General features: G+C 65.1%; 54 protein-coding genes (2 of these 54 cut by a window edge). 23 read left to right on the forward strand and 31 right to left on the reverse strand.

Annotated features, from left to right (window positions below; all coding sequences use genetic code 11):
- From CBW66_RS09035 to CBW66_RS09050, 4 genes are all read right to left on the reverse strand, one after another.
- Positions 1-1058: the 5' portion of a patatin-like phospholipase family protein gene (locus CBW66_RS09035; RefSeq protein WP_070224601.1), read on the reverse strand. The gene continues 112 nt to the left of window position 1, outside the view; only the first 1058 of its 1170 coding nucleotides appear in the window; the start codon lies at positions 1056-1058; the stop codon falls past the left edge of the window.
- A gap of 40 nt (positions 1059-1098) precedes the next feature.
- A complete protein-coding gene (ggt, locus tag CBW66_RS09040) occupies positions 1099-2874 on the reverse strand; it encodes a gamma-glutamyltransferase (RefSeq protein ID WP_086138820.1) in 1776 nt (591 codons plus the stop codon).
- A gap of 210 nt (positions 2875-3084) precedes the next feature.
- Complete coding sequence (locus CBW66_RS09045) at positions 3085-3843, reverse strand: 3-hydroxyacyl-CoA dehydrogenase (RefSeq protein WP_070224603.1); 759 nt, start codon at positions 3841-3843, stop codon at positions 3085-3087.
- A gap of 149 nt (positions 3844-3992) precedes the next feature.
- Positions 3993-4415, reverse strand: coding sequence for a hypothetical protein (locus CBW66_RS09050; RefSeq protein WP_086138821.1), 423 nt, complete (start codon positions 4413-4415; stop codon positions 3993-3995).
- A 278-nt stretch (positions 4416-4693) separates the two neighbouring features.
- On the opposite strand from CBW66_RS09050, the gene CBW66_RS09055 reads away from it, so the two are divergent.
- Positions 4694-6751 carry a TonB-dependent receptor gene (locus CBW66_RS09055; RefSeq protein ID WP_086138822.1) on the forward strand — a complete coding sequence of 686 codons (2058 nt, stop codon included), beginning with the start codon at positions 4694-4696 and terminating at the stop codon, positions 6749-6751.
- Here the strand turns inward: CBW66_RS09055 and CBW66_RS09060 are convergent.
- From CBW66_RS09060 to CBW66_RS09100, 9 genes are all read right to left on the reverse strand, one after another.
- Positions 6748-7248 (reverse strand): glycine zipper family protein, encoded by a 501-nt coding sequence (locus tag CBW66_RS09060; RefSeq protein ID WP_170932950.1) that lies wholly within the window; start codon positions 7246-7248, stop codon positions 6748-6750. The genes CBW66_RS09055 and CBW66_RS09060 overlap by 4 nt on opposite strands.
- A 13-nt stretch (positions 7249-7261) precedes the next feature.
- Positions 7262-7642, reverse strand: a complete 381-nt coding sequence (locus tag CBW66_RS09065) for a hypothetical protein (protein ID WP_086138824.1) — start codon at positions 7640-7642, stop codon at positions 7262-7264.
- A gap of 199 nt (positions 7643-7841) precedes the next feature.
- Complete coding sequence (locus CBW66_RS09070) at positions 7842-9965, reverse strand: sodium-translocating pyrophosphatase (protein WP_086138825.1); 2124 nt, start codon at positions 9963-9965, stop codon at positions 7842-7844.
- A 195-nt stretch (positions 9966-10160) separates the two neighbouring features.
- Positions 10161-10817, reverse strand: a complete 657-nt coding sequence (gene adk, locus CBW66_RS09075; RefSeq protein WP_086138826.1) for an adenylate kinase — start codon at positions 10815-10817, stop codon at positions 10161-10163.
- Positions 10818-11060: 243 nt separating this feature from the next.
- Entirely contained in the window at positions 11061-11816 is a 756-nt protein-coding gene (kdsB, locus tag CBW66_RS09080) for a 3-deoxy-manno-octulosonate cytidylyltransferase (protein WP_086138827.1), read from the reverse strand.
- Positions 11817-11818: 2 nt separating this feature from the next.
- The gene (locus CBW66_RS09085) at positions 11819-11995 is read right to left on the reverse strand and encodes a Trm112 family protein (RefSeq protein ID WP_010395789.1); all 177 of its coding nucleotides are present in this window, start codon (positions 11993-11995) and stop codon (positions 11819-11821) included.
- On the reverse strand, positions 11976-13031 hold the full coding sequence (lpxK, locus tag CBW66_RS09090) for a tetraacyldisaccharide 4'-kinase (RefSeq protein ID WP_086138828.1): 1056 nt from the start codon (positions 13029-13031) through the stop codon (positions 11976-11978). The genes CBW66_RS09085 and lpxK overlap by 20 nt, the downstream gene beginning before the upstream one ends.
- A 128-nt stretch (positions 13032-13159) precedes the next feature.
- Complete coding sequence (locus CBW66_RS09095) at positions 13160-13600, reverse strand: biopolymer transporter ExbD (protein WP_086138829.1); 441 nt, start codon at positions 13598-13600, stop codon at positions 13160-13162.
- The gene (locus CBW66_RS09100; protein WP_070224614.1) at positions 13597-14202 is read right to left on the reverse strand and encodes a MotA/TolQ/ExbB proton channel family protein; all 606 of its coding nucleotides are present in this window, start codon (positions 14200-14202) and stop codon (positions 13597-13599) included. The genes CBW66_RS09095 and CBW66_RS09100 overlap by 4 nt, the downstream gene beginning before the upstream one ends.
- A gap of 881 nt (positions 14203-15083) precedes the next feature.
- On the opposite strand from CBW66_RS09100, the gene CBW66_RS29675 reads away from it, so the two are divergent.
- From CBW66_RS29675 to CBW66_RS09110, 3 genes are all read left to right on the forward strand, one after another.
- Positions 15084-15215, forward strand: a complete 132-nt coding sequence (locus CBW66_RS29675; protein WP_268992652.1) for a hypothetical protein — start codon at positions 15084-15086, stop codon at positions 15213-15215.
- 316 nt (positions 15216-15531) lie between these two features.
- Positions 15532-16461: an exodeoxyribonuclease VII large subunit gene (gene xseA, locus CBW66_RS09105; RefSeq protein ID WP_301178832.1), complete on the forward strand. Its 930-nt coding sequence runs from the start codon at positions 15532-15534 to the stop codon at positions 16459-16461.
- Positions 16425-17105 carry an exodeoxyribonuclease VII large subunit gene (locus CBW66_RS09110; RefSeq protein WP_172402963.1) on the forward strand — a complete coding sequence of 227 codons (681 nt, stop codon included), beginning with the start codon at positions 16425-16427 and terminating at the stop codon, positions 17103-17105. Before xseA ends, CBW66_RS09110 begins: the two co-directional genes overlap by 37 nt.
- A 94-nt stretch (positions 17106-17199) precedes the next feature.
- On the opposite strand, the gene CBW66_RS09115 is transcribed toward CBW66_RS09110, so the two are convergent.
- From CBW66_RS09115 to CBW66_RS09140, 6 genes are all read right to left on the reverse strand, one after another.
- A complete protein-coding gene (locus CBW66_RS09115; protein ID WP_086138257.1) occupies positions 17200-19650 on the reverse strand; it encodes a TonB-dependent receptor in 2451 nt (816 codons plus the stop codon).
- A gap of 107 nt (positions 19651-19757) precedes the next feature.
- Positions 19758-20810, reverse strand: a complete 1053-nt coding sequence (locus CBW66_RS09120) for an ABC transporter ATP-binding protein (protein ID WP_086138256.1) — start codon at positions 20808-20810, stop codon at positions 19758-19760.
- Position 20811: 1 nt separating this feature from the next.
- Entirely contained in the window at positions 20812-22179 is a 1368-nt protein-coding gene (locus CBW66_RS09125; RefSeq protein WP_086138255.1) for a GH1 family beta-glucosidase, read from the reverse strand.
- A gap of 32 nt (positions 22180-22211) precedes the next feature.
- Positions 22212-23060: a carbohydrate ABC transporter permease gene (locus CBW66_RS09130; RefSeq protein WP_086138254.1), complete on the reverse strand. Its 849-nt coding sequence runs from the start codon at positions 23058-23060 to the stop codon at positions 22212-22214.
- Complete coding sequence (locus CBW66_RS09135; protein ID WP_086138253.1) at positions 23057-24049, reverse strand: carbohydrate ABC transporter permease; 993 nt, start codon at positions 24047-24049, stop codon at positions 23057-23059. The genes CBW66_RS09130 and CBW66_RS09135 overlap by 4 nt, the downstream gene beginning before the upstream one ends.
- Positions 24050-24057: 8 nt before the next feature.
- Entirely contained in the window at positions 24058-25338 is a 1281-nt protein-coding gene (locus CBW66_RS09140) for an extracellular solute-binding protein (RefSeq protein WP_086138252.1), read from the reverse strand.
- Positions 25339-25729: 391 nt separating this feature from the next.
- Between CBW66_RS09140 and CBW66_RS09145 the strand changes: the two genes are divergently transcribed.
- The 5 genes from CBW66_RS09145 to CBW66_RS09165 all read left to right on the forward strand — a co-directional run bounded on the left by CBW66_RS09145 (position 25730) and on the right by CBW66_RS09165 (position 32093).
- Positions 25730-26749 carry a LacI family DNA-binding transcriptional regulator gene (locus CBW66_RS09145; RefSeq protein ID WP_086138251.1) on the forward strand — a complete coding sequence of 340 codons (1020 nt, stop codon included), beginning with the start codon at positions 25730-25732 and terminating at the stop codon, positions 26747-26749.
- Positions 26750-26960: 211 nt separating this feature from the next.
- Positions 26961-27539, forward strand: a complete 579-nt coding sequence (locus CBW66_RS09150) for a superoxide dismutase (protein ID WP_076567501.1) — start codon at positions 26961-26963, stop codon at positions 27537-27539.
- A 129-nt stretch (positions 27540-27668) separates the two neighbouring features.
- Positions 27669-30641: a sensor histidine kinase gene (locus CBW66_RS09155; RefSeq protein ID WP_086138250.1), complete on the forward strand. Its 2973-nt coding sequence runs from the start codon at positions 27669-27671 to the stop codon at positions 30639-30641.
- Between the two features lie 126 nt (positions 30642-30767).
- Positions 30768-31139, forward strand: a complete 372-nt coding sequence (locus tag CBW66_RS09160; RefSeq protein ID WP_086138249.1) for a lysozyme inhibitor LprI family protein — start codon at positions 30768-30770, stop codon at positions 31137-31139.
- A 78-nt stretch (positions 31140-31217) separates the two neighbouring features.
- Positions 31218-32093 carry a Kdo hydroxylase family protein gene (locus CBW66_RS09165; RefSeq protein WP_086138248.1) on the forward strand — a complete coding sequence of 292 codons (876 nt, stop codon included), beginning with the start codon at positions 31218-31220 and terminating at the stop codon, positions 32091-32093.
- Between the two features lie 54 nt (positions 32094-32147).
- Here CBW66_RS09165 and CBW66_RS09170 read toward each other — a convergent pair whose 3' ends face one another.
- Positions 32148-33728, reverse strand: a complete 1581-nt coding sequence (locus CBW66_RS09170; RefSeq protein WP_170933126.1) for a CYTH and CHAD domain-containing protein — start codon at positions 33726-33728, stop codon at positions 32148-32150.
- 120 nt (positions 33729-33848) lie between these two features.
- Here CBW66_RS09170 and mgrA point away from each other — a divergent pair, with 120 nt between their 5' ends.
- A complete protein-coding gene (gene mgrA / locus CBW66_RS09175; RefSeq protein WP_086138246.1) occupies positions 33849-34889 on the forward strand; it encodes an L-glyceraldehyde 3-phosphate reductase in 1041 nt (346 codons plus the stop codon).
- Between the two features lie 5 nt (positions 34890-34894).
- On the opposite strand, the gene CBW66_RS09180 is transcribed toward mgrA, so the two are convergent.
- From CBW66_RS09180 to CBW66_RS09190, 3 genes are all read right to left on the reverse strand, one after another.
- Positions 34895-35374, reverse strand: coding sequence for a DUF2244 domain-containing protein (locus tag CBW66_RS09180; protein ID WP_086138245.1), 480 nt, complete (start codon positions 35372-35374; stop codon positions 34895-34897).
- 84 nt (positions 35375-35458) lie between these two features.
- Complete coding sequence (locus CBW66_RS09185; RefSeq protein WP_086138244.1) at positions 35459-35776, reverse strand: hypothetical protein; 318 nt, start codon at positions 35774-35776, stop codon at positions 35459-35461.
- A 115-nt stretch (positions 35777-35891) separates the two neighbouring features.
- Positions 35892-36221, reverse strand: a complete 330-nt coding sequence (locus CBW66_RS09190) for a hypothetical protein (protein ID WP_086138243.1) — start codon at positions 36219-36221, stop codon at positions 35892-35894.
- 286 nt (positions 36222-36507) lie between these two features.
- Between CBW66_RS09190 and CBW66_RS09195 the strand changes: the two genes are divergently transcribed.
- The 7 genes from CBW66_RS09195 (at position 36508) to CBW66_RS09225 (ending at position 43172) form a co-directional block, all read left to right on the forward strand.
- Positions 36508-36825: a DUF4148 domain-containing protein gene (locus tag CBW66_RS09195; RefSeq protein ID WP_086138242.1), complete on the forward strand. Its 318-nt coding sequence runs from the start codon at positions 36508-36510 to the stop codon at positions 36823-36825.
- A 148-nt stretch (positions 36826-36973) separates the two neighbouring features.
- The gene (locus CBW66_RS09200) at positions 36974-38386 is read left to right on the forward strand and encodes an efflux transporter outer membrane subunit (protein ID WP_086138241.1); all 1413 of its coding nucleotides are present in this window, start codon (positions 36974-36976) and stop codon (positions 38384-38386) included.
- A gap of 73 nt (positions 38387-38459) precedes the next feature.
- A complete protein-coding gene (locus tag CBW66_RS09205) occupies positions 38460-38966 on the forward strand; it encodes a MarR family winged helix-turn-helix transcriptional regulator (protein ID WP_086138268.1) in 507 nt (168 codons plus the stop codon).
- A 10-nt stretch (positions 38967-38976) separates the two neighbouring features.
- A complete protein-coding gene (locus CBW66_RS09210; RefSeq protein WP_253251336.1) occupies positions 38977-41121 on the forward strand; it encodes an FUSC family protein in 2145 nt (714 codons plus the stop codon).
- Positions 41111-41311: a DUF1656 domain-containing protein gene (locus CBW66_RS09215; protein ID WP_086138240.1), complete on the forward strand. Its 201-nt coding sequence runs from the start codon at positions 41111-41113 to the stop codon at positions 41309-41311. Before CBW66_RS09210 ends, CBW66_RS09215 begins: the two co-directional genes overlap by 11 nt.
- A 50-nt stretch (positions 41312-41361) precedes the next feature.
- Complete coding sequence (locus CBW66_RS09220; RefSeq protein ID WP_086138239.1) at positions 41362-42258, forward strand: efflux RND transporter periplasmic adaptor subunit; 897 nt, start codon at positions 41362-41364, stop codon at positions 42256-42258.
- Positions 42255-43172 carry a LysR family transcriptional regulator gene (locus tag CBW66_RS09225; RefSeq protein ID WP_230492007.1) on the forward strand — a complete coding sequence of 306 codons (918 nt, stop codon included), beginning with the start codon at positions 42255-42257 and terminating at the stop codon, positions 43170-43172. Before CBW66_RS09220 ends, CBW66_RS09225 begins: the two co-directional genes overlap by 4 nt.
- Positions 43173-43181: 9 nt before the next feature.
- Here CBW66_RS09225 and CBW66_RS09230 read toward each other — a convergent pair whose 3' ends face one another.
- The 5 genes from CBW66_RS09230 to CBW66_RS09250 form a co-directional block, all read right to left on the reverse strand.
- Complete coding sequence (locus CBW66_RS09230) at positions 43182-43724, reverse strand: ester cyclase (RefSeq protein ID WP_086138237.1); 543 nt, start codon at positions 43722-43724, stop codon at positions 43182-43184.
- 114 nt (positions 43725-43838) lie between these two features.
- Positions 43839-44585, reverse strand: a complete 747-nt coding sequence (locus CBW66_RS09235) for an SDR family oxidoreductase (protein ID WP_086138236.1) — start codon at positions 44583-44585, stop codon at positions 43839-43841.
- A gap of 234 nt (positions 44586-44819) precedes the next feature.
- Entirely contained in the window at positions 44820-45044 is a 225-nt protein-coding gene (locus CBW66_RS09240) for a hypothetical protein (RefSeq protein ID WP_086138235.1), read from the reverse strand.
- Between the two features lie 14 nt (positions 45045-45058).
- The gene (locus CBW66_RS09245; RefSeq protein ID WP_086138234.1) at positions 45059-45730 is read right to left on the reverse strand and encodes a thiol:disulfide interchange protein DsbA/DsbL; all 672 of its coding nucleotides are present in this window, start codon (positions 45728-45730) and stop codon (positions 45059-45061) included.
- A gap of 146 nt (positions 45731-45876) precedes the next feature.
- Positions 45877-47412, reverse strand: coding sequence for a TonB-dependent receptor (locus CBW66_RS09250; RefSeq protein WP_086138233.1), 1536 nt, complete (start codon positions 47410-47412; stop codon positions 45877-45879).
- Positions 47413-47635: 223 nt separating this feature from the next.
- Here CBW66_RS09250 and CBW66_RS09255 point away from each other — a divergent pair, with 223 nt between their 5' ends.
- A complete protein-coding gene (locus CBW66_RS09255) occupies positions 47636-49888 on the forward strand; it encodes a M1 family metallopeptidase (RefSeq protein ID WP_086138232.1) in 2253 nt (750 codons plus the stop codon).
- Positions 49885-50769, forward strand: coding sequence for a hypothetical protein (locus CBW66_RS09260; protein ID WP_086138231.1), 885 nt, complete (start codon positions 49885-49887; stop codon positions 50767-50769). Before CBW66_RS09255 ends, CBW66_RS09260 begins: the two co-directional genes overlap by 4 nt.
- On the opposite strand, the gene CBW66_RS09265 is transcribed toward CBW66_RS09260, so the two are convergent.
- Positions 50770-51660 carry a LysR family transcriptional regulator gene (locus CBW66_RS09265; protein ID WP_086138230.1) on the reverse strand — a complete coding sequence of 297 codons (891 nt, stop codon included), beginning with the start codon at positions 51658-51660 and terminating at the stop codon, positions 50770-50772.
- A gap of 112 nt (positions 51661-51772) precedes the next feature.
- Between CBW66_RS09265 and CBW66_RS09270 the strand changes: the two genes are divergently transcribed.
- Entirely contained in the window at positions 51773-52576 is an 804-nt protein-coding gene (locus CBW66_RS09270; RefSeq protein ID WP_086138229.1) for a class III extradiol ring-cleavage dioxygenase, read from the forward strand.
- Positions 52577-52645: 69 nt separating this feature from the next.
- On the opposite strand, the gene ylqF is transcribed toward CBW66_RS09270, so the two are convergent.
- Positions 52646-53593 (reverse strand): ribosome biogenesis GTPase YlqF, encoded by a 948-nt coding sequence (gene ylqF, locus CBW66_RS09275; RefSeq protein WP_086138228.1) that lies wholly within the window; start codon positions 53591-53593, stop codon positions 52646-52648.
- A gap of 200 nt (positions 53594-53793) precedes the next feature.
- Here ylqF and CBW66_RS09280 point away from each other — a divergent pair, with 200 nt between their 5' ends.
- Together CBW66_RS09280 and CBW66_RS09285 are read left to right on the forward strand one after the other, a co-directional pair.
- Positions 53794-54591 (forward strand): hypothetical protein, encoded by a 798-nt coding sequence (locus CBW66_RS09280; RefSeq protein ID WP_139841656.1) that lies wholly within the window; start codon positions 53794-53796, stop codon positions 54589-54591.
- Between the two features lie 159 nt (positions 54592-54750).
- The gene (locus CBW66_RS09285) at positions 54751-55077 is read left to right on the forward strand and encodes a hypothetical protein (protein WP_086138226.1); all 327 of its coding nucleotides are present in this window, start codon (positions 54751-54753) and stop codon (positions 55075-55077) included.
- A 12-nt stretch (positions 55078-55089) separates the two neighbouring features.
- On the opposite strand, the gene CBW66_RS09290 is transcribed toward CBW66_RS09285, so the two are convergent.
- On the reverse strand, positions 55090-56016 hold the full coding sequence (locus CBW66_RS09290; RefSeq protein ID WP_070219411.1) for a histone deacetylase family protein: 927 nt from the start codon (positions 56014-56016) through the stop codon (positions 55090-55092).
- A 211-nt stretch (positions 56017-56227) separates the two neighbouring features.
- Here CBW66_RS09290 and CBW66_RS09295 point away from each other — a divergent pair, with 211 nt between their 5' ends.
- On the forward strand, positions 56228-56601 hold the 5' portion of the coding sequence (locus tag CBW66_RS09295; protein ID WP_086138225.1) for a MoxR family ATPase. It continues 535 nt past the right edge of the window; the window shows 374 of its 909 coding nt (coding positions 1-374); it begins with the start codon at positions 56228-56230; its stop codon lies beyond the right edge, outside the window.

The raw sequence follows: 56601 nt of genomic DNA on the forward strand, positions 1-56601 counted from the left end.
GCCGCGCCGCGCGCTTCGGCCGCGCCGATGCCCGACAACATGGTGCGGATGGGACGCGGCAAACTGCCGATATGCCGGCTGGCGATGGCGTCGAGCCGCTCGGACGGCGCGATCACCAGCAGCTCCACCGGCCGCAAGGCCGTCTTGCCCAGCAGCTCGGGCGGCAGCATCGACAGGGTCAGGTTGATGCGGTTCAGGCGCTCGATGTCGACGGCCAGACCATCGAGGAAGATCGACGACAGCGCGTGGCCGGCGATCTGCGCCAGGCTCGGGTAGCGCGCCGCTTCGGACGCGGCGGGCGCCGGTTCCGTCATGCGTCCCGCCCCCACCACCAGCACCTTGTTCGCGCCCAGGTGGATCGCCGGCGAGATCGGCGCCAGCTGGCGCATGGAGCCGTCACCGCAGTATTCGCGCTGGCCGCCCACGTACAAGGGCACGGCGGGGAAGATGAAGGGGATGGCGGCCGAGGCGAGCAAGTGTTCCACGCCGATCTGGTCGGGCAAGGCCAGGCGCTGCGTGCGCACCCAGGGCGCGATATCCCCGGCCGTCTGGTAAAACGTCATGTGGCGGCTGCCCGAATACGACGACGCCGTCACGGCCAGCGCATGCAGCAGGCCGTCGGCCAGCGCGGCATCGAGGCGCGGCAGGTCGAGCATGCGGTGCAGCAGGCTGACCAGCGGAGTATTGTCGAGCAGGGAATTGGGCGGCGACGCATGCCACTGGCGCAGCAGCCAGCCGAACGACAGCAAGGACAGCCAGCGCGCGCCCGAGCGGATCACGCCCAGCGAATCGGCCCGATACACTTGCTCGACCTCGATGTGCTGCCACACGTCGAGCAGCTTTTGCACGCCTTCGCCGAAGTTGTCGGCACGGCAGGCCAGCGCCGTGGCGTTGATGGCGCCGGCCGAGGTGCCGCAGATGATGTCGAACGGGTTGCGCGCCGGCGCCCAGCCCGCTTCCCACAGAATCGCCGAAATCGCCTGCAGCACGCCCACCTGGTAGGCGGCACGGGCGCCTCCTCCCGTGAGTATCAAGCCTGTTTTATTTTGCATTCCCATGCCGGCAGATTAGCAGGGTCTGGATGCTTTGTGGAAAAGATTAGTCCCCCCGAACCATGCCTTCGCGCCGCGGATCGGCCCCGCCAAACCAGAAATCCTTGCCATGCGCATTCAGGCGCATGATGCCCTGCAGGCCGGAATTCTGTTCGATCACGCGCACCTCGTGGCCCATGGCCCGCAGCGCCTCGACCTGGGCGGACGGCGCGCGGCCCTTTTCCAGTTCCGTCGGACCGTTGCGGCTGCCGAAGTTCGGCAGGCTGATCGCCTGCTGCACGTTCAAGCCCCAGTCCATGGTGCCGACCAGCACCTTGGCGACATAATTGATGATGGACGAGCCGCCGGGCGAACCCGTGGCCAGCACCAGCTTGTGCGTGCCCTTCTCGAACACGAGGGTGGGCGACATGGCGCTGCGCGGGCGCTTGCCCGCTTCGACCCGGTTGGCGATCGGGCCGTCCGCATCGCGCGAATCGAACGAGAAATCCGTCAGCTGGTTATTGAGCAAAAAACCGTCGACCATCTGGCGCGAACCGAACGCGTCTTCCACGCTGGTGGTCATCGACAGGCCGCCGCCGAAGGCGTCCACGGCCACCAGGTGCGAGGTCGACGGGCGCTGCAAGGCGTTGTCCATGCCCCACGCCACCTGCATGCCGGGCGGCGTGCCGGGCAAGGCTTTACCCATGGATTTGTCGCCGATCAGCGAGGCGCGCTGCGCCAGGTAGGTTTTGTCGAGCATCGAGGCGATGCCCTTGCCCGGCAGCGGCACGAAATCCGTGTCGGCCACGTAGCGGTTGCGGTCCGCGTAGGCCAGGCGCCCCGCTTCCGAGAACAGATGAATCGCCTGCGCATCGGGCACGCCGTCGATGGGCCGGTACGGGGCGATATCCTTGACTTCCAGGATGCCCAGCATCTGCGCGATGGCGATGCCGCCCGACGATGGCGGCGGCATGCCGCACACGGTCCAGGCCTTGTAATCGCTGCAGACGGGCTCGCGCACCTTGGCCTTGTAGCCGGCGATGTCCTGCGCCGTCAGCTTGCCCGGATTGGTCGGGTGCGACGCCACCTTGGCGGCGATATCGCGCGCGATGCGGCCATTATAAAAAGCGTCGGCGCCGCCGCGGGCGATCTCGCGCAAGGTGCGCGCCAGCTGCGGATTTTTCAGCACGTGACCGACGGGCCAGGCCTTGCCCTCGCCGTCATAGAAATAGGCGGCGGCGACGGGGTCGCGCTTCAGGGCCTGGTCCCAGTTCAGCAAGCCGTTGAGGCGCTGGCTGACGGGAAAGCCGCCGTGCGCCAGCTTGATGGCGGGGCCGAACAGGGTCGCCCACGGCAGCTTTCCATGCTCCTTGTGCGCCAGCTCCAGCATGCGCAGCACGCCCGGCGCGCCCACGGAACGCCCGCCCACCACGCCCGTGGCGCGCGAAACGGGGCTGCCGTCCGCATTCTGGAACAGGTGTTCATCGGCGCCAGCAGGCGCCGTTTCGCGCCCGTCGAAGGCCTGCACGCCCTTGGCCGTCGAATACAGCAAGAAGGCGCCGCCGCCGATGCCCGACGATTGCGGCTCGACCAGGGTCAGCACCAGCTGCGTGGCGATGGCCGCGTCGATGGCGCTGCCGCCCTGTTTCAGCATCTGGTAGCCGGCATCGGCGGCCAGCGGATTGGCGGCGGCGACCATGAATTTCTGCGCCGCCCAGCCACTTTTTTCCGCATACGCGGTGGCGATTTCCGGCGCCTTCTGCGGCACTTCGGCAAATACGGGACTGGCGGCCAACGCCCCCAGCAAGGTCAGGCTCAGCGCCAGCGGCTTCAATGCGATCATGGATTCTCCGATAAAAAAAGGGCGCACAGCCAGGCAAGGCCGTACGCCCCATACGGGGGTATCCTACATCAAATGCCCATTAGGGGACTGCCTTCGTAAGAGTGCCTGGCGATGTCCAGGGCTAGGCGCGAGGCCGAAGACAGTACGAATAGTACAAAGCATGGCAAGCCCGGGCCATGCAGCAACGCCCTGGGCATTGTCCAGGTGCTCTTACTTTGGCTGCATGCGGATGGCGCCGTCCAGGCGTATCGTTTCGCCATTGAGCATGACGTTTTCCACGATGGCTTTCACCAGTTGCGCGTATTCGCCGGGCTTGCCCAGGCGCGATGGGAACGGCACCATCTTGCCCAGCGCATCCTGCACTTCGGCCGGCATGCCGAGCAGCATGGGCGTTTCGAAAATGCCGGGCGCCACCGTCATCACGCGGATGCCGTTGCGCGACAGGTCGCGCGCCATCGGCAGGGTCAGGCCCACCACGGCCGCCTTCGACGAGGCGTAGGCCGCCTGGCCGATCTGGCCATCGTAGGCCGCCACGGACGCCGTGTTGATGATGATGCCACGCTCGCCTTCCGCCGTCGCGTCCTGTTTCGCCATGGCGTCGGCCGCCAGGCGGCACATATTGAACGTGCCGACCAGGTTGATGTTGACGACTTTCTGGAACAGGGCCAGCGGGTGCGGGCCATCCTTGCCCACGGTTTTCACGGCCGGCGCCACGCCGGCGCAGTTGACCAGGCCGCGCAAGGTACCGAGCTTGGTGGCCGCAGCCACCACGGCCAGGCCGTCCTCTTCCGACGTCACGTCGCACTGCACGAACACGCCGTTCAGTTCAGCGGCCAGCGCCTGGCCCGCCTCCGTCTGCACGTCGGCCAGCACGACCTTGCCGCCGGCCGCCGTCAGCATGCGCGCCGTGGCCGCGCCCAGTCCCGATGCGCCGCCCGTGATGATGAATACATTGTCCTGAATCTGCATAAAATCTCCTGAGTGATAAGAGCCGTGTTCCCGGCGCCTGATGGTTGCATGGTGCCATAGTTACGTTTACGTAAACGTAATGTCGGCGACAATTGTAGCCACTTTTGTGCGTACCGAGCGAAAACTTGCAGCGCCAGCGTATGGCCGGCTTAAAAACACTGGATAAAAGCGCCGTTGCGGTGGCAAATGCGCCCGTTCGCATCGAGCGTGGCGTTGCCCGCGCCGTTGTAGCGCGCGCCGGCCGCATCGCGGCATCCGCCCGTGTCGCAGGCACCGATGGGCTGCGGCGCACGCGGCATGGGCGCGGCCGGGCTGGGCGGCAGGGGTGCCATGGGCACGACCGGTGGCACAGGCTGGGCCGGCATGCGGCCGATCACCTGCGCCACGGAACGGCGCGGCTGCACGGGCGGCGCCGGACGGCATGGTTCCACGGCCAGCTTGTTGCTGTCGCGCGGGTCGAGGCGGCACACGGGCAGTTCATCGGACGCAGCAGGTTCCTGCGCCCAGGCATGGCCGCCAGCGAGCACCAGGGCGCAGGCCAGCGCCAGTAGCGTTTTTATCATCGTCTTCATGCCGCCTCCCAGGCATCGATCTCATAACTTTCATTATTGGCACACGCCGTGCCAGATGCCAGCGCAGGTAACACTCTCACGCTTGCAATGGCCATGCCCACGCTGTAACGGTGTTTTATTTCCTTTCAGCACTTTCCTTCTTGCCAGGATGGCATTACAATAAGAACGATTCTTATTCTCATTCGTAGAATGGGAGCGCAGTTTATTGCATTTTCAATCATTCATACCCGAGCCACCCGGAAGGCAGCCAGGAAAAAACACCATCCGGAAAGTTCACCATGACCCAGCGCAGTCCCGCCTTCATTCATCCTGTTACGCTCGCCCGCCCCATCCATTGCGCCACTCTGCTCCTGCCCTGCCTGCTGTCCTTGGCCGTCAGCAGCGCCTGGGCCGAAGGCAATGTGGCCGCCGATCCCACCATGAACACGGTGGTCGTCACGGCATCGGGCACGTCCATCGATATCAAGGATGCACCAGCCAGCATCAGCGTCATCACGCGCGAAGAAATTGAGCGCCAGCCCGTGTATGACTTGAATACCTTGCTGCGCCGCATCCCCGGCGTGACGGGCGGCACCAGCCCCGTGGGCGAAGAGTCGAAGATCAAGCTGCGCGGCTTGCCCGACAAATACACCTTGATCCTCGTCGACGGCAAGCGCGTGGGCAGCTCGGCCGATACGGCTTACCGCCCGGACCTGGGCCGCCAGGACTTGAACTGGATCTCGCCCGACATGATCGAGCGCATCGAAGTGGTGCGCGGCCCCATGTCCTCGCTGTACGGCTCGGACGCCATGGGCGGCGTGATCAACATCATCACGCGCAAGGTGCCGGGCAAATGGAACGGTTCGGCCACGGCCAACTACACGCAGCCGCAGGACAGCGGCCGCGGCACGGCGCACCAGCTGGGCGTGAACCTGGCTGGTCCCCTGTCGGACACGGTGGGCATGCGCCTGGGCGTGGGCCAGACGCGCCAGAATGCCGATGAAAAAGCCATCGGCAAATCGGGCGGCATCGGCGGCGAACGCAACCAGACTGTCTCGGGCCAGCTGAACTGGGCGCTGGACAAGAAGCAGAACCTGTCGCTGGACGCCAGCTACGGCAGGCAGGAAGCCACCGATTCGACCACGCTCGACGCGGACGGCTACCCGCTGTTCGGCGCCTGGGGCGCGAGCAAGCTGATACGCAAGAGCGCCAGCATCGGCTATGAAGGCCGCTGGGACTTCGGCAAGGCCATGGTCAACCTGTACCACAACGATTTCGACAACGAGGTCGCCGGCACGATCGCGAAATCCAAGGACAGCACGCTCGATGCCAGCCTGGAAAAACGCGTCGGCTGGGGCGGCATCGAGCAGATGCTGGTGATGGGCGGCCAGTGGAAGCACCAGGAACTGACGAACACGGACACCATCGGCACCGTGCCCACCGACTACCTGGGCAACCCCGTGAGCGGCGCCACCCTGTCCGGCACCACCTCGGCCCTGTTTGCGGAAGATCAATTGTTCCTGCGCGAAAACCTGACGGCCACGGCCGGCCTGCGTCTCGATCACCACAGCAAGTTCGGCAACCATTACAGCCCGCGCCTGTACCTCGTGTACCACCCGGCCCCCGCCTGGACCATCAAGGGCGGCGTGTCGCAAGGCTTCCGCGCCCCGAGCCTGAAGGAAAACTCGCCGGCGGCGGCCACGCAGTCGGGCGGACGCGGTTGCGGCAGCCTCAAACCGCTGGGCTATATCACGGGCGGCTGCTACATGGCCGGCAATGCGGACTTGAAGCCGGAAACGAGCACGGCCGGCGAGATCGGCGTGGCGTGGGAACAGAATGGCTGGGACGTGGGCCTGACGTACTTCCACACGGATTTCAAGAACAAGATCGACTACGCGCCGCTGGGTTTTTACCAGAAGCAGTGGTGGACCAAAATGACGAATATCCAGAAAGCGCGCACCAGCGGCCTGGAAGCGACGGCCACCATCCCGCTGACGAAAAACCTGAACTGGCGTAACAACGTGACCTACATGGCGGAAGCGAAAAACCTGACCACGGGCGCCAACCTGCTGTCGACGCCGAAGCTGTCGTGGTATTCGGCGCTGGGCTGGCAAGTCAACGACCAGCTGTTCGGCGAAGTGTCAGCCCAGTACACGGGCAAGGAACTCGACGCGGGCAAGCTGGCCGACAAGGCCTACACCATCGTCGACACGGTCGTATCGTACAAGGTCACGCCCCAGTGGACCGTGCGCGGCGGCGTGCAAAACCTGTTCAAGAAGGGCCCGATGGCCGATGGCCTGGTCGACTACTACGTGCCGGGACGGCGCATGTTCGTCGGCCTGACCTCACGGTTCTAATAACGGGGCGGCGGCGTATCGGGCGGCGGCGTGGCCGCATTGGCCGGCACGCTGCTCAGCATCTGTCCGGCGACGGGCACCTTGTGGCCGCTCGCATACATGCATTGCTGGTAGGCATTATCGTAGCGGCGCTGCATGCCGTACGCGGAAGTGTCGGCCGCGCCCGTGCCAGCCAGCGCGCCGAACAGCAAACCCGTGCCCGCGCCCACGCCGGCGCCATGGCCGCCATCGATGGTGGCGCCGGCCGCCGCCCCCAGCACCGTGCCCAGCGCCGCGCTGCGCACGCCACTGTCGATGCCGGCCTGCTGCGCCGAGCTGCCGCCCAGCTGGCCTTTCGCATAGCCGCGGCACTGCAGATCGTCGCTGCGGAACTGTTCGAAACTCTTGCCCGTGCCAGGCAAGACCATGGCCGACGGCTCTTCCGGCATCACCGTGCAGGCGGCCAGCAGCAGCGGCGCCAGCAGGCCGGCACGCCCCATTAACGCTCTCGTATTCATGTTGACCTCCCCGTCAGCGCACGCTGGCAGGCAGCACGGCACGCCATGCCGTACTGCAATTTTTCACGTAGGGATAATAGCCCTGCGGGCGCGCGCAGTAGTACCACATCTGCGCCGTCGGCTCGCCGCCCTGCTCGATGTACACGGGTGCCGGCTGCACGATCACTGTGCGCCCATACGGATAGCCATACCACGGGTCGCCATACCAGCCAGGCCTATACCCATACCACCAGGGCGAGCCCACCCAGACGCCCACGTGCGAATGACCATGGAAGTGGCCGTGATGGCCGTGGAAACCGCCGTGCCGGCCCGGCTCCGCCTGGGCCAACCCGGCAACACCGGCCAATATCAGCAGCGCCAGCAGCGCGCCGCCCTTTCTGTTGATGCTGTCCATGACATCCTCCTGCCTTCCCTGTCAGACTGTAACGCTCACTGCTTCACCCATTATTGGCAAGGAGCCGGCACAAGCAAAGCTGCCGTAACAATTGCTCACTTTTGATACGCCGAGGATATGGAAGGCAGGAAAGTTTCAGCAGCGCAAAACGCAAACAGCCCCGCGGCGCGCGCCACGGGGCTGCAGGGGTTCGGGCAGCTTATTGCGCCGGCAAGCTTTGCACGGGTGTCGCTGGCGCCAGGATGGGCGGCACGGGCGCGTGGACAGGTGCCGGCGCCTTGACGGCCAGCCAGCCCGTGGCCGGCAGCAGCGGCACCAGCAGCAGGGCCACGATATTGATGATCTTGATCAAGGGATTCACGGCCGGTCCCGCCGTGTCCTTGTACGGGTCGCCCACCGTGTCGCCCGTGACGGCCGCCTTGTGCGCGTCGGAACCCTTGCCGCCGAAGTGGCCATCCTCGATGTATTTCTTCGCATTGTCCCAGGCGCCGCCGCCCGTGGTCATGGAAATGGCCACGAACAGGCCCGTGACGATGGTGCCCATCAGCAGGCCGCCGAGCGCCGCCGGCCCCAGCAGCATGCCCACGACGATGGGCACCACCACCGGCAGCAGCGATGGCACGATCATTTCGCGGATGGCCGACGCCGTCAGCATGTCGACGGCCTTGTCGTATTCGGGCCGCGCCGTGCCTTCCATGATGCCCTTGATGTCGCGGAACTGCCGGCGCACCTCGACCACCACGGCGCCGGCCGCGCGGCCCACGGCTTCCATCGCCATGGCGCCGAACAGGTACGGTATCAGGCCGCCGATGAACAGGCCGACGATGACCATCGGATTCGACAAGTCAAAAGTGATGTGCTGGCCCACGGATTCGAGCGCATGCGTATAGTCGGCAAACAGCACCAGCGCGGCCAGGCCGGCCGAGCCGATGGCGTAGCCCTTGGTGACGGCCTTGGTGGTGTTGCCGACGGCGTCGAGCGGATCGGTGATGGCGCGCACGGAGTCGGGCAAGCCCGACATTTCCGCGATGCCGCCCGCGTTATCGGTGATGGGGCCATACGCGTCGAGGGCGACGATGATGCCCGCCATCGACAGCATCGAGGTGGCCGCAATGGCGATGCCGTACAGGCCGGCCAATTGATACGAGACGAGGATGGCGATGCAGACGGCCAGCACCGGATACGCGCTGGACTTCATCGACACGCCCAGGCCGGCGATGATATTCGTGCCGTGGCCCGTCGTCGACGCTTCGGCGATGTGGCGCACGGGCTTGAAGTCCGTGCCCGTGTAGTACTCGGTGATGTACACCATCAGGCCCGTGAGCACGATGCCGACGACGGTGGCGCCCAGCATCTTGTAGCGCATGGCGTCGTCGGGCCACAGCAGCCACGTCACCACGGCAAAGCCGACCAGCGACAGGCCGGCGGCCCACCACAGTCCCGTGTACAGGGCGGACATGATTTTCTTGCCCGGAGCCGTTTTGACCATCGAGCAGCCGACGATGGAGGCGAGGATGGACACGGCGCCCAGCAGCAGCGGATAGATGATGGCATTGCTGCTCGCTTCGGCCATCAGCAGCGCGCCCAGCAGCATGGTGGCGATCAGGGTCACGACATAGGTTTCGAACAAGTCGGCCGCCATGCCGGCGCAGTCGCCCACGTTGTCGCCCACGTTGTCCGCGATCACGGCCGGGTTGCGCGGGTCGTCCTCGGGAATGCCCGCTTCCACCTTGCCGACCAGGTCCGCGCCCACGTCGGCGCCCTTGGTGAAGATGCCGCCGCCGAGGCGCGCGAAGATGGAAATGAGCGAAGCGCCGAAGGCCAGGCCGATCAGGGGCTTGATCAGGTCATGCTGCGTCAGGCCAGGTGCGCCCGTCGTCACCAGCAGCCAGTAGAACAGGGTCACGCCCAGCAAGCCCAGACCGACCACCAGCATGCCGGTGATCGCGCCGCCCTTGAAGGCCACGTTCAACGCCTGGTTGATGCCCAGGGTGGCCGCCTGCGCCGTGCGCACATTGGCCCGCACCGACACATTCATGCCGATGAAGCCGCAGGCGCCCGACAGCACGGCGCCGATCAGAAAGCCCAGCGCCGTATGCAGGCCGAGCAAGACATAGATGGCGATCAGCAGCACCACGCCCACAAACGCGATAGTGCGGTACTGGCGCGCCAGATAAGCGGCCGCGCCCTGCTGGATGGCCAGCGCGATTTCCTGCATGCGCGCGTTGCCCGGATCCTGGCGCAGGATCCAGCTACGCGACACCAAACCATAGATGACTGCGACCACGCCGCAGGCTACCGCAAACCACAAACTGGCTGCCATATCGTCCCCTTCTGTTTTTATCCGACGTCATTGCCAACAGCTGCAGACCGCACCGGGTAGGCACGCGCAGCCAGGAAAACACGACCTGCAAAAAACTTCAACTACGAAAACGTAAGGCATACAGCCATGCTTGCAGTCTGCCTGAAAAGCGGGCACAAAAAAAGCGGACACTGAGGTCCGCTTTTCAAAAACTGCTTATTCCGCCAGAGCGGCAAAGGCGCTGTCGCGGATTTGCTCGACCGGACCGACGCCGGCGATGCGGCGGTATTTCGGCGCGCCCGGCAGGCCGGACTTGGCCCAATCGTTGTAGTAACCGAGCAAGACCTTGGTCTGGTTGTGGTACACGTCCAGACGTTTCTTGACGGTTTCCGCCTTGTCGTCGTCGCGCTGGATCAGCGGTTCGCCCGTGATGTCATCGATGCCGTCGACCTTGGGCGGATTGAATTTGACGTGGTAGACGCGGCCCGAACCCGGGTGGCTGCGGCGGCCGTCCATGCGCTCGATGATCGATGCGTCGGGCACGTCGATTTCCAGCACGTAGTCGACATGGATGCCGGCGTCCTTCATGGCGTCCGCTTGCGCGATGGTGCGCGGGAAGCCGTCGAACAGGTAGCCATTGGCGCAATCGGCTTCCTGCAGGCGGTTCTTGACCAGGCCGATCATGATGTCGTCCGACACGAGGCCGCCCGCATCCATGACTTTTTTCGCTGCCAGGCCCAGTTCCGTGCCTTCCTTGATCGCCGCGCGCAGCATGTCGCCCGTGGAGATTTGTGGAATGTTGTATTTTTCTTTGATGAAGTTAGCTTGGGTGCCCTTGCCGGCACCGGGTGCTCCTAAAAGTATCAGACGCATTGAAAAGTTCCTAAAAAACAGATTTTGGATGGTGGTATGTGTAATTATTTTTAGATGATGTTGCTATGGCTATCTTTCCCTACGAAACTTACCACAAAAAATCCCCGGAACGCCAGTTTGCTGTCGAATTGCTATGCCCTGATTGATCAAAGCCAGCAATTAGCGAAGCAGACGTTTCAAAATGTGGTTTTTGCTGCAGGCATACAAACTATATTTGCATGCCTGCCGTTTTGCGGGTAGCGCTTACAGGTTGCGGTAGTGCGCCTGGACGCGTTGTAAATCTTCCGGCGTGTCCACGCCGGCGGCCGGGGCCGAGTCCGTGACATGCACGGCGATGGCGTAACCGTGCCACAACACGCGCAGCTGCTCCAGCGCCTCGATCGCTTCCAGCGGCGACGCGGACAATTGCGGATATTCTTGCAGGAAGGCATTGCTGTACGCATACAGGCCGATATGGCGCAGAGGAACGTAGCCTTGCGGCAGGTTTTCACGGGACTGGGCGAAGCCGTCGCGGTGCCAGGGGATGGTGGCGCGCGAAAAATACAAGGCGCGGTTTGCCTTGTCCAGCACGACCTTGACGACATTCGGATTGAAGGCCTCAAGCACGTCATGCAGCGGATGGGCGCACGTGGCCATGGGGACGGCCGAGCTGATCTGCGCCGCGCAGGCGGCCAGCAGGGCCGGATCGATCAGCGGTTCGTCGCCCTGCAGGTTGACGACGACGGCGTCCGGCGGCAACGCCAAGGTGCGCGCCACCTCGGCGATGCGGTCCGTGCCCGACGGATGGTCGCTGCGCGTCATGCACACTTCCACGCCATGCGCGGCGCAGGCGTCGCGGATGGATTCATGGTCGGTGGCGACGATGACGCGCGCGGCGCCAGCGAGCGCCGCCTGCTCGGCCACGCGCACCACCATGGGCTTGCCGCCCAGGTCAGCCAGCGGCTTGTTCGGCAGGCGCGTCGACGCCAGGCGGGCCGGGATGATGACGATAAACGCCATCGTTATTCCACTGCGTCTTGCAGGGTGCGCGCTTCGTCCGCCCACATGATGGGGATGCCATCGCGGATAGGATAGGCGAGGCGGTCGGCGCGGCAAATCAGTTCCTGCGCCTTCTTATCGTGTTCAAGCGGGCCCTTGCAAACAGGGCAGACCAGGATATCAAGCAGTCGAGCGTCCACGACATTTCTCCACAATTTGTTGGGCCAGCGCGCTATCGATGCGCGCACTGACGGGGACGACCCACAGTCTCGGGTCATCTTTGAGATATTCAATTTGCGCACATTTTACTGCATCCTTCTCGGTGATCAAGATCACATCCGTGTCGAGTGCCGCAAATGGCTGGTCGAGAAAGTCGTGATGGTCGGGCAAGGGCAGTTCCGCGAAGTCCAGTCCGGCCCCGCGCAGCATGGCAAAGAAGCGCCCGGGGTTGCCGATGCCAGCCGCCGCCACGATGCGCCGGCCACTGGCCGCCAGGGTTGCAAGCGTCATGCGTTCGCTGCGGTCTGTCAGGCGTTCGGCCAGGCCGCCATCGAGCCGCATCTGTACCACCAGGCCGCCCTTGGGCGCGACCTTGTCCACCAGCGCCGGCGCCAGCGCGGACGCATTGATCACCGTCACGTCGCGCCGGCGACGCGGCGATTCGCGCAGCGGGCCAGCCGGCAGCAGCCAGCCATTGCCCGCGCCGCGGCCGTCGAACAGCACGATTTCCACGTCGCGCCGCAAGGCGTAATGCTGCAAGCCGTCGTCCGTCACCAGCACGTCGACGTCCGGGTGCGCGGCCAGCAGCGCCCTGCCCGCTTGCGCACGGTCGCGTCCCACCATCACGGGACAGCCGCCGCGCTGGAAGATCAGCAGCGGCTCGTCGCCCACCTGCTGCGGCGTGGAGGTGGCGGTGACGGCGCGCGGCGAACGGTCGGCGCTGCCATGGCCGCGCGAAATCACGCCCGGGCGCATGCCCGCGTCGCGCAAGGCTTGCACCAGCCAGATCGTCAGCGGCGTCTTGCCGGTGCCGCCGATAAAGATATTGCCGACGACGACGACGGGCACGGGCAGGCGCGCCGATGTCAGGATGTTTGCCCGGTACAAACCGCGCCGCACGGCGCTCAGGGCGCCGAACAACAGGGAGACAGGCCACAGCGCGCACGCCAGCGGCCCGCGCGTCAGCCAGGCGCGGGTCAATCTGGTTTCAAGCTTGGCGGGGGAGGATGTGGGCATGGGGGAAGACATAAAAATGGTGTAGGTCGGATGAGCCGCGCCGCCAGGCGCAGCGTAATCCGACATGCTCGGCTGCGGCTTGTGTCGGCTTACGCCGTTCCGGCCAAGCCGACCTACGGGTCTGCTGATTACTTGCCGCCCGCCTGCGCCGCAAACGTCAGCTTTTCATAGCCGGCCAGGCGCGCCGCTTCCATGACGTGGATGACCATCTGATGCATGGCGAACTGGTCGGCATTGACCACCACCACAGGCGTCTGCGCGGGCGGCTTGCCGCCGTTGGCCGCCTTGGCCGCGTTCTGCAGGGCGTCGGCCAGGCCGGCCACGTCGCGGAACGATATGGGTTCGCGGTTGACCGTGTAATTGCCCTTGGCATCGACGGTGACGTCGATCTGCTGCGGCTTCTCCTTGGCCTGCTCGGCGTCGGCCGTCGGCAAGGTGATCTGCAACTCCGTAAACTTGCTGTAGGTGGTGCTGACCATCAGGAAGATCAGGATCACCAGCAGCACGTCGATGAAGGGGATCAGGTTGATTTCGGGGTCTTCACGCCCCTTGCCTTTGCGGAAGTTCATTTGCGGCCACTGTGGACGATGTCGACGAACTTGACCGCTTGCTGCTCCATGTCAATGACGAAGCTGTCGACGAGGGCGCGGAAGTGGCGATAGAAGACCAGGGTCGGCATGGCGATGGCCAGGCCGAAGCCCGTGTTATACAGCGCCACCGAAATACCGTGGGCCAGCTGGGCGGGATTCGAGCCGCTGGCGTTTTGCGAGCCGAAGATTTCGATCATGCCCACCACCGTGCCGAACAGCCCCATCAGCGGCGCCAGGGTGGCGATGGTGCCCAGGGTCGTCAGGAACCGCTCCAGCGTGTGGGCCACGCCGCTGCCGGCCTCTTCGATCGATTCCTTCATCACCTCGCGCGGCGCGTCGACATTGCGCAAGGCGGCGGCCAGCACCACGCCCAGCGGCGAATTGTCTTCCAGCTTGGCCACCGTATCCGGCGTGATCTTGCCGCTGCGATATACCTGCACCACTTCATCGAACAGCTTGCGGGGCAGTATCTTGGCGCGTCGCAAATACAGCAGGCGCTCGATGATCAGCGCCAGGGCGACGATGGAAGCGATTAACAACAGCCAGATGGGCCAGCCAGCGGCTTGAAATATAGCGAGCAAAAGAAACTCCTGATAAAGGGAAGGCGATGGACCGCCCGGACAGCCTGTATTGTACCGAGCGCCGAAGACCGATGGTACGTGCGCGCAGGAATGGCGCAATGTAGCGCGTTGCCGCCCCGGCGGCAAGTGGCGCCTGCATGTGCCCTTATCCACACCACGCGGCGGGCCGGTGCTCCAGCGCACAGTTTTGCACATTTTATGTGGATAAGATTGTGAGCAAGCATGAAGTCCATCATACAAGCCATTGATTTATATGAAGATTATCATGCTGCGCAAAATACAGGCATAGCAGCTTATCGACAGTAGTCAATGTCAATAAGTTAATACTTGCGGAGTTCTGCACATTTACTGTGGACAAGATTGTGCGCAAAGCCGTGAAATTGAATTAAGCCATTGATTTTAAAGGAAATTAATTCAATGAGTAAAAAAGTGGCAACCGGTGCGCAATCGGCGGCAGATGGAGCGTCAAAGTTCTGCACACAATCTGTGGACAAGATTGTGCGCAAGCGCACAGATAAGCGCTAAGTACATTGATTTATATCGTTTTTATTGCCCTGCATAAAAATGTAGCAAGGGCTGGAAAGCACGGTTTTCAGCATCACATTTCACTGCAAAAAGGCAGTTTTCCACGGCGAACGCAGTTTCACACATAAAGTGTGGATAAGATTGTGAGCAAGCCGATTGACTCCATGCAAGAGCATTGATTTTAAAGGAGTTTTTTTTGATGCTGAAAAATAAGGCAGCGCAAGCGCCTGATCGCGCCGTGGAAAACGCCCGGAAAAGACGAAACGGTTTATGCGGTTTTGCACATATTCTGTGGATAAGATTGTGAGCAAGGCGCACGGTCGAACGCTAGACCCTTGATCTATATGGCTATTTTTATGCTGCGTAAAATTCAGGCAAGCCATGCCATGGGCATTCCAGTGGATAAATCCGCTGCTGTGCGCGAGTTCTGCACATTTTTTGTGGATAAGATTGTGCGCAAGACCATGCATGGCATACTAAGCGCTTGATTCCTATGCACTTTATTTCCATGCGCAAAAATGTAGCAAGGCACTTTTATCGCTCAATCAGGGCCTGCCCGGCCATGTTTGTCCAAGGCAAAAAGTTCCGCACACTTTCTGTGGATAACTTTGTGCGTAAGTGGCAGGGGCTGCACTGATGTGCTTGATATTAAAGGATTTTTTCCCTGTGCATGCAAATCAGGCACACGGGAATTCATCATAAAATCAATTACTTAGAAATAGAACTTGTTGTTTTGCACGATATATGACATAAGCATGACCTCGCCGATAATATGTGGACAGTTCCTTTCCCGCTCCCCGCTTTATGATGACAGACACCCCGACTGACAGCGGCTTTGCCGCCCCGCCCGTGCTGACCGTCAGCGCCCTGAACCAGGCCGTCGCGCGCCTGCTCGAGCGCTCGTTCCCCCTGACCTGGATCGCCGGCGAGATTTCCAACTTCACGCGCGCCGCCTCCGGCCACTGGTATTTCACCCTGAAGGATGACGGCGCCCAAGTGCGCGCCGTGATGTTCCGCGGCCGCGCCCAGTACGCGGGTTTCACGCCGCGCGAAGGCGACAAGGTGGAAGTACGCGCCCTCGTCACCCTGTACGGCGCGCGCGGCGATTACCAGATCAACGTGGAAGCCATCCGCCGTGCCGGCGTGGGCGCCCTGTACGAAGCGTTCCAGCGTCTGAAGGAAAAGCTGGCCGCGCAAGGCCTGTTCGACCAGGAACGCAAACGCGCCATCCCCATGTTCGCGCGCAGCATCGGCATCGTCACCAGCCCGCAGGCGGCCGCCCTGCGCGACGTCCTGATCGCGCTCAAGCGCCGCGCGCCGCATGTCAACATCATTCTGTATCCGACGCCCGTGCAGGGCCAGCAGGCGCCGGAAAAGATCGCACAAGCGATCCGCACGGCATCTAGCAGGGCCGAGTGCGACGTGCTGCTGGTATGCCGTGGCGGCGGCAGCATCGAGGATTTATGGTCGTTCAACGATGAAGCCGTGGCGCATGCGATCGCCGACTGTTCCATGCCCGTGATCAGCGGCGTGGGCCACGAGACGGATTTCACCATCGCCGACTTCGCGGCCGACCTGCGCGCGGCCACGCCGACGGCGGCGGCCGAACTGGCGGCCACGCCGCGCGCCGACTGGATGGCCTCGCTGCGCGCCGACGCGACGGACTTGCGCCGCNATGGTCGTACAACGATGAAGCCGTGGCGCATGCGATCGCCGACTGTTCCATGCCCGTGATCAGCGGCGTGGGCCACGAGACGGATTTCACCATCGCCGACTTCGCGGCCGACCTGCGCGCGGCCACGCCGACGGCGGCGGCCGAACTGGCGGCCACGCCGCGCGCCGACTGGATGGCCTCGCTGCGCGCCGACGCGACGGACTTGCGCCGCGCCATGCGCCGCCGCCTCGACGACGCGGCGCAAACGCTGGACCGCCACAGCCGCCGCCTGCTCAACCCGAAGGCGCAGCTGCGGCAGCAGCGCCTGCAGCTGCTGGCCCTGTCCACGGCCATGACGCATGCGGCGCGCGCGCCCGTCAACCAGGCGCAGTACGCGCTGGAACGCCTGCGCTCGCGCTGGGCCAGCCTGCGGCCCGACGTGTCGGTAGCACGCACGCGCCTGATGGAGGCGCAACGCCGCAACGGCGCGGCCATGGCGCAGCAGCTGGGCCAGCGGCGCCACCGCCTCGACGGCCTGGCGGCGCAGCTGGAACTGCTGAACCCACAGCGCACCCTGGAGCGCGGCTATGCCATCCTGCGCGATGAAAAAGGTGCCATCGTGCGCTCGCCGGCGCAGCTGCGGGCGCGCCAGAACCTCAACGTGCGCCTGGCCGAAGGCAGCGCGCAGATCGGCATCGCCAGCGTGCAAGCAACTCTGGAATAAGCGCTGGAATAAAAAAGGCCGGGGAAGCTCCCCGGCCCAACACCTTCCCCTACTGAGTGGACTGCTACTGCAACTGCTCTTTCACACTACCCCATCAAAACTTCATCGACACGCGCGCGCCGAACGTGCGCGGCGCGTTGTAGAAGGCGCCGTAGATCTGCTGCGTCGGCTGGCACGGCATGCCCACGTCCGTGCAGATTTCATTGACGTCCAGCTTGACCGCCTTGTCGGTGGCGTTCTGCACGAACGCTTCCACCGTGTACGCCTTGTTCGCCGGCTGGAAGCGCAGGCTCAGGTCCAGGGTCGTGTAGGCTTCCTGGCGCTTGACGCCCGCATGGCCAGGCACATCGCCGTTGAACGCACCCGCGCCCACATACGACATGGTTTCATAATGCACCGAGGCGCGCGGCGTGAGCTGGCCGCCGCCGACCGCGAAATCATGCTCGTACTGGACGGTCGTGGAAAACTTCGGCGCGTGCTTCATGGTGCTGCCGCCCACGTTCACCAATGGCGCCGTCGAGCCGCACACTTGCCCATTCGCGCGCGCCGCGTCGACGTCGCACGACATGAAGTCGTCATACACGGCCTTGAGCCAGGTGGCGTTGCCCGTCAGGCGGTCGACCTTGGTTGGCCGCCACACCCATTCCGCTTCCAGTCCCTTGACGGTGGCGCCGGCCGCATTGAAGTTGGCCAGCACGCTGTTGACCACCTGCGATTCGAGCTTGTCCTTGTACTTCATCAAAAACGCGTCGAGGTTCAGGGTCAGTTCGCGGTTCAGCAAGTCCGACTTGAAGCCGATTTCATAACTGGTCAGTTTTTCCGGCTTGGTGGTGGCGCCGCCGTCGCCGATGGCGGGCGAATGGAAGCCCGTCGTCACGGAACCGAACAGCAAAATATCGGGACGCAGCTTGTACTCGATGCGGCCCAGCCAGGTGGCCTGGCCGTATTTCAGGTCGGCCGTGTTGTCGCCCGGCGTATTGCCGCAGGTGGCCGCCGTGATGGCGCCGCCGGGGCCGATATTGTGCGTGTTGGCCAGGCCCGTGCCCGGCGTGACGAGCTGCGCCATCTGGTCGGGCGTGAGCACGGTGGTGCCCAGCGGCGTGTTGGCCGGCCAGTTCGGGCAAGCCCAGTTCTTGCCGCCGACGTCGAATTTATGGTCTTTCGTGTAGCGGGCGCCGGCCGTCAGCTTGACCTGGTCCGTCAACTGCTGGCTGACCTGGCCGAACACGGCTTTCGATTTGAGCTGGCGGTCGCCCTGGATGAAGGACATGGACGAGGCATACTGGCCGACGGTGGGCTGCACGAAGATCACGGCGCCGTTGGCGATATCCTGCTGCACGGCGGCCTGCGAAATCTGGCTGCGGTCGATATCGAAGCGCACCTTGTTCTTTTCATTGAAGAGGAACAGGCCGGCCACCCACTGGAATGGCGCGTCGTCGTCCGAGCGCGCCTGCAGCTCGTGCGAATAGCTGTCGAACTGTGCCCAGTCGGTGCGGTTTTCCGACTTGAAGCCGGGGAACAGGCCCGCATCGGCGTCATTGCTGTTCTGGCGCTTGTAGCGGCTCCAGCTGCCCAGGTAAGTGAAATCGAGCGCGTCCGTCGGCTTGTAATTGAGCTTGCCCTTGTAGGTCAAGATCGACTGGTCCAGGGTGCCCGGCGTGTCGATCAGGGCCGAGCGCAGCTTCTCGCCGGGCTTGGGTTCGGCCGCCAGGTAGACGTTGCCCGCGCCCTGGTCGAGGAAGTAGTCGGCAATAAAAGTGCCGCGCAGCTGCGGTGTGAATTTCCACAGCAGCGAGGCGCGCACGCCCATCTGGTCGCCGGCGCCATACTTGGCCGTGCCCGGCATGACATTCGAGCCGCGGCGGAAATCGACCGTGCCGTCATGGCTATCCTTGATGGCGGCGATGCGCAGCGCCACGTCGTCGGACAACGGAATGTTGAGCATGCCCTGCGTCTGCAGGTGGCGGTAGTCGCCCACGGTGATGCCGGCCGAACCCATGAACTTGGCCGTGCTCGGCGCGGCCGAGACGAGGTTGACGGCGCCGGCCGTCGAATTGCGGCCGTTCAGGGTGCCCTGCGGTCCGCGCGCCACCTCGACGTGGCTCAAGTCGTACATCAGCGCCGTGGCGCCCTGGGGACGCGGCGAATACACGCCATCGACATAGAAGGCGACGGCCGGGTCGCCCAGTTCCGTGTGGTTGGCCGAGCCGACGCCGCGCATGTAGACGTGCACGCCGCCCGAGTCGCCATGCTGCTCGACGACGAGGCTGGGCACCATGGTGGCCAGCGACGCCAGATCCTTGACCTGATTGTTTTGCAGGGTGTCCTGGTTGAAGGCGGTGACGGCCAGCGGCGTCTCCTGCACGAAGGTATTGCGGCGCGTGGCCGTGACGACGATGCGGTCCATCTGTTCGGCTGCCGGTTTTGCCGCGTCCGTGGCTGCAGCCTCCTGGGCCATGGCGGCGCCGCTGCCCAGCAAGATGAACTGGGCGAAGGTCGCATGCGCCAGGCTGAGGGCGATGGTAGTGCGTTTGAGCTGTTGCATTGTTGTTGTCTCCTGTACCGCTGGTTGATTGATGATCACATAGCTCTTTGGCTATTGCTGCACATTTTTTGGGTGTCAATCTGAAGTCATGTCGCCTCCGTGCGGGGTCAATGGGTGGCCACGGCGCGCCCGGCCGTGTCGAACAGAAAGGCGTGGCCTTCTTCCGGTGCGAAGCCGATGGCGCTGCCCTGCGCCAGCGCGTGGCGCGCCTCGCCATGCAGCTTGATGGCCACCGCATGCGGGCCGCCGTCGATGCGTCCATCGAGCGTCGCGTGGATGATCTGCGCGTCGCCCAGTTGTTCGATCAAGGTGACGATGGCGCCATAGCCTTCATCGCGCGGCACCAGGCGCAGGTGTTCGGGGCGTATGCCGACCAGCATGCCGGCCGCGCCACCGAGCTGGCTGGCCAGCGCGGGAACGGCGGCACACGGCAGAAAGTTCATGCGCAGCGCGCCGATGAAGCCGGCCACGAACTGGCTGGCCGGATGGCGGTACAGGTCCAAAGGCGCCCCCACCTGCTCCAGGTGGCCGCCGTGGAAGACGGCGACCCTGTCGCCCAGGGTCATGGCCTCGACCTGATCGTGGGTGACGTAGATCATCGTCGTGCCCAGCTCCTGGTGCAGCTTGGCCAGCTCAATGCGCGTCTGCACGCGCAAGGACGCATCGAGGTTGGACAGCGGCTCGTCGAACAAAAACACCTTGGGCTGGCGCACGATGGAGCGGCCAATGGCCACGCGCTGGCGTTCGCCGCCCGACAAGGCCTTGGGTTTACGGTCGAGCAGGTGCGTGATCTGCAAAATCTCGGCCACCTTGCCGACGGCGGCGCGTACCTCGGCTTCCGGCTGGCCCGCCAGTTTCAAGGCAAAGCCCATGTTGTCGCGCGCCGTCATGTGCGGATACAGGGCGTAGCTCTGGAAGACCATGGCGATGCCCCGCTCGGCCGGCGCCACGTCGTTGGCCAGCAAGTCGCCGATGCGCAGCTGGCCCGCGCTGATGTCCTCCAGTCCCGCGATCATGCGCAGCAGGGTCGACTTGCCGCAGCCGGACGGTCCGACGAAGACCATGAATTCGCCGTCATGGATGTCGAGGTCCAGGCCCTTGACGATTTCCGGGCCGTCGCCGTAGGTCTTGCGGATGCCGCGCAGCGAAATGGCGGCCATGTCAGTGCGCCTCCGCCAGGGCTGCAGCGTGGGACGCGCGCAGCGCGGCGATGAAATCGCGGTACCACAGGGCGCTGTCCTTGAAGCTGCGCTGCTGCGTGGCGTAGTCGACGTACAGCATGCCGAAGCGCTTGGCGTAGCCGGAATTCCACTCGAAGTTGTCCATCAGGCTCCAGTAGAAATAACCGCGCACGTCGATGCCCTGCGCGATCACGGCGCGCAGGGCGTCCAGGTGCAGCCGCACGTACTCGATGCGCGGCGCATCGTGAATCTTGCCGCCGACGGGCTTGTCGGCCACGGCCATGCCATTTTCCGTGATGTAGATGGGCGGCAGCCGGTATTCGCGGTGCAAGCCCACGAGCAGCTCCGTCAAGCCTTGCGGATAGGTTTCCCAGCCCATGTCGTTGACGCCGAGCTTGCATTCGGGCTTGCGAGGCGGCGTCTCGGCGCTCATGAAAGCGCGCGTGTAGTAGTTCACGCCGAGGAAATCGATGGGCTGCTTGATATCTGTGAAATCGTTTTCAAAGATGGACAAAGCTTGAGCGTCGGCGTGTTTCAGAGCCAGCGCCGGGTAGCGGCCCTTGAAGATGGCGTCCATATACCACTGCACCGAGCGCGCATATTCGAGTTCGGCCAGTTCGCGGTCTTGCGCGCTGTCGGTGGCCGGCGTGGCCGTCCATTGATTGAGCACGATGCCCAGCTTCGCTGGCGCGTTCACCGTGCGCATCGCCTGCATGGCCAGCCCGTGCGACAGCAGCAGGTGGTGCGATACCTGCACGGCGGCGGCGGGGTCGGCCATGCCTGGGGCGAACTGGCCCGTGCCGTGGCCCAGCACGGCCGTGCACCACGGTTCGTTGTGCGTGGCGATACTGGCGACCTTGTGGCCGAAGCGGCGTGCCACCTCGGCCGCGTAGGCGGCGAAGTGATAGCAGGTGGCGCGGTTGAGCCAGCCGCCCTCGTCCTGCAAGGCTTGCGGCAAGTCCCAGTGGTACAGGGTCAGGTGCGCATCGAGTCCCTTGGCGGCCAGGGCGTCGAGCAGGCGCGCATAAAAGTCAAAGCCCGCCTCGTTCCAGGCGCCGGAACCCGTGGGCTGCACCCTCGACCAGGACATGGAAAAGCGGTAGGCGTTCACGCCCAGGCTGGCGATCAGCTCCACGTCATCAAGGTAGCGGTGGTAGTGGTCGCAAGCCACGTCGCCATTGCTGCCATCGATGATCTTGCCGTCCGTGTGGCTGAAGGTATCCCAGATGGACGGGCCGCGGCCGCCGATGGCGGCGGCGCCCTCGATCTGGTAGGCGCTGGTGGCCACGCCCCAAGTGAAGGTGGCGGGAAAGCTGGTGTCGGTATCGTCGTTATGCATGGTGGTCATGTCAGTGTGAGGGGTTGAGATAAATGTGTGGATCAGCCTTTGACGGCGCCTTGGGTCAGGCCCTCGATCAGGCGCTTGGAGGCGACAAAAAACATCAGCAAGAGCGGCAGCACGGCGATCGCGGCGCCCGTCATCAGGGCGCCCCACTCCGTGTTGTTCGGCGCCTGCATGCTGCGCAGGGCCAGCGGGATCGTGTAGTTCTCGACCGAGCGCATGACGACCAGCGGCGTGATGAAATTGTTCCAGGAATTGATGAAGGTGATCAGGCCCAGGGTGCCCATCGCGGGGCCGATCAGCGGCAGCACGACGCGCCAGTAGATGGCGAATTCGCCGCAGCCGTCGATGCGCGCCGCCTCGATCAGATCCTTCGGGATGGCCGTGCCGATGTACTGGCGCATGAGGAAAATCCCCAGCGCGCCGGCCGCTCCCGGCACGTACAGGGCGCGCGGCTGGTCCAGCCAGCCGAAGAAATCCATCAGCATGAAGGTCGGGATCATGTTCATGAAGGACGGAATGATCATCGAGGCCATCACCAGCGTGAACAGGGGCCGCTTGAAGCGGAACTCGTACATGGCGAAGGCATAACCGCCCAGCGAACAGAAGAACAAGGTCAGGATGGTCGTCATCAGGGCCACGTACAGGCTGATGCCGATATTGCGCCAGAACGGCAGGCGCTCCTGCAGCAGTTCCAGGTTGTGCAGCAGGGCCGTGCCGAACCAGCGCGGCGGCGGCAGGCTGTAGATCTCGGCGCTCGTATGGGTGGCGAAGACGAACATGAAGTAGAACGGCGCGACCATGATCGCAGCGCCGATGGCCACCATGGCGTAGGCCGTCCAGCGGGTGCTGGCCGCGCTGGCGCGGCGGTTTGTCAATGCGCTCATTTGGCCTCCTTGCGTTCATGCCGTTCATTGCGGCTGAAGATGCGGTTATTGACCCAGGTGGTGCTGGCGATGATGAGGAACAGCAGCCAGGAAATGGCCGACGCCGTGCCGAAGTCGCCCGAGGAAAACGCCGTCTTGTAGACAAAGATGGCCGTCGTCATCACGGACTGGCTCACGCCGCTCGATTCGGCCACCAGCACGAACGGTTCCTCGAACAGCTGCAGATTGCCCATGATGGTCAAGGTGACGGCCAGGTAGATCATGGGGCGCAGCTGCGGCAGGGTGATGTACCAGAATTGCTGGCGTTTCGAGGCCCCGTCGATGGTGGCCGCCTCGTACAGATCCTTGGGGATCACCTGCAGCGCGGACAAATACAGCACCAGGTTCCAGCCCAGGTAGCGCCAGAAAATCACGAAGGCGACGGCCGGCTTGATGAACAGCGAGCTGCCCAGCCAGTCGATCGATTCGGCGGGGAACAGGCCACCGATTAACGGCAGGCTGGCGCACCAGCCGAGCAGCACATTGATCTGCCCATAGTCGCGCGAGAACAGGGTGTTGAAGACCATGGCGATGGCCACGCTGGAGGTGATGAACGGTAAAAAGTAAATGCCGATCACCAGGTTGCGCGAGCGCTTGAAGCTGTTGTGGATGAACGCTGCCAGCGGAATGGCCACCAGGTGCTGCGGCACGCCCGAGGCCAGCGCCAGCCACACGGTATTGCCCAGCGAGCGCAAAAACCACGGGTCGCTCAAGGCGTATTTGTAGTTGTCCAGGCCCACCCACTGCATCGCTTCCACGCCGCTGGCCGCTTCCCACTGGTTGAACGACAAGTAGATGGAAAACAGCAGCGGGAACAGGCTGAAGACGGCGAACAAAATGAAGAAGGGGCTGATGAACAGATACGGCGCCCACTGTTTCATGTTGTAGCGTTTTTTGGCCGGCCGCGCCGGGATGGACCCGGTTTCGGCGCATGGCATGGTCGTATTCATGCTGCTTCCTAGCGCCGCGCGCGGTGAGTGATCAGGGCCTTGGCGTCGGCCAGCGCCGTTTTGATATCCTTGTTTTGCGCCAGCACGCTTTCCAGTTCCATGTTGACGATATCGCGCGCCACGGCGTCGAACTTGTCGACGCGGATGACGGGAATCTTCGCCGCCGTGTCGCGCGCCAGCAAGCGCGTCTTCTGGCCGCCGAAGTACGCTTGCGGCTCGTCCATCATGGGGTCCGCATACGCCGCCTTCAATGCGGGGAAGGCGCCGATCTCTTTGAGCGAATGCAGCTGGATATCCTTGTTGACGGTCATGAACTTGATGAATTCCCACGCCTGGGTTTTATTCGCGGCCTTTTTCGGGATGCCGTAGAACGAGCCGCCGTACGATGCCAGCGCGCCGGCCGGCAAGTTGGCCGCGCGCCACTGGCCGGACGACGCCGGCGCCAGCCACTTGGCCAGGTGGCCGCTGAGCCAGGAACCCATCATCTGGCTGGCCACCTTGTCGCGTTTGAATCCTTCAGCCCACTCGCCCGTCCAGGCCACGGTGCGCGCATCAATGCCGGCCACGCGCGCCGCCTTGGCCAGCTCGAAGGCCTTGACGAAACGGGGCGAGTCGACCAGCACCTGGCCCTTGTCGCCAAAATAGATGCCTTCGCCATCTTTTAAGTTTGCGCGGATAACGATGTCGGCCAGGTCGCTGGCGCCGGCCAGCAGATAGGTGCCGGTGGCGGCCTTGAGCTTCTTGCCGGCGGCGATATACGATTCCCACGAAGCCGTCAGATCGCTTTCCTTGATGCCCGCCTTGTCCATCAAGTCCTTGCGGTAGAACAAGGTGCCCGGCCCCAGGTCGGCCGGCATGGCGCCCAGGGTGCCGCGCGAACTGGTCGCCTGCACGAAGGTGAACGGCACGAACTGGGCGCGGTACTGCCCTGCGCCGTATGGTGCCTGCAACAGGTCTTCCATGCCCTTCGATTCGGCGAAGCTGCCCACGTAGCGGAAATCGATGGCCATCACGTCGGGCAGGCGCGCGCCGGCCGCCAGCGCCGTCGTCATCGAGTTGTGGTGGTCGTCGATCTGCAGGCTGACCAGCTTGACCTTTACTTGCGGATACAGCTTTTCCCACAGGGGCAAGGCCGTCTTGACGGCGCGGTCCAGGTCGGGAAACGAGGCGACGGTGATGGTGGCGGGGGCCAGCGGTGGCAGTGGTGCCGCGGGCGGGGCGGCGGCGGCCACGCCTGCGGCCAGGGTCAACGCGGCCAGCGGGGCGGCGCGAAGGATGCTTGACTTCATTATTTCATCTCCGTTTATTGAGCGTCTTCTATCTTGAAAACGTTTTCACAACATGTGTCCATTTAACACCGCAAAGAAAATCAAGTCAACCGAAAAAGTTGTCATTTTTATTGAGGGTGGTATCGCAAGCGGTATGCCGTGGGGTGCGTTCGCCTATGAGAAAGGCGGAAATATGGACCGTTGGACGCGCTGTTGTTTTTTGTGAAAACGTTTTCAAGCATAGGTCGGATTAGCGCGCCAGCGCGTAATCCGACGTGCACGGCCAACAATATGTCGGGTTACGCCCGCAGGGCTAACCCGACCTACGGGGCCGTGGCCATTTATGGTAATCTTTCGATGAAAAGGTTTTCAGAGCACTGACGACCAGCCATCTTGACACCCAGGAACCGCCTTGAACGATAGCGCCCACGCTGCCCCCCCTTCCACCCTGCTCGACGTGGCCCGCCAGGCCGGCGTGTCGCCCAGCACCGTCTCGCGCATCCTCAATGGCACGGCCAGAGTGTCCGACGACAAGCGCGACGCCGTGCTGGCGGCCATCGCGCACATGAAATTCGCGCCGAACCAGATGGCGCAGGGCTTGAAAAAAGGCCGCTCGATGACCATCGGCATCGTGGTGCAGGATATTTCCAGCCCCTTCTTCGATGAAAGCCTGCGCGGCGTCGACGATGGGCTGAAGGACACGGGCTACGCGTCCGTCATCGTCAGCGGGCACTGGAATGCGCAGGAAGAAGCGGACCGTATCCGCCTGCTGCTGGCGAGAAAAGTTGACGGTATCATCCTGCTGTCGGGGCGCATCTCGGACGAGAGCGTGCTCGACTTTTCGCAGCAGCGGCCCATCGTCTCGACGGGCCGTGCGCTGGCGACCAAGAGCGCCATCGGCTTCAAGCTCGACAACGAATACGGCGCCTACCTGGCCGTGCGCCACTTGATCGAACTGGGCCACCGGCGCATCGCGTTTGTGGCCGGCCCCGCCAACAACACGGATGCGGCCGAACGTCTGACGGGCTACCAGCGCGCGCTGCGCGAAGCGGACATTCCCATCGACCCGAAGCTGATGGCGGAAGGCGATTTCCACGAGGCAAGCGGGATGCTGGCCATGAACCATTTGTTCGATACGCAGCAGCAGTTCAGCGCCGTCTTCGCCGCCAACGACCTGTCCGCCTATGGCGTGCGCCTGTGTTTGTACCGCAAGGGCATCCGCGTGCCCGACGATATCTCGCTCGTCGGCTTCGATGACTTGCCCGGCTCCTCCTACACGACGCCGCCGCTGACGACCATCCACCAGCCCTTGTACGACATCGGCCGCATCGCCACGGAAGCGCTGCTGGGACTGATCAATGGCGAAGCCGTGCAGGCGGCCATCCCGCCTTTGGCGCTGATCGTGCGCGAAACCACGCGGCGCATCAGATAGCGTCCGCAGCGGAGAGCATGGCGCCCGATTCAGGCTAAACGAGAATCACTACGCCACCAGCATCCGCGACGCGTGCCGGAATCTGCAGCAATGGCGCATCCGCTTTACAATAGTGGCTCGTTCAGCAAGAATGCCTGCTTCAAGCAAGCTTGGCTCAACCGTCCGGCCGCAGGCCGGTAGACTCCGAATACTCACCACAAAGGGACATCACATGGAACATACTCTGCCACCACTGCCATATGAAATGGACGCTCTGGCGCCGCATATTTCGAAAGAAACCCTGGAATACCACTATGCCAAGCATCACCAGGCGTATGTCACCAACTTGAACAACCTGATCAAGGGTACCGAGTTCGAGAACCTGTCGCTGGAAGACATCATCAAGAAATCGTCGGGCGGCATCTTCAACAATGCGGCGCAAGTATGGAACCACACCTTCTACTGGAACGGCATGAAGCCGGCCGGCGGCGGCGCGCCTACGGGTGCCGTGGCTGATGCGATCAACGCCAAATGGTCGTCGTTCGACAAGTTCAAGGAAGAATTCACCAAGTCGTGCGTGGGCAACTTCGGTTCGGGCTGGACCTGGCTGGTGCAAAAAGCCGACGGTTCCGTCGACATCGTCAACACCTCGAACGCCGGCTGCCCGCTGACCACCGGCGACAAGCCGCTGCTGACCTGCGACGTCTGGGAACACGCTTACTACATCGACTACCGCAACCTGCGCGCCAAGTACGTGGAAACGTTCTGGGGCCTGGTCAACTGGGACTTCGTTGCCAAGAACTTCGCCTAAGCGCGGAACCTTGTCAACGTAGGGCGAAAAGAAGCCTGCGCCACCCCGCGCAGGCTTTTTTTTGCCTGCTGAAAGGCACGGCGCTGCGCTACAATCACTGCCCCGCCACCGCTATCTCCCTCTGCCACGATGTCCGCTCGCCTGCTGCGCCGCCTGTTGATGTTGCCCCTGCTGGCGTGCCACCTGCACGCGTGCGCAGCCGCCCCGTCTCCCCTGCTGTCCGACTACACCCACAATGCCTGGGGCGCCTTGCAAGGCGCGCCCGTCGACGTGCTCAAATTCGCCCAGGGCAAGGATGGCTGGCTGTGGATCGCCACGGCCACCGGCTTGTACCGCTACGATGGCGTGCGCTTCGAGCGCGTCGACAGCGTCTACGGCCACCGCCTGCCGTCGAGCAATGTGCTGGGCCTGGCCACGCCGCCGGACGGCGCCGTGTGGGTCGGCTACCGCCTCGGCGGCGTCAGCGTCTTTCGCCCCGATGGCGTGCGCACGTACCGCGAGGCGGACGGCTTGCCGCCGGGCGCCGTGTTCCATATCGAGGTAGCGCCAGACGGCGCCATCTGGGTCGGCACGCGCGATGGCGCGGCGCGCCTGGCGCCGGGCGCGGACCGCTTCGTCGCGCAGGCCGCCAACGTGGGCCTGCCCGACAAACGCGTCTACCAGATCCTGTTCGGGCGCGATGGCACGCAGTGGATGGGCACCATGCTTGGCGCCTATTTCCGCAGGCCGGGCGAGACGCGCTTTTCCCATGCCTGGCCGCGCACCATCCTCACCAGCATGGATGAAGCGCCCGATGGCGCCATCTGGGCCGTCGACGCGCAAAGCAATTACTATCGCGTGCGCACCAGCGCGCCGCGCGGCGATGCGCCCATCCTGCCCGACGCCAGGGGCAACAGCATCCGCTTCGACCGCGCCGGCACCATGTGGCTGATGCAGCCCGATGGCATCGAACGCAAATTCGACCCTTCCGGCCCCAGCCTGCCGGCCCAGCGACTGACCCTGCAGAACGGCATCAGCGGCCCGCTGCCGCAAACCTCGTTCCAGGACCGCGAGGGCAATCTATGGTTCGGCACCTCGACTGGCCTGGACCGGCTGCGGCCGAACCGCCTGAAAACCTTGTCCGTCGCCGTGCCCTTCGACCATCCCGGCATGCTGGCGGGACCCGACGGCGACGTGTGGATCGGCGACTACGTGAGCGACGTGCGCAGCTTCACGGCCGATGGCGTCAAGAAGGTGGAATTGAAAGGCGCGCTGGCGGCCAGCCACTGGGCGCCCGACGGCACGCTATGGCTGGGCAACGAGCAGGAGCTGCACCATCGCGCGCGCGACGGCACGATGACGCGCGTGCTGGCGCCCGTGCTGGGACTCGATCCGCAAGCGCTGCAGCAGGACCGCTCGGGCGCCCTGTGGGCCTCGTTTTCCGGCGGCGGCCTGTTTCGCCTGAGCGAAGGAAAATGGAGCGCCAACGGCGGCCTGTCCGGCCTGCCGACGGTGCTGACCACGGCCATGGCGATGGATGGCGCCGGCACCGTCTGGCTGGGGCATGCCGACAATACGGTAAGCCTGGTGGCCGATGGCCAGCGCGCGGGCGCCGTCAGGCGGCTCGGCGCGGCCGAGGGCTTGCAAGTGGGCACCGTGCTGCAGCTGTACCGCGATGGCGAGGCGATGTGGGCCGGCGGCGAAAACGGCGTGGCCCTGTACCGCGCCGGACGCTTCCACACCTTGCGCGGCGCGCGCGGCGACACCTTCCGTGGCGTGTCGGGCATCGTGCGCCTGCCGGACGGCGACCTGTGGCTGCATGGCGCCGACGGCATCGCCCATATCGGCGCGGCCAGCCTGGCCGCGTGGATGCAGGACGGCAGCGCCGTCGCCGCGGAACGCTTCGACGCGCTCGACGGCTTGCAGGGCCATGCTTCGCAGCTGCGCCCGGTGCCGTCGCTGATCCATGCGCCCGATGGCAAGCTGTGGTTTTCCACCTCGGCCACCATCGCCATGCTCGACCCGCTGCATATCCGCCGCAACGCCCTGCCGCCCCCCGTCCACATCCACAGCCTGCTGGCCGATGGCAAGGCCTACCCGACGCGGCCCGGCCAGCCTTTGTCCCTGCCGCAAGGCAGCAAGAGCCTGCAGATCGGCTTCACGGCGCTGAGCCTGTCGATGCCGGAACGCGTGCGCCTGCGCTACCGGCTGGCGGGCGTGGACGCCGGCTGGCAAGAGGCCGTGGGGCGCCGCGAAGCGTACTACACCAACCTGGCGCCCGGCAGCTACCGCTTCGAGGTCATGGCGGCCAACGAAGACGGCGTGTGGAACACGCAGGGAGCCAAGCTCGACATCGCCATCGCGCCCGCCTTCGTGCAGACGCCGTGGTTCGTCGTGCTGCTGGTGCTGGGCGCCGCGCTGCTGCTGTACGGCGGCTATGTGCTGCGCATCCGCCACCTGACGCGCAATATGCAGGAACGGCTGCAGGAACGCTTGCAGGAGCGCCTGGCCGAACGCTCGCGCATCGCCCGCTCGCTGCACGACACCCTGCTGCAAAGCGTGCAGGGCCTGATCCTGTCGTTCCATGCGCATGCGGACATGCTGCCCAAGGGCACGCGCGAACGGGCGCGCCTCGACGGCACCCTGAACCTGGCCGACCAGTTGCTGATCGAAGGCCGCGACCAGATCATGGACTTGCGCGCCTCGGCCGAACCGGACGAACTGCGGCTGGCGCTGCAGCAATTCGGCAAGGGCCTGGCCGAGCACCGCGCGCACGCCTTCAGCGTACACGTCAGCGGCACCTGCCGGCGCCTGCAGCCGCGCGTGCATGACGAAGTCTATGCCATCGCGCGCGAAGCGCTGTTCAACGCCTCGCGCTATGCCGAGGCGGCAAACATCGTGCTGGAACTCGACTATGCGGAGCAGGCATTCACCCTGCGCGTGCGCGACGACGGCTGCGGCCTCGATGACGCCGTGGCGCAGGCGGGCCAGCGGCCCGGCCACTGGGGGCTGGTCGGCATGCGCGAACGCGCCGCCGGCATCGGGGCCAGCCTGCGCATCGACAGCCGGCCCGGCGCCGGCACGCAGGTCGACGTGAGCGTGCCGGGCTGCCTGGCCTACTGACGGCGCTGGCGGCGCTGACCGAACACGCCTGCAAGCGTCTGCGGCCTGGAGAGAAAATGTTATACGATGCGCAAGAGCGCTGTCTTGCTCAACGATCCCGTTCCCACCACGTTCTGAAAGCCCGCCATGAAAAAATGCATCCTTGCCCTGCTCGTGCTTGCCTCCGGTTCCGCCTTCGCCAACTCGGCCTGCGACACGCCGCGCAACGACTTCGACGGCCTGTATTGCCTCAACAAGGTATACCAGGAAGCGGACAAGGAACTCAACGCCAACTACAAGACACTCGCCGCCAAGCTCGATGCCGGCGGCAAGCAAAAGCTGAAATCGGGCCAGCTGGCGTGGATCGCCAACCGCAACGACGCCTGCTCGAAACGCGAATCGTCGGGCTTCTATGTGAATCTCGATTGCGCCACCAAGACCACCATCGAACGCGCGCAATTCCTGCAGGACCGCGTGCGCGAATGCGTGAGCGCCGGCTGCCAGAACAGCAAACTGTGATGTAAGTCTGCGCCAGCGCAAACGGAAGCGGGCGGCAAGCGCCCATACTGGCCGCTCCGATGTTTCCCCGTTTGTGCCATGAACAAACTCATCGACATTTCCCTGTCCCGCTGGGACGCCGGCGGCAGCGCCGCGCAGCAGGCGGCGGCGCTGCAGGCACTCGAAGACGGGCAAGTCGTGCTGCTGCCCCGCCTGGGATTTTCCCTGCAACCGGAAGAGCATGCGCTGCTGAACGGCGTTGTGGGGAGTGCCAGCAGCGCCAAGAACATCAGCTGGGAACCGGCGCGCGGCGTGCGCGGCCACGGCGATGCCTGCGACGCGGCCGTGCTGGCCGCGCTGATGCAACGGTATGCGCAGCACACGCAGCGCTTGCTGGCCGGCTTGCTGCCCGGCTATGTTCCCCATCTGCAGCAAGGCAAGGGCAGCTTTCGCCCCGTAGAAATCGCCGGCCGGGTGACGTCCTGGCGCAAGGACGATACGCGCCTGCACGTCGACAGTTTCCCCTCCTCGCCCACGCAGGGCCGGCGCATCCTGCGCGTCTTCACCAACATCGATCCGCGCGGCGCGCCCCGCGTGTGGAAACTGGGCGCGCCGTTCGAACAGGTGGCGCAGCATTTTTTACCCCTTGCAAAGCGTCCGCAACCCGTGCTGGCGGCGCTGCTGCAATGGCTGCGCATCACCAAGTCGCAGCGCACGGCCTACGATCACTACATGCTGGAGCTGCACGACGCCATGAAGGCCGATCTCGATTACCAGGCGCAGGTGGAGCAATACACCCACGCATTCGCGCCGGGCCAGACGTGGATCGTCTTCAGCGACGCCGTATCGCACGCGGCCCTGCGGGGACAGCATGCGCTGGAACAAACCTGGCTGCTGCCCGTGCGCGCCATGGCAGCGCCGCACAAGTCGCCGCTGGCCATCCTCGAGCGCCAGTTGCAACGGCCGCTGGCCTAGCCTGATTTGATCTGGCCAGGTCTGGCCAGACCTCACGCCCCGATAAAAGCGGACTCAGGCCGGCAAGCGGACCGCCTTGAAGCGCCGCCAGGCCTTGTGCATGCGGCCATCGCTGCCGTCCGCCTGCGCGCGCGCCGCCAGATAGCCGCGCACGAAGGCCGCGTGCAGCCGTAGCCCGTCCTGTACGGACTGGTCAGCCTGGCCGGCCTTGTCGGCCTGAACCTCGGGCAATTGCTGCAACAGCCGGTCGGCCACCTGCACATCGTTGAGCCAGCCCAGTTCATCCTGCAAGGCCGACAAGCGTCCCACATACGGTTTCACGGCCCGGCCCGCAAACAGCGAGGCAAAAAATTCCGTCGCATAGCGCGTCTTCTTGGCCGCGATGCGCACCTGGTGGCGCTGCTGCGGCGTGGCATGCAGCAGGCGCTTGCCGCGCTTCATCAGGCGGCGCTGGTCCTTGCGCAAGGTGGCGCGGGCAAACGGCGAGACGCGCGCATCGAGGCGCCGCAATTGGCGCGCGGAACAGCCGTCGCGCCAGGCGCGCGCCTGCAGCCAGCGCTGCAAGCCCAGCATGCAAGCCGTGTAGCGCGCCGAGGTGACGGCCTGGGCGGCTTGTTGGTGCTTGAGCCGCGCCTGCGCGTGCGCCGCCTGTGCCAGCGCCGCCGCATCGGCCTGCGCTTCGCCGTCGAGCTGTGCCAGGGTATTGCCAGCGAGTACATCCCAGTCGCGCGCCTCGCCCAGCGCGCCGCCCAGCCAGTCGAGTTCGGCCTTCAAGGCGTCCGGCAAGGCCAGCAGGGACTTGAACATGCCCAGCGCCGAGCGCAAGCGGCGCAGCCCCACGCGCATCTGGTGCACGCTTTCCACATCCTCGCCCGCCGCCACGCCATCCTGGTTGCCGCTGACCTGTTCCAGGCAATTGCCGGCGATGGCCACAAACACCTGCTCCACCGACATGGCCGCGTCCAGCGCCAGCGCTTGCGCCTTGACGGCTTGCAAGGGGTGCGATGCCGCCAGCCGGTAACCGCGTTCCGCCTTGCTCATGTGGCCCAGCTGCAGCGGCACATCCTGCAGCAGCGCCAGCGCCACGTCGAACAGGCTGGCCGCTTGCCCTTGCTTCAATTCCAGTTCGACCTCGCTGACGGGCACGCTGCGCGCGGCCCCGTCCGTGCCGCTTTCAATGACACCCTGGTCCAGCACGCATTCGATCTGGTCGCCCTGCGGCGTGCGCAGCTGCCAGACGGTGCGCTCGATGCGCGTGGTAAACACGGGTTGCAAGGCGTCGCGGACGGCGTCCCGGCGCAGCAGCGCGCGGACGGGCTGCTTGCGGCCGATGGCCGAGTCGAGCGCGGCCAGATCCGGCTGCGGCCCCGGCACGTCGCCTTCCCATTCGTGTCGGCTGTGCAAGCCGCCGTTGACGGTGCCGCCCGCCTTCAGCGTCTGCACCCAGTGCCCGTCCACCTGGCGCACGCGCAAGCCTGCATGGTGGCGGCACAGCTGCAAATCGGGCGTATCGACATAGATATCGTGCATCTGCAGCACCTGCACCTCTGCTTGCGCAGTCTGCGCCAAGAGCGGGTGGGCGCGCAGGCGGGGCGCGTCTTGCGGCGCCAGCAGCAATTTCAATTCGATTTCCATGTCCGCTCCTTGCGCGATTCCTGAACGCCCATTGTAAGGCGCGTCGCGCCGCGCGCAAGGCGCACGCACGCACACCTTGATTTTGCGCCAAAATAGGCGATTCATTTACAAGGAGTCGCCATGACCTACCACGCCGCCGAGAACCGCTACGACAGCATGCCATACCGCACGTGCGGGCGCAGCGGGCTGAAATTGCCGCTGCTGTCCTTGGGACTGTGGCACAACTTTGGCGACAGCAACAATCTGGCTTCGCAGCGCGACATGCTGCGCACGGCCTTCGACCTGGGCATCACGCATTTCGACCTGGCCAATAACTACGGCCCGCCGTATGGCAGCGCGGAAAGCAATTTCGGCAAGCTGCTGCGCGACGATTTTTTACCGTACCGCGATGAGCTGATCATTTCCACCAAGGCAGGCTGGGACATGTGGCCGGGCCCGTACGGCCAGGGCGGCGGTTCGCGCAAATACGTGCTGGCCAGCCTGGACCAGAGCTTGCAGCGCCTGGGCCTCGACTATGTCGACATCTTTTACTCGCACCGCTACGACGCCGATACGCCACTGGAAGAAACCATGGGCGCGCTGGCGACCGCCGTGCAGCAGGGCAAGGCGCTGTACGTGGGCCTGTCCTCGTATTCGCCGCAAAAGACGGCCGAGGCGGCCGCCCTGCTGAAAGAGTGGAAAGTGCCGTGTCTGATCCACCAGCCTGCCTACAATATGCTCAACCGCTGGATCGAGGAAGACGGCTTGCTCGATACCTTGCAGGATGAAGGCATCGGCTGCATCACGTTCACGGCGCTGGCGCAGGGGCTGCTGAGCGACAAATACCTCGACGGCGTGCCGCAGGATGCGCGCGTCAACCGCCCCGGCGGCGGCTCGCTGCTGCAACAGCACCTGAGCGCGGAAAACCTGGCCCGCGTGCGCGCGCTGAACCAGATCGCCGCGCAGCGGGGCCAGACCCTGGCGCAGATGGCGCTGGCCTGGGTGCTGCGCGATCCGCGCGTCACCTCGACCCTGATCGGCGCGAGCAGCAGCGCGCAAATCCGCGAAAACGTGGCCGCGCTGCAGCAGTTGTCGTTCACGGCCGACGAGCTGGCCGCCATCGACGTGCAGGCGCGCGAAGGCCATATCAATCTGTGGGAAGGCCCGTCGCGCGCCGTATAAGGCGTTCACGGCGGCGACATCGGCGGTGGCAGCAGCGCGCATAGTTCCTGCGCCACCTGCCGGCGCCGTTCCGGCGTGGCGAAGACGCCCACGTCCACCTGCGCGCCGCCATGGCCGATATCCTTGATGCGTATCAACTGGCGCGGCCAGCACGGCACGTCGACGCGCGTGCGCCATGGCGAAAAGTGGTGGCGTTGGCAGTGACCGGCGCTGACCTGTTCGATGATCAGTTCGCCATCGCGCAGGGCGATGTGTTCATAGTCGCGCGCGTGGCGCAGGTAATGCAGCAGGGCGATGCTCACCAGGCCCAGTTCGGCGAAGGAAAAGACGGGAATGTACCAGAGGCCGCGCAGCGCAAAGACGGCGGCAATGAGCAGGGAAAACAGGCATAGCAAGCCATAGGCGCGCAGCAACTGGCGCGCCGTCAAGGCACTGTGGCGCGCCAGCAGCCATTGCGGCTGCTCGCGCGAGTGATCGCGTGGCATGGCGCCTCCCGCACTATCGCTCCATCACCGCGGCGGCCTGCGCCGCCAGGTTCCGCCAGATCGTTCAGCCAGCGTGCGCCCGGGTCAGGCGCCCATCCTCACCAGCGCGTGGCCCACGTGCTGCCACCAGTGATCGCGCGACCTGACCTGTTTCAGGCAAGACGTGTCGATTTCCGTCGGAAACACGCGATCCTGGCACGCCTTCGTTTCCAGGGCATAGCGCTGGTTTTCCGCCGCCGCCAGGGCAACGATCAGCCAGAACGCCAGCGCCAGCAAGACCACCAGCGCACTCCAGGCCAAGTGATTGGTGTTACTTTTTTCGCCAAAAAACTCGCGCGGCCGCGTCTCGCGGTACATCGACATCAAGCCTTTTTCTTTCTCTTCCGACATCTGCGTTTGCATCCTCTGACATCCTATCCTGTGCCGGCCGGCTGGCCATGGCGGCAAGCACGCCGCCTTGCCAGCATTTTACGCTGATGGCGCCAGAGCGGCGGCAATTTGCGGCCGGCCACCGGCATCAGGGGCGCGGCGCTGGCGCCTGGGGAGCGCCGGGCTCGCCATCGCCCTCCTCCGCGGGCCGCACGGGCGCCAGGCTTTCCACATGATCAACGTCGATATCGCCGCCGTCCGGCGCCGTATTGCGCGGCTCCACGCCGGCCCGTTCGCCCGTGCCGGCCGCATCGCTGTCGTTCTCTAACGCTTCCACATCCTGGCCGGGCACGCCCTGCATGTCGCTGCCGCTGTCGGAACTGTCACTGGGACCGAGCGCGCCCTTGCCATGGCCGCTGCCCAGGACGCGGTCGGGCGTGACGGGCAAATTGTCCGGATCGAGTGTGCTGCTGCTCATGGCTGACTCCCGTTAACAAAAAAACCAGCTTACTCTCCTGGCCCGTCCAGTGGCGCACGCCTGCACGACCTTTTCCAAGGGGCAAATGCGGCGGCGCACAACTATTTTCAGAATTTACTTCACAAATGTAATATTCATTGCTATAGTTAATCCAAGTAAGCATCTTCTCATCCAGAAACTGCTTCATCGGCGGTACGGCGCCCACCAGCGCCATGCCGCCGAACCGACCGGTACGTGGCGATCCGGCCCATCCACCCAGCCATCATGCACATTTTGGAGTCTTATCATGCAAGCCAAATCACTCATCGCAGCATTGTTTGCCATTACCACCGCCACTTCGGCGTTTGCCCAGAACGCCGCGCCTGCCGCCGCCAGCCAGCAGCTCACGCGCGCTGACGTCACGGCCGAATACATCCGTGCCCGCAACGCCGGCGAAATCGCCACCAGCGAAGCCGACTATCCGAAAACGCCGGCCACCGCCGCCAGCAAGGTGACGCGCGAACAAGTCATGGCCGAGTTCTACGCCGCCCGCAAGGCTGGCCTGATCCCGCAAACGGAAGCGGACTTTGATGTCGCGCAGACGGCCAAGCACGTCGTGAAATAAGAAACCAGTCAGCCGGTTTCAGCAAGTCAGTACGTCTGTAATACACCTCAGTTGCGGCGCAGCACCCCGGGCCACTCCCGGCGCTCACCGCGGCGAGCTGTGATTGTTCCCTGTACCACCCCAACACCATCGTTTTCCGGAGTCTTGCATGTCCCTGCACCGCCGTCTGCTTGCCGCCAGCCTGATCCTTGCTTTGAGCGCCTGCGCCGACATGGGCCATATCGCGCCGCAATCGGCCATGCTCGACGCCAACAAGCTGCAGGCGAGCCAGGCCATGGATGCCGCCGCCAGCGCCGCCATCCAATGGCCGCGCACGCAATGGTGGCAAGACTTGCACGACCCCCAATTGAACCGTTTGATGGACCAGGCGCTGGCCGACAGCCCCACCCTGCGCGGCGCCCAGGCGCGCGTGCGCCAGGCCGAGGCGCTGGCCGGCGCGGCGGAAGACAAGACCCGCCCGCAGGCGGACGCGAACGTCTCCATCAACCGCGAACTGTATTCGCAGCACGGCAGCACGCCGGCGCCGCTGGCAGGCAACTACGCGTGGCGCAACCAGGCCACCGTCACGGCCTCGTACGACCTCGACCTGTGGGGCCGCAACCGCGCCGCCCTGTCCGCCGCCCTGGGCGACGTGCAGATGGCGTCGGCCGAATCGCAGATGGCGCGCCTGGCCCTGGAAACGGCGCTGGTGCGCACCTACATCCAGCTGTCATACGAATTCCAGCTGCAGGACGTGATCGAACGCAGCCTGGCGCAGCGCGCCCGCATCCTCGACATCACGCGCCAGCGCAAGGCGGCCGGCATCGGCACGGACATCGACGTGGCGCAGATCGAAACCACCTTGCCGGCGGGCCGCCGCCAGCTGGAGCAGTCGGCCGAGTCGCTGGCCCTGCTGCGCAACCAGCTGGCCGCGCTGGCGGGCAAGGGCCCGGCGGCCGGCGCGGCGCTCACGCGCCCCGTGCTGCGCCTGGACCAGCCGCTGGCCATTCCCGCCGCCCTGCCGGCCGACCTGATCGGCCGCCGCCCCGACATCGCCGCCCAGCGCTGGCGAGTCGAAGCGGCAGCGCAGCGCATCGACGCGGCCAAGGCCGAGTTCTACCCGAACGTCAACCTGGTGGCGTTCGCCGGTTTCCAGGCCTTCGGTTTCAGCCACTTTCTCGACGCCAACTCGCAAGTGCGCGGCGCCTCTCCCGCGCTGAGCCTGCCCATCTTCGCCGGCGCCCGCCTGCGCGCCCAGCTGGGCAGCCAGACGGCCGCGTACGACGGCGCCGTCGAGCAATACAACGCCACCGTCATCAACGCCATGTCGGACGTGGCCAACGCCGTCACCCGCGCCCAGTCGCTGGCAAAGCAGCACCAGTTGACGGTGCAGGCGCTGGCCACGGCGCAGCGCGCGCGCGACCTGGCGGAAAAAGCCTACAAGGCGGGCATGAGCGACGCCATCAACATGCTCAACACGCAAGTGGCGCTGCTGGCGGAAGAACAGCAGCAGGCGCAAAATGGGGCGCGCGAGCTCGATCTGTACGTTTCCTTGATGAATGCATTAGGAGGCGGCATCTAAGCTTGCAATCCTGGCATTGCCCTAGCCCAACAAGATACAATCGGAACTTTATTCACACATGAAGGAATATGACATGACCGCTTTTGACGCCACCTCCAAGCGGCTGCAAAACATCCGCACGCGCATGCCAGGCTTCCCCATGGAACTGATGCGCCTGCTGCGCATGACGTACCACATCCAAAAAGGCATGAAGGACTTGACCAATGCCGCGCTGAAAAAGCACGACCTGGTCGATGCCAGCTATATGGTGCTGGCCGTGCTGTACGGCACGGACGACGAAACCTCGAACGCCTGCACCCTGGGCATGGCCTGCCATGAAAAGCCGGCCAACCTGACGCGCGTATGCAACGACCTGGAAACGCGTGGCCTGATCCACCGCGGCACGCGCCCCGGCGACCGCCGCTCCGTGATGATTTCGCTGACCGACAAGGGCCGCGCGCTGATCGAAACGGCGCTGCCCGACGTGTACCAGGAAACCTCGGCCCTGTACGAAGGGTTCACGCAAGAAGAGCTGCAAGTGCTCGACAAGCTGTACATGCGCCAGCTGCGCAACCTGAACAATCTCAACAACCAGAACTGATAGCCTATCGATGACGCCAGCCACAGCAACTACATTCAAGCACAGCCCTCTGACCCGGGCGGCCCACTGGCTGGCGCTGGCGCTGCAGGACTGGCGCGCGACGGAAGGCGAACGCTGGATCTACGTCGGCAAGACCCTCATCGCCGCGTTCTGCGCCCTGTGGCTGGCCTACCGCCTGGGCCTCGATTCGCCCAGCACCGCGATGACCACCACCATCATCCTGGCCCTGCCCAGCAGCGGCATGGTGCTGGAAAAAAGCTTTTACCGCCTGTGCGGCACCCTGCTCGGCTGCACGGCCGCGCTGACCCTGATCGGCCTGTTCCCGCAGCAGCCCGTGCTGCTGTTCGCCGGCCTGGCCCTGTGGGTGGGCCTGTGCACGAGCGGCTCGGCCCTGCACCGCAACGCGCAATCGTATGTGTACGTGCTGGCCGGCTACACGGCCTGCATGATCGTGCTGCCCGCCATCGAGCAGCCGATGCAGGTGTTCTCGCTGGCCGTCACGCGCGTGGCTGAAGTGAGCCTGGGCATCATCTGCTCGGCCGCCGTCTCCAGCGTGCTGCTGCCGCGCCACCAGGGCACGCAGGTGATGCGCACGGTGCAGGCGCGCTACGGCAAATTCCTCGCCTTCTGCCATGACGTGCTGCAGCAAAAGCTCACGCCGGCGCAGGTGGAACTGACGCATCTGCAGTTTGCCGCCGACGTGGCGGCGCTGGAACTGGGCCGCTCGGCCGCCCTGTTCGAAGTGACCAGCAAAGTGAGCCACGTGCGCGCGCAGAACCGCAAGCTGCACGCCTTCAACGCCACCTTCATGACGGCGCTAACCMCCTTCTATACCTTCCACCGCCTGTTCGACCGCCTGCAGCGCGATGGCGAAACCCAGGTCATGCAGGCGTGCGCGCCCCTGTACGCCATCGTCGCCGAGGCGCTGCAGGCGACGCCTTCGCAAGACTCGCTCGACACCATGCAGCGGCACTTGCAGACGGCGCTGGCGCAGGCGCGCGCGGACATCGACGGCGCGGCCATCGCGCATGCGCAGCGCATCGATTTCGATACCGTCTGCGAGCTGCTCGAGCGCTTCGCGCGCGACATGAGCCGTTTTCATGAAGTGTATTTCAGCCTCGTGCACGACACGCCGCTCGACGTGAGCACGCCGCAGGCCTATGCGCCGAAGACGCCGCCCGCGCTGGTGCTCGCCAGCGGCGCGCGCGCCGGCATCAGCCTGGCCCTGCTGGCGCTGGGCGCCTACTTCCTCGCCTGGCCCTACGCCAGCACGGCGATGCTGATGGCGGCCGTGTTCTGCGCGCTGGCCTCGTCCTCGCCGCGCCCCATCATAATGATCCGGCAGGTGCTGACGGGCTTTCTGATCGCCATGCCCCTGTCGCTCGTCTGCGTGTACTTCGTGCTGGTGCACGGCGACGGCTTCCCCATGCTGGTGCTCAGTTTTGCGCCCTTCCTCGCCGTCGGCCTGTACCTGATGACGAATCCCGCCAAGCTGGGCGTGGGCCTGGGCGTGTCCACCTTCATCACGCAGATGGCGCCGACGAATCTGATGCATGTCGACGGCGCGGCCTTTTTGAACACGGGCATGGCGCTGATCGTGGGACTGATGCTGGCCGCCCTCGTGTTTGCCGTGCTGCTGCCCGAGCACACGATGGGCCACAAGGACCACATCGGCCCGGCCCTGTGGCGCGAAGCGCTGCGTGCATGCACGGCGCCGGCGCGAAGAGTCAAGCACCGTTTCGACAACCGCGTGCGCGACCTGCTCAGCCAGCTCAATGCGGCGGCCGGACCGGCACCGGGCGAGGCCACGCGCGCCGTCGTGCGCCAGGCCCTGACCTTGCTGGAAATCGGCCATTCCGTGATCGAATTGCGCGAACTGATCGCGACCGCCCGCCCGGGCGCCACGCGCCATGCGCTGCAGCAGTGCGTGGACGCCATCGCCGGCTGGCTGCGCACGCGCGGCGATGTGCAACTGCAGGCGGCGCTGGCCGCCACCCTGCAGGCGGGCGCCGTGGTGCGCGCGGCACAAAMGCAAGCCGATGCGACAGCCGAACGCGGCGCGCGCCTGCACACGGCGCTGGCCGACCTGCATTCGATCTACACCTCATTACTCGACCACATGGCGCCTGGCGCCGGAGACCACCATGCCGCGTGAATTCGCCCTGTTCGGAATTCTGATTCCTACCCTGCTGCCCCTGTTCATCCTCAGCATAGTCCTGCAAACCCTGCTCGACCGCGTGCTGGGCTGGCTCGGCGTATACCGCATGGTGTGGCACCCGTCGCTGGCGCGGCTGTGCATCTTCATCGCCATCTTCGGCGCGCTGGCTTTATCGCTGTACAAATAGCGCTGCAAATAAAAAAAACTGTTCAACCCGATCAAGGAAAGGCTGCCGACATGGTAAGCAAACTGACCCGCTATGCAATCACCCTGCTGCTCTTGGCAGCAGCCCTGTGGATAGGCAAGACCGTATGGGACCGCTACATGGAGTCGCCATGGACGCGCGACGGCCGCATCAAGGCCGACATCGTCAACATCAGCGCCGACGTGGCCGGCACCGTCACGGACGTGCTGGTGCGCGACAACCAGGTGGTGCAAAAGGGCGACATCCTGTTCGTCGTCGACAAGGAACGCTATGCGAGCGCGCTGGCCCAGGCCGACGCCGTGCTGGCCGCGCAAAAAACGGAAATGGGCCGCCGCGGCAAGGAAGCGCAGCGCCGCGCCAATCTGGATGCCAGCATCATCTCGACGGAAAGCCGCGAAAGCGCGGCCTTCGCCGCCACCTCGGCCACCTCGCAAGTGCAGGCCGCCGTGGCCGCCCGCGCGCTGGCGCAATTGAACCTCGAACGCACCACCGTGCGCGCGCCCGTCAGCGGCTACGTGACGAACCTGAACGTGCACAAGGGCGATTTCGCCGCCGTCGGCGCGGCCAAGCTGGCCGTCATCGACAGCGCCTCGTACTACGTCGTTGGCTATTTCGAAGAGACCAAGCTGGGCATGCTGGCGCAGGACGACAAGGCGGAAATGAACCTGATGAGCGGCGGCACCCTGCACGGCCACATCGAGAGCATCGCGCGCGGCATCACCGACCGCGACGCCGCCACGGGCCGCGAACTGCTGGCCGACGTCAACCCCACCTTCAACTGGGTGCGCCTGGCGCAGCGCGTGCCCGTGCGCATCCACATCGATGAGCAAGACAAGAATCAGGTCCTGGTGGCCGGCACCACCTGCACCGTGGTGATCACGCCCCATTCTGCGCCTGCGCCGAAACCGGTGGCCGCGCACCCGGCATGATCATGGTCCGCGGCGGCGCCGGGCGCCTGGCGGAAATCGCCCTGTTCCTCGACGCCTCGGCGCTGGGCAGCTTTTCCGCCGCCGGCCGCAAGCACGGCCTGTCGCCGGCCGCCGCCAGCGCCGCCATCGCGCGCCTGGAAACGGCGCTGGGCGCCACCCTGTTCGAGCGCACCACGCGTCAGCTGCGCCTGACGGCAGAAGGTTTGCACTACCGCCAGTACAGCGAGCAGGCGCTGGACTTGCTTGCGCAGGCCGAAGATGGCTTGCACGGGGGCGGCGCCGGCGTGCGCGGCGTGGTGCGGATTTCGGCGCCGTCCGACATCGGCCGCCAGCTGCTGCTGCCCATGCTCGACCGCTTCGCCGCGCTGCACCCGCGGCTGCGCCATGCGCTGACCCTGACGGACATGACGGCCAACCTGGTGCAGGACGATATCGACCTGGCCATCCGCTACGGCGAGCTGCCCGACAGCGACATGGTGGCGCGCCTGCTGCACCCGGGCCGGCGCGTCGTGTGCGTGGCGCCCGCGCTGGCCGCCAAAGTGGGCGTGCCGGCCGCGCCGCGCGACCTGGCCTCGCTGCCCACGCTCGTGCTCACGGCAGGCGACGGCGCACCGCAAGAATGGCGCTACCGCGAAAACGGCAAGCGCCACAGCCTGCGCCTGCCGGGGGACTGGCACAGCAACGACGGCGAAATCATCCGCCGCTGGGCCGTGGCCGGCCATGGCTATGCCTACAAATCCCTGCTCGACATCGGCGACGACCTGCGCGCGGGGCTCTTGCAGACCGTGCTCGACGATTATTTTGCCGACAGCGTTCCCCTGAACCTGCTGTACCGGCGCAGCCGCTTCCAGCCGCCACGCGTCGCCCTGCTGGCCGACTTCCTCGTGCGGCAGTTCGCCGCGCTGCAAGCCTGACGGCCGCCCTTACTGTGGCAGCACGCCCAGCTGGCGCAGCAGGGTCAGGTTATCTTCCAGGTGCCAGTTATCGCTGATGCGCCCCTGCGCATTCACCCGGTACAGATCGAACGCATGGAAATCGATGGCTTGTCCCTGTCCCTGCAAGGGGCCCTGCGGCGTGGGGAAGACGCCCGTGAAGCGGCCCGTGAAATGCAGGCGCAAGGTCACCCTGTCGCCGGCCACCAGCATCTCCTCGATGGCCACCTTCAAATCCGGCACGGCCGCGTGAAACACCTGCGACGCCTGCAACGGGCCGGCCAGTCCCTGCGGCCGGCCGGCGGGCAAGGTGCGGTCCATAAAATCGTCGGCCAGCGCCAGGCGCGCCAGGGCCGGGTCGCCGCTTTCCCAGAACGCTGCATAGCGGCGCGCGGCCAGCGCCACCGTGGCGTCGGCTTTCGCACCGGACAAATGGGCCGGCATGGGCAGATTGATGGCGCAATGGGCTGGCGCGGCGGCCAGCAGGGACAGGGCCAGGATGGCCGGAGCAAGAACAGGGGCAGAAGCGGACATGGTGGTTCCAGGTGAGTTGATCGGCGTGCATATGGCACACCGCCATTCTGGACTCGCTTGCCCGACTTGATAATTGGCCCCGCGTTTGAAGCAATTGCTTGCCAGCGTTGAAAATCAGCGCCCGCCGGCCACGTCGAGGAGGCTGCCCGTCACATACGTCGCGCCCGGCCCCAGCAGGTACAGGATGGCGTCGGCGATTTCCTCCGGCTGGCCGCCGCGCTGCATGGGCACGTTGGATGCCAGGCGCGCCACCCGTCCCGGTTCGCCGCCCGAAGCGTGGATATCCGTGTAGATGATGCCGGGCCGCACGCCATTGACGCGGATGCCCTCGGCCGCCACTTCCTTCGCCAGGCCGATGGTGAGCGTGTCAACGGCACCTTTCGAGGCCGCGTAATCGATGTATTCGCCCGGAGAGCCGAGGCGCGCGGCCGCCGACGAGACATTCACGATGCGTCCGCCCCGCCCGCCGCGCGCCGTCGACATGCGCCGCACGGCCTGCTGGCAGCAGAGGAAATAACTGATCACATTGGTGCGCAGCACGCGTTCGAGGCGCTGCACGGAAATATCGGTCAGCCGGCATTTCTGCTCCAGCACACCCACATTGTTGACCAGCGCCGTGAGCGTGCCCAGGCGCGCATCGACTTCGCCAAACAGGCGTTCCACGTCCGCTTCCTCGCCGGCGTCGGCCTGCACGGCGATCGCCTCGCCGCCGCCCGCCACGATGCGCGCGCACAGCGCTTCTGCCGCCTGCGCATCGCGCACATAGTTGACGCAGACGGCATAGCCCTGGCGCGCCGCCAGCAGCGCCGTCGCCGCGCCGATGCCGCGGCTGCTGCCCGTAATCAGGATCACTTCCTTCATCGTACCTCCTTGGTGGTTGTGGTCTCATGATACCCGCAAGCTGCAGACGTAAAAAAGCCCGCACAAAGCGGGCAGTTTGCCGATCCATCCCTCATCGTCACGACGCCGGAGAAAATCGTAGCGAGCGGCAGTGATTTGTGGCCGAGAAGCGCAACCGTACTTTGTACGGGGGCGCCGAGCCGGTGAGCATCGCCGGCCGCAAAGCGCGACGCGCAGTAGATTTTATCCTGCGTTCTATGATCTGAAATGCGTCATGGCGTAGGTCAGGTGCTGCCACCAGTGCTCGCGCGTGTGCACGGAGGCCAGGCATTTCGCATCGACCTCGTTCTTGAACGCGGGGTCCACGCAAGCCTTGCTGGCCAGCGCATTGCGCTGGTTTTCCACGTTGACGATGGCGATCGACAACCACGCCACGAGGGCGACGGCCAGCACGCACAGGGTCCAGGGCAGCTGTTTCATGGTGTTCTCCGGTATTACTTCTTCGCCGGCGCCGGGGCGCGCTCTTTCAGCACGCGCGCCACCAGTTCATCCATCACGCGCAGGGTCGCCGCCTGAGTCTGCGGCTCGGATTGGCCCGGACGCGACAGCTGCGATGGCGAGGTGACAAAGCGGCCGTCGATGACGATGGTCGGCGCGCTGTCGATCTTGCTGGCGGCGATCAATTGTTCATTGCGTTTCAGCTTGGTCTGCACGCCGAAGGAGTTGAACATGTCCAGGTATTTGGCCTTGTCGATGCCGTTCTTCACCAGCAGATCGAGGATGGCGTCATCGCGGTTCAGGCGGTTGCGTTCGACGTGGATGGCGCGGAAGATCTTGTCGTGGAACTGGTCCAGCTGGCCCATCGCCTCCAGGGTGGCATAGGCGTGCGCCTGCGGATCCTTCGGGCCGGAGAAGGCCAGGTGGATGCGGCGGAAGGCGATCTTGTCGCCCTGCTTCTTGACCCAGTCGTGCATCAGCGGATCGAGCGCGTAGCAATGCGGGCACGAATACATGAAGTACTCGACCACTTCCACCTTCTTGCCCGTGTCCGTACGCACTGGCGTCGTGAGCGTGGTAAAGCCGGTATCGGCCGCCATGGCGCCGCCGGTGGCCGCCACCAGGGTGACGGCGGCAAGCAGGGGACGCAAGAAACGCAGAAAACGCATAATAATCCTTCATCATAAGTGGTCGTGAACGGGGCGAGATTACCACTTTTTGCGCCGGGCTTCATCGCCCGGCCGGAAAAAAAGCGCTTTTATCCGCTCCGTTTGCGCCCGCTTAAGCCGCATTTAAGCCCCGCCGCGTGCCTGCCTCAGAAATGGTAGCGCGCCGACACGCGCAACTGGCGCGCATCGTTGAGGTAAATGCTGGAGCGGCAGCCCGGCGCATCGCCATAATGGCGGCGGTTGGCCAGGTTGCTGCCGGCCAGTTCCAGTTCCCAGGCGGCCAGCTTGCGCGCATAGCGCCCGTCCACGGTGGCGAAAGCGGGTACCTGCGCCAGGCAGCTGCCGGCGAAATCGGGGCCGTAGCGCAGCGCGCGCAGCCACTGCACGCCCACGTCGGCACTGGCGCCGCCCTGCCCCGTCCAGCTCAGGCGCAGGCTGGCCAGGGTTTTCGGCACGAGGGCGATGTCCGGGCCGTCATAGACGTAATCGTCATAGCGCGCATGCACTTGCCGCAGCTGAGCGTCGAGGCGCCAGTCGCGCGCCAGCGCCATGCCGGCCTCGATGGCGATGCCTGCGCGGCGCGAGGGATCGAGGTTGCCCGCAAAGCCCAGCTGGCCCAGGTTCTGGTCGAAGACGATCTGGTTGCTCAGGCGCTCGCTGAACAGGCGCACGGAAGCGCTGCGCGCCGCGTCGCCGAAGGTGGCGCCCACTTCCATTTCGCGCCGCAGCTGTCCCGCCAGGGGACGGTAGCCGGCGCGGGTATAGCCATCGTCATCGATGCGGTAGCTGCGCGCGGCCCTGGCGTACACGCCCAGTTGCGGGCGCAGCTGCAGGCTGCCCTGCAAGTCCCAGGCATTCTGGTTTTCCCAGTCGCAGCCGCTGGCGGGCATGTCGGCCGGGTCGAGCTGAAACTGTTCATGCCGCAGCCCCAGCAACAGGCGCGGCGCATACGAGCCGCCGAAGGCCAGCTCTTCGCGCAGCAGCAGCGCGCGCGAGTACTGGCGGCGCTGCGCATCGCCCGCGCGGCCCGAGCGCCGCTGCCACTGCATCAGGTCCAGGCCCACTTCCGTGTCCGTGCCGACGCCGGCCACCTTGCCGTAATGCCGCAGGCGCGGCGCCAGCTGACGGCGGCGGCTGCTGTACGTCGACTCGATGCTGCCGTCCTCGCCCGCATAGTGGGCCGTGGCGCGCTTTTCCCGCTGCGACAGCTCCACGCCCAGCTCGAAACTGCCCACATAGCGCTGCACGAAGGCGCTGGCGCGCCGCACCTCGTAGCGGTACAGGTCTTCCGGGCGGGCCGTCAGCAAGGCCAGGAACGGTGCTTCTGGCGCGGGATAGCGGGTGTCCTGGTTCAGCTGGTCGGCGCTGAAGCCGAAGCGGCCCTGGCGCAGCTTCCATTCCGCGCCGCCATTGAAGCCGCGCTGGTGAAACACGCTGCCATCGCGGTAATTGCCATTGCGCAGGCCGTCGATGGCCACATCGAGCGACATGCCGCCCTGGTCGCGCGACAGGGCGCCGCGCATGCTGTGCTGGCCGCCCTGCGCCAGTTCGGCGGACAGATCGCCGTGCGTGACGCCGGCCGCGCCACCGTCCGCGCCATCCTGCGCGCGCGCCGGCATGGCCAGGGCGCACAACAGCAAGGTGCGCGCGGCGATGTTCAGGGCGGAAGGGGCAGGCATCATGGCGGATAGCTGGGGACGCTACCGGGGCGCGAACGCACGGTAGTAGGAGGATGGCAAAAGCGAATCATTATACGCACGGCGCGCGGCGCCGCAACAGCGAGCTGGGCTGCCAGCATAATCCATTGCTTATTTGTAATTTTTACAGGTATATTAATGAGCACCCGGCGATCCTGGGCGCAGCCGACTGCATTTGAAAATCAACAAGTCACTGTGGGAGTCACGCATGGAAAGTCGTAGCACACCGCGCCGCCGCATTGTCCCCCTCGCGGGCAAGCTCAAAGCCCTTGCCATCGCCGCCCTGCTGCTGGCCGGCCTGGCCCTGCAGGCCGAGCTGTTCGCCCAGCCGGACCACGGCAAGCCGGCCAGCGCGGCCGTGCCGTTGGCGCCGTCCGCCGACGGCATCGCCCTCGCTTCGCCGCACGCGGCCGCCGTCACGACGCCCAGCGCCAGCAACGCCTGGGGCGGCGTGCGCACGGACGCGCAAGCGACCCTGTCGGACCGCGTGGTCGACTACCGGATTGAAGCGACGCTCGATCCCGTCAAGCACACCATCGACGGCCAGCAGCAGCTGCGCTGGCGTAACCGCAGCGCGCAAGCCGTCAGCAGCGTGTACCTGCACCTGTACCTGAATGCGTTCGAAGGCGAGCATTCGACCTTCTTCACCGAGAAGCGCAAGTTCGATACGGGCTTTCGCTCGGGCGTCGGCACGCGCGACGGCGAGTGGGGCTACATCGAGTTGCGCAGCGTGACGCAGAACGGGGCCAGGGCGCCCTGGCATTTCGTCCAGCCCGACAACGGCCCGGCCACCGACCGCACCGTCGTGCGCGTCGACTTGCCGCAGCCCGTCGCGCCGGGCGCCGAGACGACGCTCGACATCCGCTTCTTCGACCAGCTGCCGCGCGTCATCGCGCGCACCGGCTATTTCGGCAGCTTCCACCTGGTGGGCCAGTGGTTCCCGAAGATCGCCGTGCTGGAACTGCCCGGCGAACGGGACGCCACGGCGCCGCGCTGGAACGCGCATGAATTCCACCTCAATTCGGAGTTTTATGCCGATTTCGGCCACTACGACGTGAAGCTGACCGTGCCCAAGGAATACACGGTGGGCGCCACGGGCGAACTGCAGGGCGCGCCGCAGGAAAAGGACGGCATGCTCACGCACCACTATGTGCAGGGCGACGTCCATGATTTCGCCTGGACGGCCGACAAGCGCAGCGCGCAGCCCTTGATCGGCAACTGGAACGGCGCCGGCAGCCCGCCCGTGGAAATCAAGGTGCTGTACCCGCCCGAGTACGCGTCCAACGCGGCGCCCGCGCTGCAGGCGGCCAAGGACTCGCTCACGTATTTCTCGCGCACCCTGGGCCCGTATCCGTACAAGACCCTGACGGTGGTGATACCCCCGTTCAATGCGGCCGAAGCGGGCGGCATGGAATACCCGACCTTCATCACGGCCTCGAGCTATGCCAGCCTGCAGCCGAAGACCATCGCCGGATTCGGCCTCGACTTCGTCACCATCCATGAATTCGGCCATGGCTATTTCTACGGCATCCTGGCCTCGAACGAATTCGAGGAACCGATCCTCGACGAAGGCTTGAACGAGTACTGGGACCAGCGCATGCTGCGCGCGCGCGGCCAGGACATCCACGCCACCACGCCCCTGCTCAAGCGCCTGGGCTTCGCTCCCGCCTTCAAGGTCTTCGAGGCCGAGCGCATGGCCGCGCCGCGCCAGGATGCGGCCGATCCGCTGGGCCAGAACGCGTGGGACCGCCTGCAGGGCGTGGGGCCCGTCTACAGCCGCACGGCCGTCACCCTGCGCGACCTGGAAGCGCACATCGGCAGCGAGGCCATGGAACGGGGCTTCAAGGCCTACTACGAACAGTGGAAATTCCGCCACCCCAGCGTGGCCGACCTGCGCGAAGCGCTGGCCGAAGCGACGGGCCAGCGGCGCATCGTGGAACAGGTCTTCGCGCAGCAAGTCCATGCCAGCGCGAACATCGACGACCGCATCGGCAGCTTCACCAGCGAAGAGCAGACGCCGCTGGCCGGCCTGGCGCTGGTGAACGGCAAGCGCGTGGAACGCACGGCCGAGGCGCTGGAAAAAGAAGAGGACAAGGTGCGCGCGGCATGGGACAAGGCGCACCCGGACGCCAAGCCCGGCACGGGACCGTATCCCTATCTGACCAGCGTGGTGCTGCGCCGCCGCGGCGCGCCCGTGCCGCAAGTGCTGCTGGTGAAGTTCGCCGACGGCAGCTCCGAACGCGTGGTCTGGGACAACGAGCAGCTGTGGCAGCGCTATACCTGGAGCAAGCCCGTGAAGGCCGTCTCGGCCGAACTCGATCCCGACCGCGTGCACTACCTCGACGTCAACAAGCTCGACGACAGCCGCACCCTGAAGGCCGACACGTCCGCCGCGCGGCGCTGGAGCCTCGACCTTGCCGCCGCCTTCCAATACCTCCTTTCCCTGATTGCCATCGTATGAGCGCCACTTCCACGCCACGGGCCAGCGGCCTGACATTGACCACGCGCGCCAGCCGCGCCGCCCTGCAATGGCGCTTGCTGCTGCTGTGGGCCGGCCTGCTGCTGATCCCGACCATCGTTGCCGTCATACCCGTCTGGCGCACCCTGGGCGCCAGCCTCGATCACGCCGTGCATGCGGCGGCGCTGGCGCAGCGGCTCGACCTGATGACGGTGGCCGACCTGGCCGCCAATGCCATCCGCAATGGCGCCGCCATCAGCCAGGCCGCCATCGCCGGCGTCGTCCTGGCCCTGCTGCTGTCGCCGCTGCTGAGCGGCCTGGTGGTAACGGCCGCGCGCGCGCCCGCGCCACTGGGCTTCGCAGCCCTGCTGACGGGCGCCTTCAGCGAATACGGCCGCATGCTGCGCATGCTGTTGTGGAGCATCGTGCCGCTGGGCGTGGCGCTGGCGATCGGCGCCGGCGCGCTGAAACTGGCCGACAGGCACGCGGCGACAGCCATCCTGGAAGCCGACGCCGACCTGGCCCGTCACCTGGCCCTGCTGCTCACGGGCGTGCTGTTCCTGCTGGCCTGCGCCACGCTCGACGCGGGACGCGCGGCGCTGGCCGTCGACCGGCGCCGCACCTCGGCCGTCAAGGCCTGGTGGCGAGGGCTCGGCATGCTGCGCCGGCGTCCGCTGGTCTGCCTGGCCATCTACTTCGGCATCACCGTGCTGGGACTGGCCCTGTATGCGCTGCTGGGCGTGGCCCGGCTGAACCTGGCCGGCCCGGGTCCGCTGGCCCTCGCGGCCGGCTTGTTGGCGACGCAGCTGGCGGCGCTGGCGCTGGCGTGGATGCGCAGCGCGCGCCTGTTCGCCCTGATCGGCGTCAAGCGTTCAATCTCCTAGTCAGGCCCCCAGGCGCCCTTCATCGGCCAGGAAGTCGATGAAGGTGCGCACTTTCGAGGACAGGTAGCGGCGGCTCGTGTAGATGGCGTACACCTTGCCGCCCGCCAGCTGGTAGCCGTCGAAGAGGCGCGCCAGCCGCCCCGCCGCCAGGTCCGCATCCGTTTGCCACGATGGCAGCAGCGCGATGCCCATGCCGTCGAGCACGGCCGCGTGCAGCAGGCTTTCGTTATTACATTGCAGCACGGGCGTAAACTTCACCGTCTCGCGTCCCTGCGGCCCGTCGAAGGCCAGCTCATTGCCGTTTGCCAGCAAGGAATAGCTGATCATGGCATGTTGCGCCAGGTCTTGCGGCAACTGCGGCCGTCCCGCGCGCGCCAGGTAGGCGGGCGAGGCCACCAGGTGAAAGGCGATGCTGCCGATGGGCCGCGCGATCAGGGCCGGCGACGGCGCCTGGCTCACGCGCAGGGCCAGGTCGAACCCCTCTTCCACCAGGTTGACCACCCTGCCGCTCAAATCGATGTCGAACGTCACTTCCGGGAAGCGCTCGCGGTAGGCGGCCAGGGTGCGCGTGAAGATGGCGTTGGCGAACCAGACGGGGGCGCTCAGGCGCAGCATGCCGCGCGGCACCACCGTCGTGCGGCCGACCGTCGCTTCCACTTCGTCGAGGTTGTCGAGCATGTCGCGGCACTGTTCAAAATACACCTTGCCGATTTCCGTCAGGCTCAGGTGGCGGCTGCTGCGGTTCAGCAGGCGCGCGCCCAGGTGGCGTTCCAGGTGCATCACGTGCTTGCTGACCATGGCCGGCGACAGGCCCAGGCGCTCGCTGGCACGCACGAAGCTGTCCAGTTCCACCACGGCGCGAAACACGCGCATGCTGCGCAAGGTATCCATGACGGTCCAATCATCAACAAAATGGAAATGATATATCAATAATTGCGATCTTGATCAACTGACCGCGCATGACTATCATCGATGGCATCAGTCATTCCACTACGGAGCCGCCATGCAAGAGCACACCTTCCCCACCTATTTCCTGTCGCACGGCGGCGGCCCGTGGCCGTTCATGAAAGACCAGTTCGGCGGCCGCTACGATGTTCTCGAAGCATCGTTGCAGGATATCCCGCGCCAGATCGGCGCGCGCCCGCAAGCCGTGCTGGTCGTCACGGCGCACTGGGAAGGGCCGCAATTTCTCGTCTCGGCCAGCCCCAGGCCGGGCATGATCTACGATTATTCGGGTTTTCCGCCGCACACCTATCAAATCCAGTACCCGGCGCCGGGCGCGCCGGAGCTGGCGGCGCAGGTCAAACAATTGCTCGATGCGGCCGGCCATCCGGCGCGCCTGGACCATGAGCGCGGTTTCGACCACGGCACTTTCAGCGCCCTGTTCCCCATCTATCCGCAGGCGGACGTGCCGCTGGTGCAGCTGTCGCTGAAACACGGCTACGACCCGCTGACGCACGTCGAGGTGGGCCGCGCGCTGGCAGGCCTGCGCCGCCAGGGCGTGCTGATCGTCGGCAGCGGCCTGTCCTACCATAACCTGCGCCAGTTCGGCCAGGCGGGCGCCGTCGCCTCGCACCAGTTCGACGCCTGGCTGCGCCAGACGATGTCCTTGCCGCCGGCGCAGCGGCTGCAACAGTTGCTGGCCTGGGACCAGGCCCCGGGCGCGCGCCAGGCCCATCCGCAGGAAGACCACCTGCTGCCTCTGATGGTGGCGCTCGGCGCGGCCGAGCAGGAAGCGGCGCAAGTCGTGTATCACGAGGAGGATTTCTTTGGGGCGCTGGCGGTAAGCAGTTTCAAATTCGGATAATCGGCCAGCGCAGAAAAAAAGCGCCGCGACAGTGATGTCGCGGCGCTTTTTGCATGGAGGGGATATGAATCAGGTGCCGCGCTTGCCCCGCGCCGCATTTTTCGCCTTTTCAGCGGCGATTTCCGCCGCCTTCGCCGCTTTTTCCGCCATTTCGGCCGCATGCTGGGCCAGCAGGGCCGCGCGCGTGTCCGGCGTTTCCAGCGAAATGCGCCCGAGGATGCCGCTGCGGTAGTCGAGCAGCAGGGTGTGCGACGCTTTCTCGAAATCGTAGTCGCCGCCCTTGATGCGGAAGCCGCGCTTGGCGGCGATGCCCTCGACCACGCCGATGGCGTCGACTTCGCCGACCTTGGTGCCGTAGCGGGCCGCCAGCAAGTCGGGGTAGCGCTTGAGCAATTCCTCGGCCAGGAACACGGCCACTTCCTCTTCGATCAGCGCATTCGAGCCGATGGCGTGGCTGGCCGCCAGCATCAGGCCGTCGCTGGGGATGGCGATCTTCGGCCACAGCATGCCGGGCGTGTCGACGAGGATGGTGTTCTTGTCCAGATACAGCTTTTGCTGCATTTTCGTCACAGCCGGCTCGTCGCCCACCTTGGCCACGCGTTTTTTGAGCAGCGCGTTCATCAGGGTCGACTTGCCCACGTTGGGAATGCCCATGATCATGATGCGCAGCGGCTTCGTCGCCACGCCGCGGTGCGGCGCCAGCGATTTCGCCAGTTCCGGAATGCGCGCCACGTCGCCCGGCTTCTTGGTCGTCATCGCATACGCGGTCACGCCTTCCTGGGCATTGAAATAGGCCACCCAGGCGGCGGTGGCGGCAGGGTCGGCCAGGTCGGTCTTGTTGAGGATTTTCAGGCAAGGGCGCTGGCGGAACAGGCGCAGCTCGTCCACCATGGGATTGCAGCTGGCTGCCGGCAGGCGCGCGTCCACCACTTCAATCACCAGATCGGTGTTTTCCATGGTTTCGGCCGCTTTCTTGCGGGCCGCGTTCATGTGTCCTGGGTACCATTGTATCGCCATGCTCTTGCTTTCAAAATCGTTCGGTCAATCCGCTATTTTACGTGGTTGCCGCCGCGACGTCCCATTTTCCGCCGCCAGCGCCAGCCGTGCGACGCGAACGAGACAATTGGTGATAATTTGGCAGTTACACGAATGATAAGATCCGCAGTCCGTCCAGCCTGGCCGGTTCCCCATTGCAAGTTCAACCTGGCACGCATTCCATGCATCTTCCCCGTTTTTTCCTCCTCGTCCCCCTTTGCGCCTGTCTGCTGCCCGCCATGGCCCAGGAACAAGCGTCGGCGCCAGGCGACGCAGCGAACCAGGAAATACAACAGATTGTCGACGTGCAAGGCACGCGCGATCCCGACCTGCGCCCCTACCGCACCATGCTCAAGGGACTCGATGCGTATGCCGACCACCAGCGCCTCGCGCCTGGCGCGCCGCTGCGCTTCATGCTGATCCCCGCCACGCCGAAGGCCAGGCTCGAAGGCGTGACCCTGCACCTGTCGGCCGACAATCTGTCTATCCCCGTGCCACTGGCAGCGGACGGCGGTTTCACCTTGACGCGCGACAAGACCGCCTACGACGCAAATGCCGACCTGGTCAGCAACAAGAAGCGCGACACCGTGCGCTGGCGCGCCGACATTCACACGCCAGGCCTGCCCCAGAACGTGCGCCGCCTGGGCGACTTGCGCCTGGAATGCGAAATCCGCTGGGCCGTCGAGCAGGATGACCTGCCGTTTGTGCGGCGTAACCTGTTCCGTCTGGCGGGCGGGCCGTGCCACTCGTCGCTGATCCACGTACCGTTTCCCGTATTCCGCAAGCTGCTTGCCGTGCAGGCGCGCTCGGGCGAGCGCACGCTGGATATCCGCATCACGGAAGACCGCCAGCGCTACGTGCCGCCGCTGCATGACGTGAGCTGGGACGACAATACCCTGCTGACCCTCACGTATGCAGATGATGGCAACATGGCGGAAGCCGCCCCGGCACCACCCAAGAAGGCGGCGCTGCGCCAGTGATACGCGCGCGGGAACCGGGTCAAATATTTCTACATGGACTTTTATATTTACTGAAAGAAACAAAAAAGTATGCTCTAATATCGCCTCTTAAATGAAAAGCAATGTTTTCCGGACTGGCTGGCAGCAGGCGCAGGGAGACAGGCGATGGGATAGCTCGATATGATGATGGAACACACTGGCATGGCGCCCAAGCGCGTGCCGCGCAATGACTGGAAGAAGGAATGCCGGCGGCTGCAGGGGCAAGTGGTGCAGCTCGAGGAGCGCTTGAAACGTCAGAGCGCCGACAGTTATGGCTTGCAAATGCTGTACGACCAACTGGTCAATGAAATCAAGCACCACCGCGACATGTTGCAGCTTGACAGCTTCGATGCGGATAAATCATCGCTCGTCTACACGCAAGCATGGCGCCGCTTCATGGCCGGCGACGCGCTCGACTATCAGACCCATCGCCACACGCATTCCAGCAGCCGTCCCACCTTGCTGTAATTCGCTGCGCCCTTACAGCTCCGCCAGCGCCTTCACGTGCGCCGCCACGCTGCGGCCCAAGGACGACAGGTTGTAGCCCCCTTCGAGACAGCTGACGATGCGGCCCTTGCCATACTGATGGGCCACGGCCATCATCTGCTGCGTCATCCATGTGTAGTCGGCCTCCACCAGGCCCATGCCGCCCACGTCGTCTTCGCGGTGCGCATCGAAACCGGCGGAAATGAAAATCATCTGCGGCTGTTGCCGGTGCAGCGCCGGCAGCCAGTGGTCGAGCACCAGCTGGCGCACGGCATCGCCCTTCGAGCGGGCCGGCACGGGCACGTTGACGCGCGTGTCGGTATAGGATTCCACATCGCTGTACGGATAGAACGGGTGCTGGAAAAAACTCACCATCAGGATGCGCGGGTCGTGCGCCACGGACTCGGCCGTGCCATTGCCATGGTGCACGTCGAAGTCGACGATGGCGACGCGCTCGAGGCCACGCACGTCGAGCGCATGCTTGGCGGCGATGGCGACATTATTGAACAGGCAGAAACCCATCGGTTCGCTGGGCCGCGCGTGGTGGCCGGGCGGGCGGATCGCGCAGAAGGCGTTGCTGATCTCGCCATCGATGACGGCATCCGTGGCTGCCACGGCCGAGCCGGCCGCAGCCAGCGCCGCCTCATAGCTGTGCGCATTGAGCAGGGTGTCGCCGTCGAGCGGATAGTAGTCGCCCTCCTGCGGCACATTGTCGCGCACCAGGCCGATGGCCGTGGCACTGTGGTTGCGCTCGATATCGGACAATTGCGCGCGCACGCCGTCGCGGTGCTCGACCAGGTCGCTGATGTGCGCGAGGATCAATTGATCGTTGATGGCCTGCAAGCGGGCCGGTGATTCTGGGTGCCAGTCGCCCATTTCATGGCGCTGGCAATCGGGATGGGTATAAATGGCTGTGCTCATGCGCTGTACTGGTTACCTCTGTCTCTGTCCATTCTCCGGGAACACTGCATGGCATTCCTGTTCGCCCTGCGCGTTCTCGCATAAAATCACTGGCCGGTCTGTGCCGCTACCGCACTAATCTACCACGTGCACGGCACGGGCGGGCGGCACGACTTGACCTGGCCAAAGCGATTGTAAATTAAATAATCCGACTTACTGTGATAGAAATAGCATGTTTTCGAAAATACACCAGGCCGCACAGCAGATCGGCGAAGTTCTCGTCGGCAAACACTTGCAGATCCGCCAGGCGCTCGCCTGCGTGCTGGCCGGCGGCCACCTGCTGATCGAAGACGTGCCCGGCGTGGGCAAGACCACCTTGGCCCACGCGCTGGCCATCTCGCTGGGCCTGCAATGGAAGCGCCAGCAATTCACCAGCGACCTGCTGCCCGCCGACGTGGCCGGCATGAGCGTGTATGACCGGGGCAGCGGCAGCTTCATCTTTCATCCCGGCCCCCTGTTCACGCAAGTGCTGCTGGCCGACGAGATCAACCGCGCCACGCCGAAGACCCAATCGGGCCTGCTCGAAGCGATGGAGGAACGGCAAGT

The organism is Janthinobacterium sp. GW456P (assembly GCF_002127655.1).
GTDB lineage: Bacteria > Pseudomonadota > Gammaproteobacteria > Burkholderiales > Burkholderiaceae_D > Janthinobacterium.

Excerpts from the sequence above, each read along its gene's own strand:
- CBW66_RS09220 (WP_086138239.1), top strand. The coding sequence starts at position 41,362 with ATGGTAAGCAAACTGACCCGCTATGCAATCACCCTGCTGCTCTTGGCA.
- CBW66_RS09240 (WP_086138235.1), bottom strand. The coding sequence starts at position 45,044 with ATGAAACAGCTGCCCTGGACCCTGTGCGTGCTGGCCGTCGCCCTCGTG.
- CBW66_RS09180 (WP_086138245.1), bottom strand. The coding sequence starts at position 35,374 with ATGCCACGCGATCACTCGCGCGAGCAGCCGCAATGGCTGCTGGCGCGC.
- CBW66_RS09280 (WP_139841656.1), top strand. The coding sequence starts at position 53,794 with ATGCATCTTCCCCGTTTTTTCCTCCTCGTCCCCCTTTGCGCCTGTCTG.
- CBW66_RS09060 (WP_170932950.1), bottom strand. The coding sequence starts at position 7,248 with ATGAATACGAGAGCGTTAATGGGGCGTGCCGGCCTGCTGGCGCCGCTG.
- CBW66_RS09250 (WP_086138233.1), bottom strand. The coding sequence starts at position 47,412 with ATGATGCCTGCCCCTTCCGCCCTGAACATCGCCGCGCGCACCTTGCTG.
- ylqF (WP_086138228.1), bottom strand. The coding sequence starts at position 53,593 with ATGGCGATACAATGGTACCCAGGACACATGAACGCGGCCCGCAAGAAA.
- lpxK (WP_086138828.1), bottom strand. The coding sequence starts at position 13,031 with ATGCCCACATCCTCCCCCGCCAAGCTTGAAACCAGATTGACCCGCGCC.
- CBW66_RS09115 (WP_086138257.1), bottom strand. The coding sequence starts at position 19,650 with ATGCAACAGCTCAAACGCACTACCATCGCCCTCAGCCTGGCGCATGCG.
- CBW66_RS09270 (WP_086138229.1), top strand. The coding sequence starts at position 51,773 with ATGCAAGAGCACACCTTCCCCACCTATTTCCTGTCGCACGGCGGCGGC.
- CBW66_RS09245 (WP_086138234.1), bottom strand. The coding sequence starts at position 45,730 with ATGCGTTTTCTGCGTTTCTTGCGTCCCCTGCTTGCCGCCGTCACCCTG.
- CBW66_RS09050 (WP_086138821.1), bottom strand. The coding sequence starts at position 4,415 with ATGAAGACGATGATAAAAACGCTACTGGCGCTGGCCTGCGCCCTGGTG.
- ggt (WP_086138820.1), bottom strand. The coding sequence starts at position 2,874 with ATGATCGCATTGAAGCCGCTGGCGCTGAGCCTGACCTTGCTGGGGGCG.
- CBW66_RS09265 (WP_086138230.1), bottom strand. The coding sequence starts at position 51,660 with ATGGATACCTTGCGCAGCATGCGCGTGTTTCGCGCCGTGGTGGAACTG.
- CBW66_RS09120 (WP_086138256.1), bottom strand. The coding sequence starts at position 20,810 with ATGGCCGCCATTTCGCTGCGCGGCATCCGCAAGACCTACGGCGACGGC.
- CBW66_RS09195 (WP_086138242.1), top strand. The coding sequence starts at position 36,508 with ATGCAAGCCAAATCACTCATCGCAGCATTGTTTGCCATTACCACCGCC.
- CBW66_RS09190 (WP_086138243.1), bottom strand. The coding sequence starts at position 36,221 with ATGAGCAGCAGCACACTCGATCCGGACAATTTGCCCGTCACGCCCGAC.
- kdsB (WP_086138827.1), bottom strand. The coding sequence starts at position 11,816 with ATGGCGTTTATCGTCATCATCCCGGCCCGCCTGGCGTCGACGCGCCTG.
- CBW66_RS09150 (WP_076567501.1), top strand. The coding sequence starts at position 26,961 with ATGGAACATACTCTGCCACCACTGCCATATGAAATGGACGCTCTGGCG.
- CBW66_RS09045 (WP_070224603.1), bottom strand. The coding sequence starts at position 3,843 with ATGCAGATTCAGGACAATGTATTCATCATCACGGGCGGCGCATCGGGA.
- CBW66_RS09135 (WP_086138253.1), bottom strand. The coding sequence starts at position 24,049 with ATGAATACGACCATGCCATGCGCCGAAACCGGGTCCATCCCGGCGCGG.
- CBW66_RS09125 (WP_086138255.1), bottom strand. The coding sequence starts at position 22,179 with ATGACCACCATGCATAACGACGATACCGACACCAGCTTTCCCGCCACC.
- CBW66_RS09215 (WP_086138240.1), top strand. The coding sequence starts at position 41,111 with ATGCCGCGTGAATTCGCCCTGTTCGGAATTCTGATTCCTACCCTGCTG.
- CBW66_RS09290 (WP_070219411.1), bottom strand. The coding sequence starts at position 56,016 with ATGAGCACAGCCATTTATACCCATCCCGATTGCCAGCGCCATGAAATG.
- CBW66_RS09170 (WP_170933126.1), bottom strand. The coding sequence starts at position 33,728 with ATGGAAATCGAATTGAAATTGCTGCTGGCGCCGCAAGACGCGCCCCGC.
- CBW66_RS09225 (WP_230492007.1), top strand. The coding sequence starts at position 42,255 with ATGATCATGGTCCGCGGCGGCGCCGGGCGCCTGGCGGAAATCGCCCTG.
- CBW66_RS09070 (WP_086138825.1), bottom strand. The coding sequence starts at position 9,965 with ATGGCAGCCAGTTTGTGGTTTGCGGTAGCCTGCGGCGTGGTCGCAGTC.
- CBW66_RS09200 (WP_086138241.1), top strand. The coding sequence starts at position 36,974 with ATGTCCCTGCACCGCCGTCTGCTTGCCGCCAGCCTGATCCTTGCTTTG.
- CBW66_RS09130 (WP_086138254.1), bottom strand. The coding sequence starts at position 23,060 with ATGAGCGCATTGACAAACCGCCGCGCCAGCGCGGCCAGCACCCGCTGG.
- mgrA (WP_086138246.1), top strand. The coding sequence starts at position 33,849 with ATGACCTACCACGCCGCCGAGAACCGCTACGACAGCATGCCATACCGC.
- CBW66_RS09165 (WP_086138248.1), top strand. The coding sequence starts at position 31,218 with ATGAACAAACTCATCGACATTTCCCTGTCCCGCTGGGACGCCGGCGGC.
- CBW66_RS09185 (WP_086138244.1), bottom strand. The coding sequence starts at position 35,776 with ATGCAAACGCAGATGTCGGAAGAGAAAGAAAAAGGCTTGATGTCGATG.
- CBW66_RS09095 (WP_086138829.1), bottom strand. The coding sequence starts at position 13,600 with ATGAACTTCCGCAAAGGCAAGGGGCGTGAAGACCCCGAAATCAACCTG.
- CBW66_RS09160 (WP_086138249.1), top strand. The coding sequence starts at position 30,768 with ATGAAAAAATGCATCCTTGCCCTGCTCGTGCTTGCCTCCGGTTCCGCC.
- CBW66_RS09155 (WP_086138250.1), top strand. The coding sequence starts at position 27,669 with ATGTCCGCTCGCCTGCTGCGCCGCCTGTTGATGTTGCCCCTGCTGGCG.
- CBW66_RS09255 (WP_086138232.1), top strand. The coding sequence starts at position 47,636 with ATGGAAAGTCGTAGCACACCGCGCCGCCGCATTGTCCCCCTCGCGGGC.
- CBW66_RS09260 (WP_086138231.1), top strand. The coding sequence starts at position 49,885 with ATGAGCGCCACTTCCACGCCACGGGCCAGCGGCCTGACATTGACCACG.
- CBW66_RS09230 (WP_086138237.1), bottom strand. The coding sequence starts at position 43,724 with ATGTCCGCTTCTGCCCCTGTTCTTGCTCCGGCCATCCTGGCCCTGTCC.
- CBW66_RS09285 (WP_086138226.1), top strand. The coding sequence starts at position 54,751 with ATGATGATGGAACACACTGGCATGGCGCCCAAGCGCGTGCCGCGCAAT.
- CBW66_RS09065 (WP_086138824.1), bottom strand. The coding sequence starts at position 7,642 with ATGGACAGCATCAACAGAAAGGGCGGCGCGCTGCTGGCGCTGCTGATA.
- CBW66_RS09055 (WP_086138822.1), top strand. The coding sequence starts at position 4,694 with ATGACCCAGCGCAGTCCCGCCTTCATTCATCCTGTTACGCTCGCCCGC.
- CBW66_RS09140 (WP_086138252.1), bottom strand. The coding sequence starts at position 25,338 with ATGAAGTCAAGCATCCTTCGCGCCGCCCCGCTGGCCGCGTTGACCCTG.
- adk (WP_086138826.1), bottom strand. The coding sequence starts at position 10,817 with ATGCGTCTGATACTTTTAGGAGCACCCGGTGCCGGCAAGGGCACCCAA.
- CBW66_RS09205 (WP_086138268.1), top strand. The coding sequence starts at position 38,460 with ATGACCGCTTTTGACGCCACCTCCAAGCGGCTGCAAAACATCCGCACG.
- CBW66_RS29675 (WP_268992652.1), top strand. The coding sequence starts at position 15,084 with ATGCTGCGTAAAATTCAGGCAAGCCATGCCATGGGCATTCCAGTGGAT.
- CBW66_RS09235 (WP_086138236.1), bottom strand. The coding sequence starts at position 44,585 with ATGAAGGAAGTGATCCTGATTACGGGCAGCAGCCGCGGCATCGGCGCG.